Source organism: Ruegeria sp. YTSA226, from assembly GCF_059609905.1.
Genome location: NZ_JBXWMQ010000011.1, coordinates 1 through 57,671, shown reverse-complemented (window position 1 = coordinate 57,671; position 57,671 = coordinate 1). Strand labels below are relative to the sequence as shown.

General features: G+C 57.0%; 51 protein-coding genes (1 of these 51 running past the window's edge). 25 read left to right on the top strand and 26 right to left on the bottom strand.

The window, feature by feature from the left end:
* The 4 genes in view from AC2FFF_RS14100 to AC2FFF_RS14085 are tightly spaced (at most 60 nt apart) and all read right to left on the bottom strand, a layout consistent with a single transcriptional unit that may run on beyond the window.
* Positions 1 to 327, bottom strand: the 5' end (the start) of a protein-coding gene (locus AC2FFF_RS14100) for an ABC transporter ATP-binding protein (RefSeq protein WP_142640318.1). It extends 651 nt beyond the left edge of the window; only the first 327 of its 978 coding nucleotides appear in the window; the start codon lies at positions 325 to 327; its stop codon lies off the left edge, out of view.
* On the bottom strand, positions 324 to 1,247 hold the full coding sequence (locus tag AC2FFF_RS14095; RefSeq protein ID WP_142640319.1) for an ABC transporter permease: 924 nt from the start codon (positions 1,245 to 1,247) through the stop codon (positions 324 to 326). The genes AC2FFF_RS14100 and AC2FFF_RS14095 overlap by 4 nt, the downstream gene beginning before the upstream one ends.
* Positions 1,244 to 2,221 carry an ABC transporter permease gene (locus tag AC2FFF_RS14090; RefSeq protein WP_142640320.1) on the bottom strand — a complete coding sequence of 326 codons (978 nt, stop codon included), beginning with the start codon at positions 2,219 to 2,221 and terminating at the stop codon, positions 1,244 to 1,246. Before AC2FFF_RS14090 ends, AC2FFF_RS14095 begins: the two co-directional genes overlap by 4 nt.
* Positions 2,222 to 2,281: 60 nt before the next feature.
* Entirely contained in the window at positions 2,282 to 3,862 is a 1,581-nt protein-coding gene (locus AC2FFF_RS14085; RefSeq protein WP_142640321.1) for an ABC transporter substrate-binding protein, read from the bottom strand.
* Between the two features lie 181 nt (positions 3,863 to 4,043).
* Between AC2FFF_RS14085 and AC2FFF_RS14080 the strand changes: the two genes are divergently transcribed.
* A complete protein-coding gene (locus AC2FFF_RS14080) occupies positions 4,044 to 4,955 on the top strand; it encodes a LysR family transcriptional regulator (protein WP_271951756.1) in 912 nt (303 codons plus the stop codon).
* Here the strand turns inward: AC2FFF_RS14080 and AC2FFF_RS14075 are convergent.
* The gene (locus AC2FFF_RS14075; protein ID WP_281973723.1) at positions 4,952 to 6,493 is read right to left on the bottom strand and encodes a M81 family metallopeptidase; all 1,542 of its coding nucleotides are present in this window, start codon (positions 6,491 to 6,493) and stop codon (positions 4,952 to 4,954) included. The genes AC2FFF_RS14080 and AC2FFF_RS14075 overlap by 4 nt on opposite strands.
* Before the next feature lie 151 nt (positions 6,494 to 6,644).
* Between AC2FFF_RS14075 and AC2FFF_RS14070 the strand changes: the two genes are divergently transcribed.
* Positions 6,645 to 7,145, top strand: coding sequence for an RES family NAD+ phosphorylase (locus AC2FFF_RS14070; RefSeq protein ID WP_185956750.1), 501 nt, complete (start codon positions 6,645 to 6,647; stop codon positions 7,143 to 7,145).
* Positions 7,146 to 7,722: 577 nt separating this feature from the next.
* Here AC2FFF_RS14070 and AC2FFF_RS14065 read toward each other — a convergent pair.
* From AC2FFF_RS14065 to AC2FFF_RS14050, 4 genes are all read right to left on the bottom strand, one after another.
* Complete coding sequence (locus AC2FFF_RS14065; RefSeq protein ID WP_281973724.1) at positions 7,723 to 9,138, bottom strand: FAD-binding oxidoreductase; 1,416 nt, start codon at positions 9,136 to 9,138, stop codon at positions 7,723 to 7,725.
* A 119-nt stretch (positions 9,139 to 9,257) separates the two neighbouring features.
* Entirely contained in the window at positions 9,258 to 9,515 is a 258-nt protein-coding gene (locus AC2FFF_RS14060; RefSeq protein WP_271951661.1) for a DUF4242 domain-containing protein, read from the bottom strand.
* Positions 9,516 to 9,542: 27 nt separating this feature from the next.
* Positions 9,543 to 13,142 (bottom strand): adenylate/guanylate cyclase domain-containing protein, encoded by a 3,600-nt coding sequence (locus AC2FFF_RS14055; protein ID WP_496882976.1) that lies wholly within the window; start codon positions 13,140 to 13,142, stop codon positions 9,543 to 9,545.
* A 108-nt stretch (positions 13,143 to 13,250) separates the two neighbouring features.
* Entirely contained in the window at positions 13,251 to 13,637 is a 387-nt protein-coding gene (locus AC2FFF_RS14050; protein ID WP_496714182.1) for a hypothetical protein, read from the bottom strand.
* A 40-nt stretch (positions 13,638 to 13,677) separates the two neighbouring features.
* Between AC2FFF_RS14050 and AC2FFF_RS14045 the strand changes: the two genes are divergently transcribed.
* From AC2FFF_RS14045 to AC2FFF_RS14010, 8 genes are all read left to right on the top strand, one after another.
* Positions 13,678 to 14,433: an SDR family oxidoreductase gene (locus AC2FFF_RS14045; protein WP_496708222.1), complete on the top strand. Its 756-nt coding sequence runs from the start codon at positions 13,678 to 13,680 to the stop codon at positions 14,431 to 14,433.
* A 734-nt stretch (positions 14,434 to 15,167) separates the two neighbouring features.
* On the top strand, positions 15,168 to 16,187 hold the full coding sequence (locus AC2FFF_RS14040; protein ID WP_281973839.1) for an ester cyclase: 1,020 nt from the start codon (positions 15,168 to 15,170) through the stop codon (positions 16,185 to 16,187).
* 123 nt (positions 16,188 to 16,310) lie between these two features.
* A complete protein-coding gene (locus AC2FFF_RS14035) occupies positions 16,311 to 17,549 on the top strand; it encodes an ABC transporter substrate-binding protein (protein ID WP_281973840.1) in 1,239 nt (412 codons plus the stop codon).
* Between the two features lie 60 nt (positions 17,550 to 17,609).
* Positions 17,610 to 18,638, top strand: a complete 1,029-nt coding sequence (locus AC2FFF_RS14030; RefSeq protein ID WP_281973841.1) for a carbohydrate ABC transporter permease — start codon at positions 17,610 to 17,612, stop codon at positions 18,636 to 18,638.
* On the top strand, positions 18,638 to 19,519 hold the full coding sequence (locus AC2FFF_RS14025) for a carbohydrate ABC transporter permease (RefSeq protein WP_271951248.1): 882 nt from the start codon (positions 18,638 to 18,640) through the stop codon (positions 19,517 to 19,519). Before AC2FFF_RS14030 ends, AC2FFF_RS14025 begins: the two co-directional genes overlap by 1 nt.
* Positions 19,520 to 19,658: 139 nt before the next feature.
* Complete coding sequence (locus AC2FFF_RS14020) at positions 19,659 to 20,660, top strand: nuclear transport factor 2 family protein (RefSeq protein WP_281973843.1); 1,002 nt, start codon at positions 19,659 to 19,661, stop codon at positions 20,658 to 20,660.
* Positions 20,657 to 21,808, top strand: a complete 1,152-nt coding sequence (locus AC2FFF_RS14015; RefSeq protein ID WP_281973844.1) for a nuclear transport factor 2 family protein — start codon at positions 20,657 to 20,659, stop codon at positions 21,806 to 21,808. Before AC2FFF_RS14020 ends, AC2FFF_RS14015 begins: the two co-directional genes overlap by 4 nt.
* A complete protein-coding gene (locus AC2FFF_RS14010) occupies positions 21,801 to 22,796 on the top strand; it encodes a nuclear transport factor 2 family protein (protein ID WP_281973845.1) in 996 nt (331 codons plus the stop codon). The genes AC2FFF_RS14015 and AC2FFF_RS14010 overlap by 8 nt, the downstream gene beginning before the upstream one ends.
* Here AC2FFF_RS14010 and AC2FFF_RS14005 read toward each other — a convergent pair whose 3' ends face one another.
* Positions 22,797 to 23,822: a LacI family DNA-binding transcriptional regulator gene (locus tag AC2FFF_RS14005; RefSeq protein WP_281973846.1), complete on the bottom strand. Its 1,026-nt coding sequence runs from the start codon at positions 23,820 to 23,822 to the stop codon at positions 22,797 to 22,799.
* Between the two features lie 530 nt (positions 23,823 to 24,352).
* On the opposite strand from AC2FFF_RS14005, the gene AC2FFF_RS14000 reads away from it, so the two are divergent.
* Entirely contained in the window at positions 24,353 to 24,931 is a 579-nt protein-coding gene (locus AC2FFF_RS14000) for a tyrosine-type recombinase/integrase (protein WP_281973847.1), read from the top strand.
* Between the two features lie 344 nt (positions 24,932 to 25,275).
* On the opposite strand, the gene AC2FFF_RS13995 is transcribed toward AC2FFF_RS14000, so the two are convergent.
* Positions 25,276 to 27,459, bottom strand: a complete 2,184-nt coding sequence (locus AC2FFF_RS13995; protein ID WP_281973848.1) for a transglycosylase domain-containing protein — start codon at positions 27,457 to 27,459, stop codon at positions 25,276 to 25,278.
* Positions 27,460 to 27,717: 258 nt separating this feature from the next.
* Between AC2FFF_RS13995 and AC2FFF_RS13990 the strand changes: the two genes are divergently transcribed.
* The gene (locus AC2FFF_RS13990) at positions 27,718 to 28,056 is read left to right on the top strand and encodes a P-II family nitrogen regulator (RefSeq protein WP_142638403.1); all 339 of its coding nucleotides are present in this window, start codon (positions 27,718 to 27,720) and stop codon (positions 28,054 to 28,056) included.
* A gap of 33 nt (positions 28,057 to 28,089) precedes the next feature.
* Positions 28,090 to 29,412 (top strand): ammonium transporter, encoded by a 1,323-nt coding sequence (locus tag AC2FFF_RS13985; RefSeq protein ID WP_281973849.1) that lies wholly within the window; start codon positions 28,090 to 28,092, stop codon positions 29,410 to 29,412.
* A 63-nt stretch (positions 29,413 to 29,475) separates the two neighbouring features.
* On the opposite strand, the gene AC2FFF_RS13980 is transcribed toward AC2FFF_RS13985, so the two are convergent.
* The 4 genes from AC2FFF_RS13980 to AC2FFF_RS13965 form a co-directional block, all read right to left on the bottom strand.
* Entirely contained in the window at positions 29,476 to 30,660 is a 1,185-nt protein-coding gene (locus AC2FFF_RS13980; RefSeq protein WP_281973850.1) for an amino acid aminotransferase, read from the bottom strand.
* On the bottom strand, positions 30,660 to 31,514 hold the full coding sequence (gene sseA, locus AC2FFF_RS13975; protein ID WP_142638408.1) for a 3-mercaptopyruvate sulfurtransferase: 855 nt from the start codon (positions 31,512 to 31,514) through the stop codon (positions 30,660 to 30,662). The genes AC2FFF_RS13980 and sseA overlap by 1 nt, the downstream gene beginning before the upstream one ends.
* 80 nt (positions 31,515 to 31,594) lie before the next feature.
* Positions 31,595 to 31,864 carry a CBU_0592 family membrane protein gene (locus tag AC2FFF_RS13970; RefSeq protein WP_142638410.1) on the bottom strand — a complete coding sequence of 90 codons (270 nt, stop codon included), beginning with the start codon at positions 31,862 to 31,864 and terminating at the stop codon, positions 31,595 to 31,597.
* A 2-nt stretch (positions 31,865 to 31,866) separates the two neighbouring features.
* On the bottom strand, positions 31,867 to 32,424 hold the full coding sequence (locus tag AC2FFF_RS13965) for a helix-turn-helix domain-containing protein (protein ID WP_142638464.1): 558 nt from the start codon (positions 32,422 to 32,424) through the stop codon (positions 31,867 to 31,869).
* 107 nt (positions 32,425 to 32,531) lie between these two features.
* Between AC2FFF_RS13965 and ilvD the strand changes: the two genes are divergently transcribed.
* Positions 32,532 to 34,364, top strand: coding sequence for a dihydroxy-acid dehydratase (gene ilvD, locus AC2FFF_RS13960; RefSeq protein WP_271950937.1), 1,833 nt, complete (start codon positions 32,532 to 32,534; stop codon positions 34,362 to 34,364).
* A 184-nt stretch (positions 34,365 to 34,548) separates the two neighbouring features.
* Here the strand turns inward: ilvD and AC2FFF_RS13955 are convergent, their stop codons facing one another.
* A complete protein-coding gene (locus AC2FFF_RS13955; RefSeq protein WP_142638414.1) occupies positions 34,549 to 35,367 on the bottom strand; it encodes a sulfotransferase family protein in 819 nt (272 codons plus the stop codon).
* Between the two features lie 142 nt (positions 35,368 to 35,509).
* On the opposite strand from AC2FFF_RS13955, the gene AC2FFF_RS13950 reads away from it, so the two are divergent.
* Positions 35,510 to 37,087 (top strand): DUF5928 domain-containing protein, encoded by a 1,578-nt coding sequence (locus tag AC2FFF_RS13950; protein WP_281973851.1) that lies wholly within the window; start codon positions 35,510 to 35,512, stop codon positions 37,085 to 37,087.
* A 38-nt stretch (positions 37,088 to 37,125) separates the two neighbouring features.
* Here AC2FFF_RS13950 and amaB read toward each other — a convergent pair whose 3' ends face one another.
* The 7 genes from amaB to AC2FFF_RS13915 form a co-directional block, all read right to left on the bottom strand.
* The gene (gene amaB / locus AC2FFF_RS13945; RefSeq protein ID WP_281973852.1) at positions 37,126 to 38,622 is read right to left on the bottom strand and encodes an L-piperidine-6-carboxylate dehydrogenase; all 1,497 of its coding nucleotides are present in this window, start codon (positions 38,620 to 38,622) and stop codon (positions 37,126 to 37,128) included.
* 18 nt (positions 38,623 to 38,640) lie between these two features.
* Entirely contained in the window at positions 38,641 to 39,747 is a 1,107-nt protein-coding gene (locus AC2FFF_RS13940; protein WP_281973853.1) for a saccharopine dehydrogenase family protein, read from the bottom strand.
* 139 nt (positions 39,748 to 39,886) lie between these two features.
* Positions 39,887 to 41,596 carry an ABC transporter ATP-binding protein gene (locus AC2FFF_RS13935; RefSeq protein WP_271950949.1) on the bottom strand — a complete coding sequence of 570 codons (1,710 nt, stop codon included), beginning with the start codon at positions 41,594 to 41,596 and terminating at the stop codon, positions 39,887 to 39,889.
* Between the two features lie 4 nt (positions 41,597 to 41,600).
* Positions 41,601 to 42,551, bottom strand: coding sequence for an ABC transporter permease (locus tag AC2FFF_RS13930; protein ID WP_271950952.1), 951 nt, complete (start codon positions 42,549 to 42,551; stop codon positions 41,601 to 41,603).
* A complete protein-coding gene (locus tag AC2FFF_RS13925) occupies positions 42,548 to 43,525 on the bottom strand; it encodes an ABC transporter permease (RefSeq protein WP_142638424.1) in 978 nt (325 codons plus the stop codon). The genes AC2FFF_RS13930 and AC2FFF_RS13925 overlap by 4 nt, the downstream gene beginning before the upstream one ends.
* A gap of 96 nt (positions 43,526 to 43,621) precedes the next feature.
* Positions 43,622 to 45,187, bottom strand: coding sequence for an ABC transporter substrate-binding protein (locus AC2FFF_RS13920; protein WP_281973854.1), 1,566 nt, complete (start codon positions 45,185 to 45,187; stop codon positions 43,622 to 43,624).
* Positions 45,188 to 45,291: 104 nt separating this feature from the next.
* Entirely contained in the window at positions 45,292 to 46,872 is a 1,581-nt protein-coding gene (locus tag AC2FFF_RS13915) for an ABC transporter substrate-binding protein (RefSeq protein WP_185956712.1), read from the bottom strand.
* A 568-nt stretch (positions 46,873 to 47,440) separates the two neighbouring features.
* On the opposite strand from AC2FFF_RS13915, the gene AC2FFF_RS13910 reads away from it, so the two are divergent.
* From AC2FFF_RS13910 to AC2FFF_RS13895, 4 genes are read left to right on the top strand one after another with little or no spacing between them, the layout of a single operon-like run.
* The gene (locus AC2FFF_RS13910) at positions 47,441 to 48,928 is read left to right on the top strand and encodes an FAD-binding oxidoreductase (protein ID WP_282027286.1); all 1,488 of its coding nucleotides are present in this window, start codon (positions 47,441 to 47,443) and stop codon (positions 48,926 to 48,928) included.
* Complete coding sequence (locus AC2FFF_RS13905; RefSeq protein ID WP_142638430.1) at positions 48,925 to 49,335, top strand: hypothetical protein; 411 nt, start codon at positions 48,925 to 48,927, stop codon at positions 49,333 to 49,335. The genes AC2FFF_RS13910 and AC2FFF_RS13905 overlap by 4 nt, the downstream gene beginning before the upstream one ends.
* Positions 49,332 to 50,384: a hypothetical protein gene (locus AC2FFF_RS13900; RefSeq protein WP_496751173.1), complete on the top strand. Its 1,053-nt coding sequence runs from the start codon at positions 49,332 to 49,334 to the stop codon at positions 50,382 to 50,384. The genes AC2FFF_RS13905 and AC2FFF_RS13900 overlap by 4 nt, the downstream gene beginning before the upstream one ends.
* The gene (locus tag AC2FFF_RS13895) at positions 50,374 to 50,667 is read left to right on the top strand and encodes a hypothetical protein (RefSeq protein WP_142638434.1); all 294 of its coding nucleotides are present in this window, start codon (positions 50,374 to 50,376) and stop codon (positions 50,665 to 50,667) included. The genes AC2FFF_RS13900 and AC2FFF_RS13895 overlap by 11 nt, the downstream gene beginning before the upstream one ends.
* Positions 50,668 to 50,718: 51 nt before the next feature.
* Here AC2FFF_RS13895 and AC2FFF_RS13890 read toward each other — a convergent pair whose 3' ends face one another.
* The 3 genes from AC2FFF_RS13890 to AC2FFF_RS13880 are packed head-to-tail and all read right to left on the bottom strand — an operon-like array spanning position 50,719 to position 53,830.
* The gene (locus AC2FFF_RS13890) at positions 50,719 to 51,678 is read right to left on the bottom strand and encodes a sensor histidine kinase (protein WP_281973858.1); all 960 of its coding nucleotides are present in this window, start codon (positions 51,676 to 51,678) and stop codon (positions 50,719 to 50,721) included.
* Positions 51,675 to 52,352 (bottom strand): response regulator transcription factor, encoded by a 678-nt coding sequence (locus tag AC2FFF_RS13885; RefSeq protein WP_142638437.1) that lies wholly within the window; start codon positions 52,350 to 52,352, stop codon positions 51,675 to 51,677. Before AC2FFF_RS13885 ends, AC2FFF_RS13890 begins: the two co-directional genes overlap by 4 nt.
* Positions 52,349 to 53,830: a DUF4153 domain-containing protein gene (locus tag AC2FFF_RS13880; protein WP_281973859.1), complete on the bottom strand. Its 1,482-nt coding sequence runs from the start codon at positions 53,828 to 53,830 to the stop codon at positions 52,349 to 52,351. The genes AC2FFF_RS13885 and AC2FFF_RS13880 overlap by 4 nt, the downstream gene beginning before the upstream one ends.
* 158 nt (positions 53,831 to 53,988) lie before the next feature.
* Here AC2FFF_RS13880 and AC2FFF_RS13875 point away from each other — a divergent pair, with 158 nt between their 5' ends.
* The 6 genes from AC2FFF_RS13875 (at position 53,989) to AC2FFF_RS13850 (ending at position 57,500) form a co-directional block, all read left to right on the top strand.
* Positions 53,989 to 54,360 carry a YciI family protein gene (locus tag AC2FFF_RS13875; RefSeq protein ID WP_281973860.1) on the top strand — a complete coding sequence of 124 codons (372 nt, stop codon included), beginning with the start codon at positions 53,989 to 53,991 and terminating at the stop codon, positions 54,358 to 54,360.
* Positions 54,361 to 54,364: 4 nt separating this feature from the next.
* On the top strand, positions 54,365 to 55,600 hold the full coding sequence (locus AC2FFF_RS13870; RefSeq protein ID WP_185956713.1) for an RNA polymerase sigma factor: 1,236 nt from the start codon (positions 54,365 to 54,367) through the stop codon (positions 55,598 to 55,600).
* Between the two features lie 67 nt (positions 55,601 to 55,667).
* Positions 55,668 to 56,054, top strand: coding sequence for a VOC family protein (locus AC2FFF_RS13865; protein WP_142638446.1), 387 nt, complete (start codon positions 55,668 to 55,670; stop codon positions 56,052 to 56,054).
* A 24-nt stretch (positions 56,055 to 56,078) separates the two neighbouring features.
* Entirely contained in the window at positions 56,079 to 56,477 is a 399-nt protein-coding gene (locus AC2FFF_RS13860; RefSeq protein WP_142638448.1) for an MAPEG family protein, read from the top strand.
* The gene (locus tag AC2FFF_RS13855; RefSeq protein ID WP_142638450.1) at positions 56,477 to 56,821 is read left to right on the top strand and encodes a TfoX/Sxy family protein; all 345 of its coding nucleotides are present in this window, start codon (positions 56,477 to 56,479) and stop codon (positions 56,819 to 56,821) included. Before AC2FFF_RS13860 ends, AC2FFF_RS13855 begins: the two co-directional genes overlap by 1 nt.
* Before the next feature lie 16 nt (positions 56,822 to 56,837).
* Positions 56,838 to 57,500 (top strand): DUF2461 domain-containing protein, encoded by a 663-nt coding sequence (locus AC2FFF_RS13850; protein ID WP_281973861.1) that lies wholly within the window; start codon positions 56,838 to 56,840, stop codon positions 57,498 to 57,500.
* Positions 57,501 to 57,671: the final 171 nt, after the last annotated feature.

Here is a 57,671-nt window from a genome sequence, read left to right as displayed (position 1 = left end):
GACGCGCAAGACCGGGTTGAGCGTCATCATCGGATCCTGAAAGATCATCGAGATTCGGTTGCCACGCAAGGATTTGAGTCGCTCTTCCGGTGCGTTCGCGATCTCGTCACCATTAAAACGGATTGACCCATCGACGATGCGCCCGGGAGGATCGATCAGCCCTAGGATGGAGAACCCGGTGATCGACTTGCCCGACCCGGACTCACCTACTAGCCCCATGACCTCGCCCTTGGAGACGGTGAAATCCACACCATTAACGGCCTTGACCACACCCGCATGCGTGAAGAAGTGGGTCTTCAGCCCGCTGACTTCGAGTACTGCCGTCATCTCTTCAACCTCGGATTCAGAACATCGCGCAAATGGTCGCCAACAAGGTTGATGGACACGACCGTCATTAACAGCGCGACGCCGGGAAAAACGGAAATCCAGTAGCGTCCTGAAAGCATGTATTCGAATCCATTTGCGATCAGCACCCCAATCGACGGCTCAGTCTGTGGAAGGCCTACGCCAAGGAACGAAAGCGTCGCTTCCAAAGAGATCGCACTGGCGGTTTGTACCGTGCCAACGACGATCAGAGGCGCCATGCAATTCGGGAGAAGATGCCGAAAGACGATCCGCGAACGCGAAATGCCGAGACATTGTGCGGCTTCAACATATTCCTTGCCACGCTCGACAAGCGCGGTCGCGCGGACCGTGCGGGCGTAGTATGCCCATTGCGCAATTACGAGGGCAAGGATGATCTTGTCGACACCCTTACCAAGTGCCGCAACCATCATCAGTGCCACCAGCGATGCCGGGAACGACAGTTGAAGGTCCACGATGCGCATGATGAACGCTTCGGTCCGGCCACCGGCGTAGGCCGCGACCAGACCAATCACCATACCGATCAGAAGGGCAATCACTCCAGATGCAAGCCCAACGGTCAGAGAAATACGCAAGCCATAGAGAATTGCCGAGTAGAGATCGCGTCCAGACCCGTCCGAGCCGAGCCACATCGTGTATCCGTCGAATGCTTCGGAACCTGGAGGCAAGCGCCCATCCATGACGCTGACCTGACCAAGATCGTAGGGGTTCTGCGGCGTGATCCAGGGCGCCAGGATGGCCAGCAGAACGATGACCAGGAATATGCCGAGCGCCGCTGTCGCGATCCTGCTTTCGAAGAACTCGGCTCGAAAACGCTGGAACGGCGTCTCGACTTTCGGGGATTTGGTGGGGGTCAGTGAATGATCTGTGACGGTGTCGGTCATGCGCCCTGATCCTGCAAACGAACCCTCGGATCGAGGATCGAGTAGAGTATGTCGACGATCAGATTGATCAGCACGAAAAACAGTACGATGATCATCAGATAGGCGACGACGACGGGCCGATCCAATTGCAGTATTGCGTCGATCAGCAGTTTGCCCATTCCGGGCCATGCAAAGATCGATTCAGTCACCACCGAGAACCCGATCAAACTGCCGAATTCGAGGCCCATGACGGTCACAACCGGGATCATGATGTTCTTCATCACATGCACCAGAATGATGCGTCGGGTCGAAAGACCCTTGGCCCGGGCGTATTTCACATAATCCTGCCCCATCGCTTCACGGACACCCGCTCGGGTAAGGCGGATTGCCAGTGAAATCTTAAGAAGTGCCAGGTTGAGAGCAGGCAGGAAGATGTGGCTCAACCCATCGAGCGTAAAAAGGCTGCTGTGAATTCCAAGAAACGAGCCGATATCGCCACGCCCTGTCGCCGGGACCCATCTAAGTTCTACGGCAAACAGCATGATGAGCATTAGTCCGACCCAGAAGGTCGGCAGTGAGAAACCGAGAATCGAGCCAGCCATGATTCCCTTGGAAAGCGGGCTATCGGGATAGAGCCCGGCATAAAGACCCAATGGAATACCGATCACGATAGCAAGAAAGAGTGCACTGAAGGCCAGTTCCATCGTGGCAGGCATATGGTGCAGGATCAGTTTGAGCGCGGGCTCACCGAAGACGAAGCTATCGCCGAGGTCACCTTGTGCTGCACCTTTGAGGAACAACCAGTACTGTTCCCAAATAGGCCGATCCAATCCAAGCCGTCGAATGGCAGCTTCGATGTCAGCCTGATCCGCGTCAGGGCTTACCAGCATGTAGACCGGGTCACCAACGATGTTGACGCCAAAAAAGACAATCACCGACATCAGAAAGACAACAAGCATTGCTTGCAGCAATCGGCGAATGACAAAAACGGTCATGAGGACATTCCCTGGGCAAAGGCTTCGGGCCGCTGCGAAGGCGGCCCGGATGCATTGCGGTTACTCTTTCACGACGCCTGTCGCGAGAGTGTATTCGTCGGTCCGAGGGATGTAGCTCAGACCTTTTTTGGCCGCCCAGGTGTTGACCTGGAAGTGAGTCGGAATGATTGCCACATTCTCGATCGCGCGCTCTGTCGCCGCGGCGAGCAGTTCCTGTCGCTTGGCGTCATCGACTGTTCGCAAGGCTTCTTCGATCAGCGCGTCGGTTTCAGCATCCGAGTGTCGGCCACGGTTTGATGATCCAAAGCCCGCATCCTTGTCATGGGTATGGATCAGCGATTTGAGAGGCGAGGACGCTTCGCCGGACCCCGCGCCCCATCCGACGAGGATAAAGCTGAATTCCGGCAGACCCTCAGGGCTGCCTTTGGAAGCGCGTCCAAAGTATACCGAACGCGGCATGGTTTCGACGGCCGTCTTGACGCCAGCACGGGTCAACATTTGCGCAATTGCCTCGGCGATTTTGGCGTCGTTGATGTAGCGGTCATTCGGCCCATGGATTGTCATTTCAAATCCATCGGGATAACCGGCTTCAGCCAGAAGCGCTTTAGCACCGTCCGGGTCATACGCCACGACGTCCAAATTGTCGGACACGCCAAAGAACCCCTCGGGAAGAAGCTGGCCGGCGGGTAACGCAACCCCCTCCATGACACGCTCAACGATTGCATCGCGGTTGATCGCCATGCTGATCGCCTTCCGGACGCGGACGTCCATGAGCGGGTTCTTGATATCGCCGCCACCATTGGCCTTCACAAAGGGTGAATCCTCGCGGAATTGGTCCATGTGAAGATAGATCACTCGGTTGGACACGCCCTGGCTCAACTGGATATCATCGTTGCCCTGAAGTGTAGTGATATCGGTCGTCGGGACGCCCGATATCATGTCGACGTCACCGGCAAGAAGCGATGCAACACGGCTCGGACCGGAGGTGATCGGGCGGAATTCCACCTCGGACCAGATCGGCGCATCACCCCAGTAGCCGTCGTTCCGTACCAGCACGATGCTTTCACCCGGCGTGTAGCTTTGGAACTTGAATGGCCCTGTGCCGATGGCGGCCGTACCCGCGTTGAAGTCTTCCGTCGTTGCCTCGCAGCCCACTTCTGAGATCACAGGGATCGTGGAAATGTCATTGCCCATCAACGGATAAGGTGCGGCCGTTTTGAATTGCACCGTGTAGTCATCGATCTTGACGACTTCCTTACCCTTGAGATAGGTGCCGTATCCCGATGGAGAGTTCGGTACGTCCGGCGCGCGCGCCATGGTGCAGACTACATCATCTGCCGTAAAGTCGCTTCCGTCGTGAAACTTTACGCCTTCACGCAGCTTGAACTCCCAAGTCAATTCATCAATCGGCTCCCATGACTCTGCAAGACCCGGTGATAGGCGCTGATTTTCATCCTGCGCGATCAGCCGGTCAAAGATGTGCACGGACATTGCGTTGTTCGGACCCAAGTTGTGAAAATGCGGATCGAGCGACGTCGGCTCCGAAGCGAGGCCGATCGTCAGTTTTTCGGCCGAAACAGCACCGACGCCGAAAGCCAAAATGCCGACAGCGACAGCTGTCGCAGATGTGAGTTTCCTCATCAAAAAGACTCCCTGTTTGTATGGCGCTTGTGAATAGGCGAATCCTCGGCCGATCCCGCGCCCTATTAAAAAAGGCTAGCTACCGCAAAAATCATTGCCAATACTCAATGCTATGCAATTTTGCATAGACCAATCCAAGAGTTTGGATGTTCAATCGCTCATACCGGGGGAGGAATGCAGCATGACGGAACACCGACACAGACTGCGCGAGTTCGAGTCACTGAGAGCCGTGATCACAACTGGGACGACAATCGGCGCCGCACGGCGTCTCGGGATTTCTCAGTCTGCCGTAAGCCGGTCCTTGTCGCAACTCGAGGCCCGAGTTGGACGGTCGCTGTTTCTCCGCCGGTCGGGACGCATTGACCCAACCGACGAAGCGTTGCGCCTCAACGAAAAACTGGACCCAATCTTCGAGACGCTTGCCGATATCGAGGGCGCAGAATGGGCTACTCCGGATAACGAGCCGTTGCGTCTGATCGTGCCGCCGACACTGGCGCATCACTTTGTCATCTCTAGGGTCGCCAGTTTTCTCAAGAAGAATGAAGGAAAGCAGCTTCAATTGGATATTCAGGCGACAGACGTGCTGGTCGCCGGCATTCTCGACCTCCGCTACGATCTTGGTTTGACGAGTGCGATGATCCAACGAACTGGTGTTCACCTCATGCCGTGGCGCCGCAGTCAGGTGGTCTGCGCCATGCCGAGCAACCATCCGCTGTCGGAAAAACGAGTGGTGACGCCGCAGGATCTGGAAGGTGTCGCGCTGATAGAGTTTCTGAGAAGGCTGGGGACGCGAGCGATCACCGAAAAGATCTTTGCGCGCGCCGGAATTCGTCCAAAACAAGTCGCCGAAACGGCAACGAACATGGCCGCTCTGGAGCTTGTCCGCGAGGGTTTGGGTGTGACGCTGATCAATCCCTTCCCGTTGTTGTCGTCGGGGATGGAAGGTGTCGTCGTCAGGCCATTTGACGCCGCCATTTTTTATGACACCAGCTTTGTTCTTCCATCAGGCAGGCCACCATCTCAGCTTGCCCGCCAGTTCATGCAGTTTGTCAAATTGACGACGCCGCATGACAAGTATTCAGAGCCCGTTTAGCGCAGCAACTGAGCCGACCACGAGGCGTCGATGTCCATCGGAAAGTTCGGTCGTGGCAAATTCGCAAACGGCCAGCGGTCGTGAACTGGCGACGTAAGCCCGCCCGTGTCGACCTCAAAAACCTGGTTTGGCCCAAACCAGTTGGAAAACCCGGCCCGAAAGTGGCCTCGGGATTTCACAACAACGGTCCGGGCCGACGCAATATCCAGTCCGAACATGTGAAAGAACACGGGATCGGCGGTCTGCGTGCGATCGGTTATCACTACCACGGTGATGCCACCAATACGAAGCGCAGCGGATGGCCCCAGGGCCAATCTCCGACCGGCCGTCATTCCCAGTTCACCGACCACATCTCCATTGTGAAGACCCAAGACCTCCGCATCCGCCTCGAAAGGCACATCCCACTGCGCCCAGAAAACACTGGAATCGGAAGAACGGTTGAATTGTGCCCTGAATTTACCGCCGACACCGATGCGATGGGCTTCGTTCACAAGTTCCGGATCACAAAAGGAACCGTACAGGCATTCTTCGGCTTTTGCCGCATGAAGAGCGGCTAACAGTTCTGTCGTCCTGCCACTGCCGCCGCCACCAGGATTGTCACCGGCATCGGAGAAAATCACAGGCGCGCGCGCTTGGTCGACGGAAATCGAGATCGCTTCCGTCACGGATGTCAGTTTTCGAACGAAATCCTTCCTCAACGACCAAGCCATGTCTGCCAGTTCTTCCGCCAGTGCATTGGCCGCCTTCTGGTCCTCACGCGCAGTAACAACGATGCTCAGACCATTGTCGGGCGTGTCGGAGAAAAGGAAATTGCCGAAGATCGATACGTTTAGAATCTCACCTCGGCCTTCGGCTTGTCGTCGCTGACCGTGGTCGATCAGCGTGCCATACGGGTGCTCGGCACTTAGAAGGGTTACGGATGCCGGAACAAGAGGCAGTTTGACATGCGCGGTTTGGGGCCGGACGCCCGACGCCAAAACCCGGCGCAGCGAAAAGGCGGCTTCCTCGCCACGTTCTATCTGATCGACGTGAGGATTGGTCCGATAGCCGACGATCAGGTCACAGGCATCGACCATCTGCTGTGAGATATTTGCATGCAGATCGAGTGTCGCAACGACAGGTACGTCCGGTCCGACAACTCTCCGAATATGTGACATCAACAAACCGTCGGGGTCGTGGTCATGCTCGGCAACCATCGCGCCGTGATTGCAGATGTAGACTGCGTCAACAGGGCCAGCTGAGCGAAGCATGTCTTCCGAAGTCACTATGATCTCTTCGATCACGGTTTTTCGTACTGGACCTGCCGGGTGGCTGGCTGCCAAGATACAGGGTACCGGCGTCCAGTCGCCCGTAGCATCCATCGCCCTGACAAAGGCTGCAAATTCTATTGCCAGCTTTGGTGTCGCGAATCTGGCCTCAGACATCAAAGCATCGCCTGATAGCCATGTCAGAGACTTAAAGTCTGACAAATCAGCCGGGGGTGCAAAACGATTTGACTCGAGAATTGCGCCAAGGAGGGCGATCTTTGGAACCTTCATGCGAGAGGCCTTTGGGAATGCAACACAGTGCGAGGAAACATGAGTAAGTGATTTCAATCAAGGTATCATGCGTCTTCTCTTTACTAGGAAAATGTCCGTCGCATTGCGTCTCACCCATTGCGCGACGCGCAAGCGATCTGTGCCACCTATTATGCTGACAGAAGTTTCCGGGGAATTCGTAAAGATTGTTTGGGCCGATGACCCAGACGTTCACCTCATGCGCGGCGCACCAGATCGCCCACCCGCTCGGTTTAATCGCCGCGGGCAAGACGCTTTGTATCTGAGCCCTGATGTTGAAAGCGCAAGGGTCGCCATCGGACAGGACGTTAGAAAGGATGATCGCCCGCGGGTTGTGCTGACTTTCGAGGTGGAACGATGTGCGTTGTTCGATCTGCGCAGCCCCGAAGCCGCAGATATCTATGCACTCGCCAGTCAACCCTGGCGCAAACTCGTAGCTGCCGGTGGGGATCCGTCCTCATGGCTCGCGGCTGATCGGATCAGAGCAGACGGGCATATTGGATTGATTGACCCCTCACGAAGGCGCCCGGGCCTTTGGCACATCACACTTTTTCGATGGAACGAGGCGAGCGCACCTAGCGTGTTTCGGTGTAGTGAAGTGAAACCGGTTATCGTCCCGCCGGACTATCGGTGACGTTTAAAGTATGACCCAACTATCATTTCGCAATTATGGCCATCGCAAGAAACCACCGTTCGCTAATGTGCCGTATCGATGGGACCACCTAGAAAGTGGTTCATGGGGAGATAGAAAGAGAACGCTTTTCTTTGGCAAACCGCGACTTTCGCCGCTGCCACAATCCGGTCTTTCATACCGAAACCTTCATAGGCAACTTCGTGGGACAACACGGATACTTGCAGCCCCAGTTAATTCGCGTCTGCAGCGAATGCCAGCAATGCGGGCTGCGAATGCAGCACTTCAGCATTTGTCTGAGTGACCGCTTTGGGCCGCTCACACCTGAGCGAGGTCAGGCAGTCGAAAAGATGCCACGATAGCTCCGGCGTTAGCATCGAGCCCAAAGCGGCTAATTGGTCAACAAATCCCTGCCGTCGCAGCGGAACACGGAATTCGCCTGACAGTGGAAAAGACAGTGTCGACATTTTTGACGCGAAAAATATTTGGTGGTCTTAACGCGTAACAGAATACTCGTTGTCAAATATCAAGCATAAGCTCTAAGCGTCCGAATAGATCGGCCTTTCCAAATCGGATGGCCCTACTCAGGCACTATGTTGTGATTAATCCTGAACAGGTTCTTTGGATCATAGCTGCCCTTTATTTTCGAAAGCTTCCCGCTGTTTAGGCCGTATGCACCAGCCATATGATCCGCTTCGTCTTCGGGCATAAAGTTTACATACGCGCTACCGGTCGCATGAGGCCGCATCTGATTATAAAGTCCCCGCGCCCACGCAATGCACTCATCATCCTTGCTCGGGTCTTCCCAACGTGTGTGAACATTCATTATGAAGTGTGCTGATCGTTGCGGATAAGCTGTTGAGTGGGGTTCAATGCGTGCCATTGCGCCACCTACATGCGCAATAAATACTTCGCAAGCAGGGTCGGGAAGGCTGGAAACCGCCTCGAGAAGACCTGTGATTGCTTCCGAGGAAAGCGCTTCGAAATCATGGCTTTTCCAATAATTCCGAGCGCCCGGTGTAAGCAAAGGGTCGAATGCTGCTTGCCAGTCTACAAACTTGTGAGGTGAGATGACATCGGCAATCGGTTCTCCTAGCGCGCGCAAACCCGACAAGGCTTTTTCACCATCGTCTATAGGACCACTGTAGCAAGCTGCAAAAATCAGCACCTCTCTCCCATGCCACTCTTCTGGTAGGAACGGGAGAGGAGGAGCTTTTCGCATCACGCTCCAGACGGTCAGTTCATCGGGTGAGTCATCTGCAATGGCTGCGAATTCTGCAAGCAGCTTTGGCGCCTTTTCGATCGGGTGAACGATCAGACCCGACAAAACATCGGGCCCAAGATCATGCAACTGGAACTCGAATGAGGTCACGACGCCGAAATTGCCGCCTCCACCGCGGATGGCCCAGAAAAGCTCCGGATGGCTTGTGGGCGAGGCGCAGACAATCGTCCCATCTGCCGTCACAACTTCTGCCGACAGAAGATTGTCGATCGTCATTCCGAATTTCCGCGTCGTCCACCCAAAGCCGCCGCCAAGGGTCAGACCAGCGATACCAGTTGTCGAATTGATGCCGACAGGGACAGCAAGCCCATGAGCCTGGGTTTCGCGATCTACATCGCCAAGCAATGCACCCGGTGCAACCCGAGCAGTCTTGTTGACAGGGTCTACGTGTACCGATTGCATCTGGGAAAGATCGAGTAATACGGTCTCGTCTGCAACAGCGTGCCCTGCAATTTGATGCCCACCTGATCGGACCGACATTATGAGGCTGGCGTCCCTAACAAAGTTTACAGCTTTCTGTACGTCGCTCGCCCCCATCGCGCGGATCACGAACCCAGGGTGACGTTCGAACATGCTGTTCCATGTTGTTCTTGCGCCTTCATATTCCGGAGTGCCCTGTAAGTAGACGCCGCCGCGAAGCGAGGAATTAAGCGCATCCAAAGCGCCTTGATCCACAGTTGCCGTGTTTCCGTCGAGTGTTTTTATGTCGTACATGCATAGGCCTCCCTGTTTTCAGATCAGGCTTCTTGCGCGGCTGCCTCATATAGTTGTGACTTCCGATGCGTTGTCCCGCAGTTAAATCGCCTCGGATTAGGTTTTAGAACTGCGAATACTCAGGTGAATATTCCGGGATCTATCTGATCCACGGGTGTTATGACATCGGCTGGGATGTTAAGGCGCTCGGCCGCCTTTCTGAGGCTTTCCTCGTCAGGGGCCTCATACAGGCAGTATGTTTTGCGCTTGTCTGCGCTGAGGAACGAGAAAATCCACTCGACCCCGACTTCGTCATTGATCTCTTTGATGTGAATTTTGTCGTCGTCGCTAATGTTCAGCTGCTCGGCAAAATTTCTCTCAATTATGTACCTTGGCATAATGCTCCCCCAAGCATGTAAATGACTTTAAACAGCTACTCCCTCGAGCTTTGACCTAAGGAAAACCATACTCAATTGCTGTGAAATTGCCAACGCTTCCCCTTCTAGTTGAAACGCTAGTTTCAAATCATTCGTTCGGCCCCGTTGCCTTAGCGCGGATGCATACGCGGCCTTGCTGTGCGCAATCCACGGTGGGCACTTCATGCGCGTGTCTATTTCGATGGCCTTATGGAACATCCTCTCAGCGGCGTCCCAGTTTTTTAGCACCGCTGCCAGATTGCCTAGACGTCTTGCTGCCGCCCCGGCGCAAACTGTTGTTGCCCCAGCGGTGATCGTCAGCTCTTCGTATGGGGTCAGCATGTCATAGAGGGTCTCAGCATGTCCCAGATGCTCGACTGCGACACAAATGTCAGCGAGATAAGACAAAGTAGTTGAAAACATAGCATCAAGCGGAAGATCGAAGCCATTCTCTGCCATTTCATTCAGTATGCGTTCAGCTGGTTCCTTGTATCCCAACTCGGCGGCAATAAGGCCAAATCCTGGTTTCCAAGAAATGTCTTCCGGGCTATCCGTCATCAGCTTCTTGATCACCGGTGCAACTTCGTGCAGCCGGTTTTGTTCGCGGCGGATGGTAAACATCTGAACACCGAATACGCCCTCAACATGTTCTCCATGTGTCTGACGACCGATTTTCACCGCTTCGTTGGCATGCATCTCCGCTTGCTCAAAATCGCCATCCATAATTGCAACCATGGCGCGTGCGTGCTTTTGCACCCAGTAGAGTTGCAGATGATTGTCCTTTTCCGAAATCTCCGTCAGCAATTCGAGTGAATGATCCATCAAGTCGCGGTCGGCCATTTCGGCCCCGACAAAAAGACTGAGTGTCCGGTCCCGACCCTGATCAATACTCCCTAGGTTTTCGGCCACTCGATGCATCGCATCAAGATTTTCACGCCAATGACGTACCTCTCTTCCTTTGCGCGCGACGAATGGCGCCCCAAAATGCATCATCATCACCGAGAATTGGGATTTATAGTCCCCTAGTTTCGCGGCCAGTTCCATTGATTGCTGACCATAGCGAGCGCCTTCAGAAAACTGGCCGACAAACATATGTGCCCGTGCAAGTTGGCTCATCAATCTGCACTGCCGTACTTCGTCATCGTCGGGGAGGTCGTTCAGAGCTCTATCACAAAGTTCAATGGCCTCGCCGTGTCTCTTACTCGACATCATACACGAGTCCGCAAAATGGTTCGCAGCATCAGCGGCGAGCGCCACATCGTGTATTCCACGGGCGGCGTCCGAGGCATCTTTCAAGGCCGCTATCCCCTCCGGCAACTGACCCAGGCTGTCATGGCTGCGACCAATAAGGATTTTGGCTTTGATCGTTTCGACACCGTTATCAGATCCAAGATTTTCGGCCGCTTTGAGTGTTTCCCTGGCGTTGACCATCGCCTCTTGGCTGGCGGATCGCGCCAATGCCATTTCGGTTGCCGTCTGCCATTTGTCGAACGCAGCATGCCATTCTTCGGCCTCTGAAAGATGGCGGGCAACCAACTCGGGCCGGCGTTCAATCTCTGCTGACCGCAACTGCATCAAAGCACGGGCCACGTTTGCGTGTTGTTGCCTGCGGGTTGAGCCCAACATGGATTGATAGGCGGTATCCCGAATAAGGGCATGACGGAAAACGAAATACCCTCGATTGTGCCCGCTTTCAAAGATCAAACCCGTTCGAGACAGCTCTTCTATACGAGATTGAATTTCCGCACTGGCAAGACCTATTGCGGAAGCCAGCAAGCTAGGCTCGAACTCCCGTCCAATGACGGCTCCTGTTAACGCTACTTGTTTGGCCTCTGGTGAGACTGCGTCAAGACGTGCCATCAATGTGCCTTTCAAAGACGAAGGTATGTGGACTTGCCCGTGCTCACCCGCCTCAACAATCGCCCGGGCCAGCTCCTCGACGAACAATGGCACGCCGTCCGTCTTCTCAATGATTGTGGCGATTAGCGCATCGTCGGGTGCTTTTCCGGTAACATTGAGAACTAGGTTCGAGACATGGGTCGTATCAAACCGACGCAGCTGGAGCGTATGTACGTGCGCTTCGCCGTCATCATGGGCAAGTTCCCAGCCGGGCCTGTGGGTGATCAAAATCATCAAAGGCAGATCTGCGCAAATTGCTTTGAAGCGATCCAAAAGAGCTTGGGTGGAAGGATCAATCCAATGCGCGTCCTCAACACAAAGAATAACAGGACGCGTGCTTGCGCGCACCTGAACCGTGTGGATTAACGTCTGAATCGTGAGGTCACGTTGCTCCTGCGGTGACATATCGAGAACGCTTCGGGCAAGAGCACTGTGAGGCGCAACCAGCGCGGCAAAGACGGGCAGAACCTTTTCCCATTCCAAGCCCTCTCGGCTTTCCAACATTTTTTTGACAAGGTCGAGAATTTGGTCGTCATCAAAATCTGTCCCCACACCAGCATCCTGAGAAATCCTCTGGGCGACAGGGTGGAACGGGCTACTGATAAGGTAAGGAGAGCAGTTCAGCCTGATAATATCAGCTTCGCTAGTCGCTACAGCATTAGCGAGAAACTCTTCCGCCAATCGCGATTTACCGATCCCTGCTTCACCGGCAAGCAGAACAACCTCTCCCTGACTGTTCTGCGCACGCAGCCATGATTGTAAAAGGATACCTTTTTCGTAGTCGCGACCAATCATGACGCTGCCACTTTCGTCCCTATAAGATGCTCGAAACCGGCTTTCCGCGCTGTGTTCTGATACGACAGTCAAAAGGGTCCGTGGTTCTTTGAAACCTTTCAGCTCGGTTTGTCCAAGAGACCTAAACTCAAATAGCCGGTGCAAAGTTTCTTCGGTCTCCTCAGCAGATAAAACAACTGAGTTCGGTTCTGCGTGTTCCTGAAGCCGCGCTGCCAGATTGACAATTGGCCCCGTCATGGCTCCTTCTTCGTAGGTGTTTTCACCGATCGTATCGCCAACTACCACGTCGCCACTCGCGATACCTAACCTGGCTGACAAACGCTCACCGTCAGGTGTTTTAAGCTCTCTGACCCGCCGAACGGCCTCAAGACCAGCCTTTAAAGCGCGAACTGCATGATCTTCATAGGCTGTAGGCCAGCCAAAAAAAACCAGGAGACCGTCGCCCAAATACTTCGAGACGTAGCCGCCATACCTGCTAACTGCACCTGCAACCGCATCCTGGTAGCTCTGCAGCAGTTCGCGCATGTCTTCGGGATCAAACCGGTTAGTCAACTCAGTCGAGGCGACGAGATCAGCAAACAAAACTGTTAAGTGACGCCTCTCTGCGATCGCTAATGAAGCAGGCTTCCTTGCGGATAAGGTCACGCCTTGCGATTCATCCGAAATGGGGACCGGGCCGACTTCGTCTGCATCCACGTCTACGGCCTGCGGCGATTGAGACGAGTGCTTTTGACCAGTCAATTCCTGAACCGCTGCCAGGATGATTTTTCGATGGCCCAGACTAACCCCAAGCTCTTTAAGGTCGTCGTTTGACAGTAGTGGCAGTACGCGCGCGTCGATATCATGCTGTGCAAAAGCGTCTGAGTATTGACCCAGTTCGAGATCGTTCAGCCATTTGTCGATTTCAACCGCCATAACGGGATCATGCTTAGATACGGGACGCTAATCAAGAAAACGCTGTAACCACAGGCTGATTTTTGGCGGTCAAACGTCCGCATTGCTTTTCACAGAAATGACACCTACTTATGCAACTTTTTTCAGAATGCAGAGGTTTTTTGCAGGCAGATCTCCCTCAGCGAGCACTTGCTGCGCTGCCGCGATAGGCAGCTTTGTCCGCGATGTGTGAGTTCGGCGAGCCGAGGGTTCGCGCTCGCGGTGAAGGTCGGCAATGCGGGCTGCGACCGCAGCATATTTACCCATTGGCCAACGGCCGGTATGGGCCGTTCTCGTAGGCTCAATCGCTAGATATTGCACTTGCAACAGCGTTGGTACTGATCCCAATAAAGTGATTTCGCTACCGCGAACGAACGGCGGCTCCCGTTTGAGGTCAACCAATTGATCCGTTTCTTGCGCTTTCACCTCAAGTAGCTCAACACCCGCAAGAACCGGGTCGCGATTCACTCGCATCATTCCTTAGGTGATTGGCATGTAATTTCAAAAAGGCATGACCATGGAACTTAAAGACAAAACCATCATCATTACCGGCGCGAGCAGCGGAATCGGTGCTGCAGCAGCGCTTCTGTTTGCCTCGGAAGGGGCGAATGTTGTGTTAGGTGCCCGCCGGGAAGCTCAGCTAAACACACTCGTCGGGCAGATTACCCAAAGCAACGGGCGCGCCGTTTACCTTGCGGGCGACGTGACGGACGAAACATATTCCAGGGATCTTGTTGATCTGGCGAAACGGGAGTTTGGCGGCCTTGATGGCGCATTTAACAATGCGGGCATTATGGGCGAGATGGGTCCAATTCCCGAAATGGAGTCCGGCAACTGGCAGTCGGTTCTTGCTACAAACCTCAACAGTGCATTTTTTGCGGCCAAAGCGCAGATTCCGGCAATAGAGGAACGCGGTGGCGGGTCTATTGTATTCACCGGAACTTTTGTTGGTGTCAGCAATGGGGGAATGCCCGGCATGGGGGCCTATGCCGCATCAAAGGCTGGACTGATTGGGCTCGTACAGTCTTTGGCATCTGATCATGCGGCCAAGAGGGTCCGTATCAACACTATTTTGCCGGGTGGTACTAAAACCGACATGGCCGGCGATGATCCTGCGACGCACGACTTTATTGCCAACTTGCATCCCCTGAAACGCATGGCGGAGCCAAAGGAGATTGCCCAATCTGCATTGTTCCTTCTGTCAGACCGGGCAAGCTTCGTGACGGGTTCTCCGGTCGCCGTTGACGGTGGTATGGCGACCCGCCTGCTTTAGATATCTGCCGTTGGTTGCTTCGTAACCAACGGCGGTCTCCATCCAGACAAGATAGCTCGCCCAAAAATCCATATCGTGGTGAACGCCATCTTTGACGACTTTCGCCAGGGTATCGTCACCGCAGACTGAATATTCGGATTGGACTTTCGCTGCTCGCCGCCTTTTTGATCAGGTAGATGGGCTTTGTTGCGCAAATCGGAGTTTGAGCGCAGTTCCCCCTTCCCCGGACAGACTTATCCTATATCTGCGGCTCAACTGAGGATGATGCCGCGCTGCCTCCGAGGTCCGCTCTGAGCCCTTCCTGTGAGTTCACTGTTCTTGCTGCGAGCGCACGCAGCGCGGATTTTTCTGCTGTTGCTGAATTTAGGCGGTCGCAACGCGGCGAGAAAACCGGCCGTTCAAACATATCGCAGCAAATCTGGAATCATCAATTCATAGGTCGCGGACAATGCAGAAGATCGGCTTTCGCGACCCGAGGTCCACCTTAGTGAGCATCGCGAAAGCAGGGAAAGCGCCACAACGGGATCCGAAAATTTGATGCGGTTATTCTCTCAGCCTAGTTCAATGTGGGAATTAGAAGCTAGTATCATGCGTGAAGTCGTGGCGCATGCTCTTCCCTATCGTCCACCAAAGCTGACGGGAGTCCCTTTCAGGTAAGGTTGGTGTTGATACCATTTTCGGGGTGTTCTTTTGGGATAGAGTGAAAGCGGTAATTTGTAGAAAAAAGGGCACCAATGGATCGACGTGAGAGCGCATTAGACGCTGCCAAGAAGACAGTCCTGTCGCATCAGCGGCACATAGACACTGCACCGAAGTTTGCGCTTGCTGAAGGGCTTTCGGTCGAAACCAGCGCGAATTGCAGTTTTCAGTTCACTGCACCGTTCCGGGAATGCGTCGGCGCCGAAGATGCCGACAAGAATTTTTGGGGCCCATTGCGAAGTTCGTTTTCTCCCCTTCAACGCAGACCGGACATATTTTTTGCAGGCTACAATCACCTGAGCGATGAACCTGGCGTTTGGGTCGCTTCGATGGGGCACCTTCTTGGTCTGTTCGATCAGCCGTTTCTCGGAATGCGTCCGACCCGACAGTCAACAATGCTCAGATACGCAGAATTCAGCCTGGTTGTGGACGGCAAGATAACCGAAACAACGATGTTCCTGGATGTGCTGAATCTGATGGCGCAGGTGCGGGCCGAAGCACTTCCGCCGTCGACCGCCGCGACGATGGTGACGCCCGGGCCACGCACGCATGACGGCCTGCTTTTCAACAGCCAACCTTCGAGCGAAGGCGAAAAGACTTTGAAGCTGTTTCTCAGGATGATCGACCGTTTGCTGGCGGAAGATGTTCACACAACAAACACGGATCTGTCGTTGGATTGGAAGGAAGACATGATCTGGTGGGGGCCAGGCGGCATCGGTGCACCCTACACCCAGGAACGCTATCTTGAGCAGCATTGCGTTCCCTTCGAAGAAGGCTTGAAGTGGGGCGACTTTTTCGGTCACCGAACGGAGTTCGCAGAAGGCCACTATGGTGGATTCTTCGGTTGGCCCACATTTGATGTGACCTCGCTTGGGGGATATATCGGGCTTGCCCCGAAGTCCGAGAAGAAGGCGACGATGCGCGTTGTTGACCTCTATCGGCGGGAGGGTGATAAAATCGCTGAAAATTGGAACTTCATTGATCATCTGCACTTTCTTGAACAATTAGGTGTCGATCTTATTGCGCGACAACGCCTGCTGACCGGATTGGATTGAGGTTTTGATATTTTAAGAGAATCGAGTATAGTCGACATCGCATACGTATGCGATGTCGAGCGACCAAACTGCTCGTATCTGCTTCTAAGCTGACCCAACGAGGTCGAACCCAGGGAGAAAAACATGTCTATCATCACTCGTCTGGCAGTTACTTCAACTGCGCTTGGAATGACAGTCGGGGCTGCGTTCGCTGATTGTCCGGTTACCAGCGGAAGCGTCAGAATCCTTGCCAACGACTTTCCAGCGCTGCATGCGGTTGTCGATAACGCCGAAGCGTGCGTCGGAGAGGGGGCGGAATTCTCGAAGAACCACTCGACCAAGCACAATGAAATACAGGTTGCAGCGCTCACGGCCAATCCGGCTGAGTATACGACTAAAATCGTAGCGAACTCGTCCATCGTTCCTTTGTTGAATGATGGGCTGATACGCCCGCTGGATGATCTCGTCGCCAAGCACGGTCAGAATTTGCAACCAAACCAGCTAATTCGTGTCGATGGTAAGATCATGGCGATTGCCTTCATGGCCAATGCACAGCATCTGATCGTGCGCCAGGACATTCTTGACCAGGTCGGCAAAGGGGTGCCGACATCCTACGAAGAGGTGCTTGATGTTGCCGAAGCCATCCGCGCGGCTGGCATCATGGAATACCCTTTCGCAATGCTGACCAAATCGGATTGGAACCTCGGCGAAGAGGTCGTGAACATGTATCTCGGTCACGGCGGCGAATTTTTCAAGCCCGGCACGGCTGAGGTGTCCATCAACAACGAAGCAGGCGTCGCGACGCTGAACATGCTGAAATCGCTGATGGAATATTCCAACCCTGACTTCCTGACCTACAATACTGGCGCAGTCGTGCCGCTTTGGGAATCGGGCGAGTTAGCAATGGCTGTCATTTGGGGATCGTCGGTGGGTGGTCTGCTCGACGACGAGGGTTCTACACCTGAAATCGTTGCGGCGACGATGCCTGCCGGTGCGATGACTGTTGCGGGCGGTTCGACGCCAGCGTCATCGCTCTGGTGGGACGGTTTCACCATCGCCGCGAATATCAGCGATGAAGATGCCGAAGCTACTTTCATTGCGATGGTCAATGGCATCTCTGATGACATGGTCATGGCTAATAACGACAAGGCCGTTTGGTTGATGGAAAGCTACAAACCTGGCGTCGCTGCTGAGGGCGTCGCGGCCGTCGCAGGTGCCGGTGCCGAGCCTTATCCGATGCTGCCCTACATGGGGCTTCTGCATTCGGCATTTTTCCAAGAGGTGCCAGACTTTCTGCAGGGCAACGAAAGCGCTGAACAAACCCTAGCTGACATCGAGGCGGCTTATACCGCTGCTGCAAAGGAACAAGGGTTCCTCAAGTAAACACTCAAATGGTGCGCGGCGCTCTTTCAGCGCCGCGCACAACTTTGTCGGGTTTTCGCTATGCCGCACGGAACTTTTGCACGATTTATCTGGCCATCATTCCTGGCAATGATCCTGTTCATTGCCCTGCCGATCGTGTCGGTAGCGATGCAGTCGTTCTTTGTTGAACATGAACAGGTCATGCGTGAGGTCGAGAATTGCGGGCCCTTCACATGTACCACGATTCTACAGGTCGATCTGGAAGCAACCGACGCGTTGAAGGTCGACGCACCTCTCGGGCGTTATAACGGCTTGGGAACCTACACAAATCGTGGGCATCTGGCCTTTGACGAAGTGAGCGGGATCTGGTCAGCATCTGAATCTTTCGGGGGATTCATCTCGGGGGTTTACAACCTGCCGTTCTACAAGGCGCTTTTCTTCACGCTTGCCTATACCTTCGTCGTCACACCGTTGGTGATCGTCTTTGGTCTATTGATAGCTCTGGGTGTGAACCGCCTTCCAAAAGTCACCAAGGGGCCGACAATCTTTGCCTCGCTCTTGCCGATGATCGTGACGCCTCTGATCGGGGGCTTGATCCTTTTTTGGATGGTAGACGCAGACGGCATCATCGGGGCTACGCTGCAGATCATCTTTGACGATCCTGATCTTAGCCTGAAAGCTTCGGCACCGCTCACCTGGATCATGCTGATGGTCTACGGCGTCTGGCATTCGACGCCCTTTGCCTTCGTTGTATTCTACGCGGGGTTACAGACGGTTCCCACGGATACTCTCGAAGCTGCGAAGATCGACGGGGCAAGCAGGTTTCAACAGGTCCGCTATGTCATCGTTCCCTACATGATGCCGCTTCTGGTCTTCATCACCTTGATGCAACTGATGGACAATTTCCGCGTCCTTGAACCCATCGTGTCCTTCTCGGCCGAAGCCAAGGCCAGATCGCTCAGTTGGATCATCTACAACGACCTTTCGGGGCAGGATAAACTCTTCGGCTCGGCCGCAGCGACTTCGATGCTAACAATCCTCGGCGTTGCCATCCTGCTGACACCAGTGCTGATCAAGACCTGGCGGGACTTTAACCGGAGGGCGGTGTGATGGCGTCAGCGGCTAACAAATCACCGCGTCTGCTGACGTGGTTCGCGACCTCGATGATCATCTTCTGGCTGATGATCGCGATCGGGCCGTTTGTCTGGACGGTCTGGGGATCTTTCAAGGTTCAGGGCGATTTCTTTTCCAAGGCCGATTGGCGGAACGCGATCTATGGGGTCTATACCCTGTCCGAAACCGGCGGCAGCTTCACCGGCAACGGATATTATGGCGCCTGGATTCAGGAAGAGTTCTGGCGGAATGTGCTGAACACCACGATTGTCGTTGTTTGCACAGTCATTATTTCTTTGACGCTTGGAACCTTGGGCGGATACGCCTTGGCGCGTTCCGGATATCGTTACGCATTCTGGCTTTTGATCGCAGCACTCGTGTTTCGGGCCATGCCGCATATCACGCTGGTCTCAGGCTACCTGCTGCCATTCTTCGAATGGAACCTGTGGGGACGACTCTCGACCACAATCGTCGTACTGGTCGCAATTAATCAGCCGTTTACGCTTTGGATGTTGCACTCGTTCTTCCTGAACATCCCGAAGGATATGGACGAAAGCGCTATGGTCGATGGCTGCACCCGGTTCCAGGCGTTCTGGCATGTGATAATTCCGGTCATGTGGCCGGGCGTCATTACGACCGGGCTATTTTCTTTCCTTCTGGCCTACAATGATTTTGCAATTACCTCGATGCTTCTGAGTTCGGAAAACCAGACGATGGTGCCCAAAATCGCAAGCTTCCTTACCCAGATACGCGAACAGGGCAACGTGATGTTTGCCGTTTCGGCGGTGGTGAGCGCCATGGTGCCTCTGTTCTTCCTGGTTTTGTTCTTCCAACGCCAGATCGTTAGCGGGTTGACCGCCGGCGCGGTGAAAGGGTGAGGCGATGGACCGCCTGACACTCGCCTCCGCTCCGCTGATTTTCACATGGTATCTGGGAGATCGTCTTCAAACCTAGGGTGTGTCGCGCCGTTAACGCAACGCCGCAACCCAACCGTCACCTCTAGATCAAGGAAGATCCATGTCAGTAGACCTGCAATCCGCCAAGTCGCTTGTTCAAGCGTACTTCACCGCCCGTGACAAAGGCGCCCCCGGGGCCGAAACCGCTGCTGCTTGCGCAGAGTACCTGTCCCCTGAGCACACCTACCGCGGTATGCGCCCGTTTTACGATGTCGAAGGGCCCGAAGCATTGGCCGACACCGTCTGGACACCGCTGAAGAATGCCATGTCCGCCATCCAGCGGCGCCCCGATATCTTTTTCGCCAGTCATGCCGATCTTGACCCGGGTGCCGGCACCTGGGTTGTTGAAATGGGCAATTTCCTGTGCGATTTTACGGACGACTGGCTGGGCATGTCCGCCACCGGAAAAACCACCTATCTGCCCTACGCGACGATGTCTCGGGTCCAGGACGGAGCCATTGTCGAAACGGTAGAGTTTCTGGATATTCTCGCAGTCTTGAGCCAGGCAGGCCGGAACCCACTGGCGAAACAACAGACCGGGGGTATGATGATGTCGCCGGGACCAATGACACACGACGGGCTTCTGCATGACCCCCAGCCCGGGGACCTGACCCAGAACACCTATGATCTGACCCACGCCATGCTGACCGATCTGGCGCTGAGCTATACGTCGCCCGGCGATCATCTGGTCCGGTTCTGGAACGCGGACATGAACTGGTTCGGCCCGGCCGGCATCGGAGCCAGCCTCTCTATTCCCGGCTACCAACGCGGACACACCCTGCCTTTCGAAGCAAAGCAAGACGTGGTGAAGATCCACGACTGGGAACTTGCACTGGCCGAAGGCAACATTGCCGCCTTCATGTGGTGGCCTTGCCTGACCCTTCGCAACACCGGCGATTACCTCGGCGCGCCTGCCAATGACGTGGCTGCCGAAATGCGCGTCGTGGACCTTTATCGCCGCGACGGCGACAAGCTCGCCGAGAACTGGATATTCATCGACATCCTGCATTTCCTTGCCGAACAGGGCGTTGATCTTTTGGCCAATACTGGAGAGACCGAATGACCCAATTCATGCCCGATCGCTCGAAATCGCATCATCCGGCCGCCGCCTTGTCGCGGGGTCACATGCCCACGTCGTTCGACATATCTCTCAAGAACTACACCAAGGGCGGGGCGCACCGCATCCCGCCCTATCTCGGGCCGTCGCAATCGCTTGGCGGGTTCGATCCCGAGTACCGCAACATCGTCGACTATATCGTCCGCATCACCTATCGCATCTGGGAAACCGAGGCCCGTGAAGTCGAATATATCGAAGCGTGTTACTCCGACGATAGCCTTGTCTATGACGACTATGGTCTGCAGCACGGCAACGCCAAGATTGTCGACGACACGCACCACACGACCGGCGCAATCCCCGACATTATCCTTGACGCGGAAGAGGTGATCTGGGCTGGCGATGACACTATCGGATTTCACACTTCACACCTGACGCGCATCAAGGGCAAGAACACCGGGCCGAGCAAATACGGCGACCCGACCGGAGCTGAGGTCGACGTCATGGTCATTGCCAACTGTGTGGCACTTGGCAACGACATTTTTCTTGAGCACGTGCTTTACAACACATCCGCCATGCTCAAGCAGTTGGGCCTTGATCTTTGGGAAGAGGCGGACAGGCTGGCCGCCGATCCTTTCCCCGGCTGGCCGCGCAGCGCCGAAACTTGGGCCGATCTGCGGTCCGGTGTGCGTCCTGAGCGCCCGTTGAGCGTTGGCGAACCTGTTGAGGGGTTCGACCCCGATGCTTTTGCCAGAGCCATCCATGACAGCCTTTGGAATGGCGATGGGGCGGCACTGGATGAATGCTATGCCGCCGATCTGTCATTCGAAGGGACAACCGATCGCAAGTTTTTCGGGCGGGACGCTTATCGCGCCTACATCGCCGAATTGCGTGAAGCCTTCCCTGACATGAAACACCATGTCGACGAGGTCTACTGGATGGGCAACGATGACGATGGTTATCTGATCTCGACCCGTTGGAGCGCCGATGCCACCCATACCGGCGGCATTCTCTACCGAGACCCCACGGGGCAGAAATGCCAGATCTGGGGCATCACGCAACAGCGCGTCAAGAATGGCGTGGTTCAGCAGGAATGGCAGCTTTTCAACGAGTTGGACCTGATGATCCAGATCGCCATGGCCCGCCGCGATGGCTGATTATCAGGACGCCAAGGCGCTTGTCCGCTCCGCCAATGCGGCTATTGATGCGGCAGGCACGGAAAGTGTTTTCGAGGCGATGACACCTCATTTCGCCGCCAATCTTGCGTGGCGCGGCATGTACCCGTTTCATGAGCAGATCAGTCCGGAACGCGTTGCTGACGTCTTCTGGCGGCCGTTGAAACAGGCCATGGGGCCATTGCAACGGCGGCCGGACATTTTCTTTGCCGGACGGAACGAACTTGACGGGTTTTCCTCGGTCTGGGTTGTCGAAATGGGGCATCTGATGGGCACATGGGATCAGTCCTGGATCGGGCTCGCACCCTCCCGCAAGCTTTCGTTTCTGCGCTATTGCGAGTTTCACCGCATTGAGAAGGAAAAGATCGTCGAAACCGCCTGCTACGTTGATATCCTGAACCTTTTGGCGCAATCGGGACGTCATCCAAGCGCGGGCACAACCGGATCGGTCCTGTTGACGCCTGGACCTGCGACGCATGATGGCCTTTTGTACGATGCGCATTCGGAAACCGAAGGCCGGGCGAGTGTCGGTCTGATCTCTGACATGGTCACCGATTTGCGCGCGAACAAAGTTGGCTCGCCCGAAGAGCACATGACCCGTTTCTGGACGCCCAATATGTGCTGGTTCGGCCCCGGCGGCATCGGCGCCAGCGCATTCTTCGATGGTTATCGGCGCGGCCACTCAGGACCGTTCGAGGAGGGTCTGGAATACGTTCGCCACACCGAACATGTCGCGCGTTTGGGCGAGGGCAACTACGGCGGGTTTTTCGGCTATCCCAGCCTATCCCTACGGTCGAAGGGTGGGTTTCTTAGTCTACCGCCTGGCGAAGTCGAAGCCGACATGCGGATCGTGGATCTCTACCGCCGCGATGGCGAAAAACTGGCCGAGAACTGGATCTTCATCGACATCCCACATTTCTTGGCCATGCAAGGAGTGGACATTCTGGCAGAGCTTGGGCGCGAAAGCTGATCAGGTTCTGTTTGCCACGGTGCCGCGCTCGACCAGTTCTGGCACGATGCTCACGTTACCTGCTGTGTCGTTTCCGGCTATCGCAGCTAGCATCAGCGAGACGGATTGGTCGATCATCCGGTTGATCGGCTGGCGCAATGTCGTCAGATCATACTCAGGCAATGCCGCCATTGGAATGTCGTCAAAGCCGACAATCGACACGTCTTGCGGCACCGTGAGTTTCAACTCGCTGCGAATTACGCCGAGTGCTTCGATCGCCATGTAGTCGTTGGCGATGAAGATCGCATCTGGCCGCTTTGACGCTGGTCTGTCCAAAAGTTTGAGGGCAGCAGAGCGCGTCTCAGCCAGATCAAAATGCCCGGCAGCATGATCAAACAGGCTGTGTCCCTGATCCGACAGCTCTTGCTCAAATCCCAATTGGCGGTCGCGCCCGGTCGAAGATTCCGCCCAACCGGACAGCAACGCAATCTTCTGGTGCCCAGTTTCAATGAGATAGCGCGCTGCCAAGCGTCCGCCCAGGACATTGTCTGACGACACGCAAGACACACCTTCCTCAGCCTTTATCCGGTTGAACATAACGACTGAGATACCTTGATCCTGGCAATGCTTGCAAAGCGACGAAGACAGTTCGACCGATGCGGTGATAATCCCGTCAACCTTGTATTCCAGCAATTCGGATACCGTCTCTTCGACCCCGACTGCGGTTTCCGGCATCATGAAAACCATCGCGTGATAGCCGTTCTTCTGCAATTCGATACAGAGCTTTTCCAGTGCCAGCGCATAGAATTGATTGTCCAGATAGCTGAACAGCAAGGCGATGATCTTCGAGCGCCCAGTGATCATCGACCGGGCAAGAGCGTTTGGCCTATAGCCCAACTCCTTGGCCGCATCGAAGATTCTCTTCTTCGCTTCCGCCGATACGCCGGACTGAGTGGGTACACGAGAGAAGGCGCGGCTCACGGCTGATTGCGACACGCCCGCCCGTTTGGCGACGTCGACCGAAGTTACTGAATTCTTCCTGGCCATGTTCCAGATGCCCCGAATTTTTTGTTCCATTTGCCCCGTAATCAACGGAGAATCCGAGGATATTTTCTGCGTGGGCCGGAAGGCTTTCCACGATCCTATCTCTACCGAATGACCCAGGTCAATTGACGGATAGGCAGTATGTTTTGAAGCCTTCAACCCGTCTCGACGTCCGCTCATTTCAGTCGTTCTAAGCGGCAGAGGTTTCGTTTCGTCTTGACGCTGCACATCCTCAAACCATTGGGTGTCCTGCAGACATGACATTCTGCGGCGACCGTATCCGCGACACACGCTGCTGCATTGCCTGTCATCGCCATGGCGGCCAAGGCCCGTCTTCAACATCCACAATGTCGGCTTATGCGTTTCTAGGCCATCGGCGCAGTTCGCCCTTGGACCTCCAAGCCGCCGAAAGCGCTCGCAGAAGATGCCCATTTGAGTGGCTGCCCTAAACGGGCGATCAGCCCTGCTTGCACAATCGCCCAGTCAGCACGGTGCTGATGACGGGGCGTGGAGGGAGGATCGGAGGGCAAATCATGCCAAGAGTCCAACTTCCCGCAGTTACCCCCATGTGCAAAGCCTGGAACAAAGGGCGCATCATCGGACAGAAACGTCCACTGCTGCCAAAACAGGTTTGGGCGATCCGTGCTCGATTCGAGCTTGCAGGCAATCTGCGCGACCTGACTTTGTTCAACGTCGCCATCGACAGCAAGCTTCGAGGCTGTGATCTGGTCAAGCTAACCGTGCCTGATCTTATCAAAAACCATCGCGTCCGGGAACGTGTTTCGGTGATCCAGAGCAAAACCAAGCGACCCGTTCAATTTGAACTGTCGGAAAACACGCGAAAAACCGTTCTGGCCTGGGTCAGAACTCCAGAGATGCTTGCTTGCCTGTTCATGTTTCCAAGCCGGTTTCACGACCGACCACACATCTCGACGCGTCAGTACGCACGGCTTATTCGCGACTGGGTGAAGGCGATCGGGCTGGAGCCGAGTGGATACGGTTTACACTCGCTCCGCCGCACAAAGGCGGCCGAGATCTATCGTAAGACGGGCAACCTTCGCGCGGCGCAACTGCTCCTTGGCCACACCAAAGTCGACAGCACGATGCATTAACTTGGTGTCGAATTGGAAGATGCTCTGAGCATAGCCGAGCTCATCGACATATGACCTACCTTGGCGAGCGGTTCTGCCGTTCGCCATCTCATAACGCGATAAACGGCGACTTCGGCGATATGAGTTGCAAAACAGCGATAGCCATGCCGCAGATGCGAGGTATTTCTGCGTCAGCAATAGCTGCGACTGCACAAGTCCGGTTTGTCCGCATATCGGAAGTTGCAATGTTGGCAGCGGCAGAGCAGTTCAGACGTGGAATTCACGTTGATACGGATGCAAATCGGGCATTCCGCACAATATGCTGTCATTGGCTGACCCTGCGCGCCGACTTTCCCTTGCCTACATCAGTTGCCAAAGATGTTGTTCAGCAGGTTGTTGATCGCATTTTCGAACCCATTGCCCTGATTGCGGCGCTGACGTCTGGGTTGCTCTTGCCGGACGGGCGGATCGGGGGCCAGCATCGGCAGCGGTGTGGGTGTCATCCCCTCGGTCACGCGCACCATCGTCTCTTTCCAAATCTCCGCAGGTAACCCGCCGCCGGTCACGCCGGACAGGGGGGTGTTGTCGTCATACCCCATCCAGACTCCGGTCACATAATCAGCCGTGAACCCGATGAACCAGGCATCCCGCGCCGCCTGCGTGGTGCCGGTCTTACCTGCCACCTGCCAGCCGGGTAGTTTCGCGCGCCCGCCCGTGCCTTCGGACACGACACGTTCCATCATCCAGGTCAGTTGCTTGGCTGCCTTATCGTTGATCACCCGCTCACCGATGCCGGTACTCGTCGCCATCAGAGGGGCGTCGTCCCCCAGCAGCTTCAGCTCGGTCAACCCATAGGGCTCAACCGCTGAGCCACCATTCAGGATACCGGCATAGGCCCCCGTCATCTCGATCAACGTGCTTTCTGACGCGCCCAGCGCCAGCGCGGGTCCCTCGGCCAGATTGCTTTCAATGCCAAACTCACTGGCGACGGTACGGACATTTTCCAGACCGGCAACCTCGGCCACTTTCACCGCCGGGATGTTCAACGAGTTCTTGAGGGCATCAGCAAGCGTGACGCGCCCATAATGCTTGTTGGTATAGTTCTTGGGGCACCATTGCCCCGAACCGGCGATATTGATGCAATAGGGCTCGTCCACCACCGTATCCAGCGGCGAATAGCCCAGCTCCAGCGCGGTGGCATAAACGAAGGGTTTGAAGGATGATCCGGTTTGCCTCAGCGCCTGTGTGGCCCGGTTGAATGCGCCCGATACGCGGGTCTTGCGCCCGCCGACCATCGCCCGCACGGCACCATCTGCGGACATCACCACAATCGCGGCCTGCGCCTTGGACCCTTCGCGGACCTTTTCCTTGAAGATATATTGCAATGCCTCTTCTGCGGATTTCTGCAGGCGCTGGTCGAGCGTAGTTCGGATCACTACATCATCGGTGGTGTCGGACCCAAAAAAGCTGGGCAATTCCGTGATGACCCAATCGGCAAAATACCCGCCGGCGCGTGCAGCCGCAGCCGCAGACAATTGCGCCGGGTTGCTGCGCGCCCCGCTGGCCTGGGCAGTGGTCAGATAGCCCTGCGCCTCCATCAGCCCAATCACCAACTGCGCCCTATCCTGCGAGCGTTGCAGGTTATTTGTCGGCGCATACCGCGTCGGGGCAACCAGCAGACCTGCCAGCATCGCCGCCTGCGAGGGGCTGACCTCGGCGGCAGAAATCCCGAAATAGCGCTGGCTTGCCGCCTCAAAGCCCCGCGCACCGGACCCGAGGAAGGCACGGTTCAGATAGATGGTCAGGATTTCATCCTTGGAGTATTTGACCTCCATCGCGATCGCATAGACAGCCTCTTTGCCCTTGCGCCAAAGGGATCCCTGACGGCAATCAGCCTCATAGGCGGCCTCAGACTCCCATTCGCTGGGCACATAAGGCACGCCCAGACACAACAGCTTGGCCGTCTGCTGGGTGATCGTCGACCCGCCATGGCCAGACAAAGGCCCGCGCCCTTCGCGCAGGTTGATACGCACAGCGCTAGCGACACCCCGCGGACTGACGCCGAAATGGCGGTAGAATCGCTTGTCCTCGGTGGCGACCACTGCATTCTTCAGATACGGAGAAACCGTGTCCGCCGTGATTACCCCGCCGAACTGATCCCCACGCCAGGCAAAGACTTTGCCATCCCGATCCAACAACGTGACCGACCCGCGCGCGCGCCCGTCTAGCAAAGCATCGACATCAGGCAAAGAGGTATAGACAACCCCGACAGCCAGCGCCAGCAACAGGGCAGCCACAGCGCCCACGCGCCAGCTTACCCCCCAGATCAGGCGCCAGACCCAGCGAAACAACCGGCGAAAAAAGCCACCACCACCGCCGGATTTCCGGCGTGTCTTTCTCCGTGTGCTTTTGCGGGTTGTCGTTTTGCGCGCCGCAGCCTTTTTGCCTGCGGGTTTCGCAGTGCCTTTGGTCGCCGTGGGTTTTCGCCCCTTCGACGCGTATCTTTTGTCCGCCACAAGCGGTGCCTTGCGGCGCCTGGACTCAGTCATGCTCAAACTCTGCCCGGTTATCGTTTTGAGGCACCATACCCTGCTATACCGATGAAGTAGAGGTCTGAATTTCCGGAATGCACCCTCTCTAACGCGCCTAAATTTTAATCGATATGCAGAATCTGTGCAAAAATTGTGCACTCACTCACCAATTCCTCCCGAATTTGACCACTGAACCGTTCCTTACACAGCTTCGGCACGCTCTTTTTCTGCAGGTGCAAACACGCCGGACAGACCGGGGAAGCAGAGGGGAACAGCGTGAAACTGATTATTGCAACAATCAAACCGTTCAAGCTCGAGGAGGTGCGCGAGGCACTGACCGACGCGGGCATACGCGGCATGATGGTAACCGAGATCAAGGGCTTCGGCTCGCAATCGGGGCACACGGAAATCTATCGCGGTGCCGAATACGCGGTGAACTTTGTACCCAAGATCAAGCTTGAGATCGTGGTGCCCGCCACGATGGCCGACCAGATCGTAGAAACCATCACCAAATCCGCCAAGACCGGCAAGATCGGCGACGGCAAGATTTTCGTCCTCGACGTTGAGCAGGCCCTGCGCGTGCGGACCGGGGAAACGAACGAAGAAGCGCTTTAAGCGCCCCCACTCAACACTATTCGAGGACTGACAATGAACCTGATGAAATCTCTCATCCCTGCCGCCGCGATAGTCGCGCTGCCGCAGATTGGCCTAGCGCAGGAGGCCGCCACCGGCGAAGCCGCGCTGCACACACAATACATCTTCACCACGCTGCTGTTTCTGATGGCAGGGTTCCTGGTGTTCTTCATGGCCGCCGGCTTTGCCATGCTCGAAGGCGGGCTGGTGCGGTCGAAAAACGTGGCCATGCAGATGATCAAGAACGTGGCGCTGTTTTCCTTTGCCGCGATCATGTACTGGCTGATCGGCTTCAACCTGATGTATCCCGGCGACGGCTGGACCATCGCGGGGTGGGTTGGACCGTTCTTCAAAACCACAGTCCTGGATCCGGTGGGCGTGGGTGCTGACGCCGCGGCATTGGATTATGCTTCGGTTGGTTCGGACTTCTTCTTCCAGCTGGTGTTTGTGGCCGCAACCGCGTCGATCGTATCGGGTGCTGTAGCTGAACGTATCAAGCTGTGGCCCTTCCTGGTTTTCGTGATTGTTCTGACCGGCGTCATGTACCCGATCTCTGGCTCATGGCAGTGGGGCGGTGGCTGGTTGTCCGAGGCTGGTTTCTCGGATTTTGCTGGCTCGACCATCGTGCATTCGGTTGGCGGCTGGGCAGCTCTGGCAGGTGCCCTGATCCTGGGTCCGCGGATTGGCAAGTACAAAGACGGCAAGGTTCATCCGATGCCCGGTTCGAACCTGGCGCTGGCCACTTTGGGGACATTCATCCTGTGGCTGGGATGGTTCGGCTTCAACGGCGGCTCGCAGCTGGCGATGGGAACCGTGGGTGACGTATCCGACGTGTCGCGCATCTTTGCTAACACCAACATGGCCGCAGCGGCAGGCGCAGTGGCAGCCCTGATCCTGACACAGCTGCTGTACAAAAAGCCTGATCTGACCATGGTGCTGAACGGCGCGCTGGCCGGCCTGGTGTCGATCACTGCGGAACCGCTGGCCCCGACGCTGTTCGGCGCGCTGTGGATCGGTGCCGTAGGCGGTATCATCGTGGTCTTCGCGGTTCCGATGCTGGACAAGTTCAAGATCGACGACGTTGTCGGTGCCATCCCGGTTCACCTGTTCGCCGGGATCTGGGGCACCATCGCCGTGATCTTTTACGGCGAAGCCAGCCTGGGTACGCAGCTGTTGGGTATCCTCGCCTACGGTCTGTTCACCTTTGTCGGCGCTTTGATCCTGTGGTCGATCCTGAAGGCCACCGTCGGCATTCGAGTCAGCGAAGAGGACGAGATCAACGGCCTGGACATGGCGGAACTGGGCATGGAAGCGTACCCGGAGTTCTCTAAGGGCTGATATCCAACCCAACCCAACAAAAAACCCGGGCGGTGTCGCCCGGGTTTCTTTTTTTCCGCAGATTTAAACTCCGACGTCGATAATCGCTTTGGCCAGAATCGGAACCGTGTTGGCATTCAGCCCGGCAATGTTCAGACGGCTGTCGCCGACCATGTAGATGCCGTGATCAGCGCGCAGTTGTTCCACCAGTTCCGGTGCCGCGCCCAAGCGCGAGAACATGCCGCGATGCTGGGCGACAAAGCCGAACCGGTCGGAGCCGCTGTGGCGTTGCAGCTCATCGGCCAGTTGCTGGCGCAGCCCCAGCATGGACAAGCGGATCTCTTCCAGCTCGGCCTCCCAGTCGGCCCGCAGGACGGGGTCGGTCAGGATCGTGGTGACCACGCGCGCGCCGTGGTCGGGCGGGAATGAATAGTTCTGGCGGTTCAGAAAGGCCAGCGTGCTCTGGTTCAACGCGGTCTGTCCCGCATCTGCGCTGATTGCCATCAATAGGCCCGTGCGTTCACGGTAGACGCCGAAATTCTTGGAACACGACGCCGCGATCAGGCATTCCTTGACCGAAGAAGCAACAAGGCGGGTCGCCTGCGCATCCTCTTCCAGACCGTCGCCAAAACCCTGATAGGCAATGTCGATCATCGCCACGAGGCCAAGCTCGTTGATGATGTTCACCACTTCCTGCCACTGCACCAGGTTCAGGTTGGCCCCGGTCGGGTTGTGGCAACAGCCGTGCAACAACACCACGTCGCCCGACTTGGCGGTTTTCAGATCGGCAACCATGCCGTCGAAATCGACGCCACGAGTCTCGCCATCGAAATAGCGGTATGGAACCGCTTCGATCCCCAGATAATTCAGGATCGACAGATGGTTCGGCCAGGTCGGGTTCGAGACGAACACGCGGGCCGAAGGGTTGGCCATGCGGATCATCTCAAACGCTTGACGGCATGCGCCAGTGCCGCCGGGCGTAGCCACAGCGGCAATGTTGCCACGCGGCACCGATGTGCGCAGGATCAGGTCAATCATCGCATCCGCATAGGCCGGATCACCAGCCAGACCGGTATAGGCCTTGCTTTCCTGCTCTTCCAGAATGCGCTTTTCGGCGGCCTTGACCGCGCGCATCACTGGCGTGATGCCTTCGGCATTCTTGTAGACGCCAACACCCAGGTCGATCTTCTGATCGCGCGGGTCTTCGCGGTACATCTGCATCAGCGCTAGAATCTTGTCGGCAGGTTGCGGTTTGAGATGTTCAAACATCAGGTCTCTCCGGTTGCGACGGGCAGGGTCGGGAAGGCACCCCATTCAGCCCAGGAGCCGTCATAAAGCGAGTGGTCTTTCTTGCCCATGCGCTCGAGCGCAAGGCTGAGAATCGCGGCAGTCACACCCGACCCGCATGAGGTAATCGCCGGTTTCGACAGGTCGACGCCAGCGGCCTCGAAAATGGCGCGGCATTCCTCGGGCGATTTCATCGTGTGATTCTTGTTCAGCAAGGTGCCGAAGGGGACGTTTCGTGATCCGGGAATACGACCAGACCGCAGCCCTTCGCGCGGCTCGGGATCGGTACCCGCGAAGCGACCGGCTGCGCGTGCGTCGATGATCTCGTGATCCCCCAGCTTGGCTGCGGCAGATACCTGCGTGACATCACGCACCAGATGGTTCTGAACCCGCACGGTCATGTGGCGGTCGCGGATAACAGGAGGCAGGTCTTCAACCTCTCGCCCCTCGGCAAGCCATTTCGGCAAGCCACCGTCCAGCACGGCAATGTTGTCCTGCCCCATCAGGCGGAACATCCACCAGACCCGCGCAGCCGAGGACAGCCCCGAGCCGTCATAGACCACCACCTGATGGCCATCCCCCACGCCCATCGCCCGCAGGCGCGACATGAATTTCTCGACCGGAGGCACCATATGCGGCAGGTCCGACCGAAGATCGGCAATATCATCAATGTCAAAGAATCTCGCGCCGGGGATATGGGTCGCGTCATATTCCGCTTTGGCGTCGCGTCCGTGTTGCGGCAGATACCATGATCCGTCCAGGACCCGCAGGTCCGGATCCTTGAGATGGGCCGCAAGCCATTCGGTTGAAACGAGGGTTTTGGGATCGTCCTGCATCAATGCCTCCCCTATGCGCGCTTGGTTTGTCCCTATACGCGCGCGCATGTCTGTTCAAGGCTGGATGGCGGCCTGTACCGCTAACGGGCCCGCCTGAGGCGGAAAAACTGAGCGATCCCGATCAGACTGATCAAAATCCAGAAGGATTCGATCAGCATCGAGGCCAAATTGAAGTTCTCAAACAGCGAATAGACGATCAGAATCGACCCCAACAGGTTTACCACTGGAAAGGCCAGGTCGTCGGAATTCATCATCCGCATCTGCGTGGCGAAATACGCAGCGACCACGATCATCGCCCCGATTGAGCCGATTCCATCCGCGATGGTCAAAGTGTCAAGAAACGCAGTCATGATCAGCCCTTGCCGTTTTCAGGAAACTCGCTGTGTTGCCCATAATGGTGCATGTTCAAAAACGCTGCCCCCTGCGCGCCCGCACGATAGCCATGCGGCAGATCGGCGGCAAAACGCAGACCCTGTCCAGCGTTTAGCGGCACCCAGGCCTCACCACGCAGAATTTCAAGCGTACCGGAAAGGACAAAGACCTCTTCGGTCACGCCCGCCGCATGCGCGGGCGACTCGTGGCATTGGTTTGGGGTCAGACTGACGTGAAAGGTTTCGGCCCCTAGCGCGGAATCAAACGGAAAGACGATCTTGACCTCGATGCTGCCCGGAAAAGTCACGGTCTGAAAAACAGAGGGGTCCCCATTCGCGGTTTCAATCAGCGCGCTCAGCGGCAGTTGGAACCCCTTGGCGATCTTCCACAAAGTGGCGATGGTTGGGCTGGATTCGCCACGCTCGATCTGCCCCAGCATGGCTTTGCTGACGCCTGTCATCTCGGCGACTTTGGACAGGCTCAGCCCGGATGCCGCCCGCATGTCCCGTAATTTCAGCGTGATCTCGTCCGGTGCCATGATGCCGTCTTTCGAATCCTCTTGTGCGTTATAGCGCACATGTGGTACGTGCGCTATAACGCACAAACCCCAAGACATGCAACCCGAGGCAAAAGGGAAACAGCATCATGCCATTGTACCGATCCAGAACCTCAACCCATGGCCGCAACATGGCCGGTGCCCGCGGCCTGTGGCGCGCGACTGGCATGGGCGACGACGATTTCGGCAAGCCGATCATCGCCATCGTCAACTCGTTCACCCAGTTCGTGCCGGGCCACGTGCACCTGAAGGATCTGGGCCAGATGGTCGCCCGCGAGGTCGAAGCCGCAGGCGGTGTCGCCAAAGAATTCAACACCATCGCGGTGGATGACGGTATCGCCATGGGACATGACGGGATGCTGTATTCGCTGCCCTCACGTGAGGTAATCGCGGATTCAGTTGAATATATGGTCAACGCCCATTGCGCCGATGCGATGGTGTGTATCTCGAACTGCGACAAGATCACGCCCGGCATGCTGATGGCCGCGATGCGCCTGAACATCCCCGCCATTTTCGTCTCGGGTGGGCCAATGGAGGCGGGCAAGATCGACATCGCCGATCTGGACGCCAAAAAGATCGACCTCGTGGACGCTATGGTGGCCGCCGCTGACGACAAGTTCACCGATGAGCAGGTTCAGCATATCGAGGAAAACGCCTGCCCGACTTGCGGGTCGTGCTCGGGCATGTTCACCGCCAACTCGATGAACTGTCTGGCCGAGGCGCTGGGTCTGGCGCTGCCGGGCAACGGCTCGACTCTGGCCACACATGCGGACCGCAAAGAGCTGTTCCTTGAAGCCGGTCGCCGGATCGTCGAGATCACCAAACGGCACTATGATCTGGACGAGAAAGGCTTCCTCCCGCGCGAAATCGCCACGTTCGAGGCGTTCGAAAACGCAATGAGCCTGGATATCGCCATGGGCGGATCGACCAACACGGTGCTGCATCTGCTGGCCATCGCGCATGAGGGCGAGGTGGATTTCACCATGACCGACATGGACCGTCTCAGCCGTCAGGTGCCCTGCCTGTGTAAGGTCGCACCCAATACCGAGAATGTGCATATGGAAGACGTCCACCGCGCCGGCGGCATCTTTTCGATCCTGGGTGAGCTCAGCCGCGCAGGCCTGCTGCACGAGGATTGCAGCACGGTCCATTCCGGCACGATGGGTGAGGCGATTGCCAATTGGGACATCAAGGTGGCCAACAACCCCAAGGCGCAAGACTTGTTCAAGGCCGCGCCGGGCGGTGTGCGCACCACGCAGGCGTTCAGCCAGTCGAACCGCTACAAAGAGCTGGACACGGACCGCGAAGGCGGTGTGATCCGGTCGAAAGAGCACGCCTTCAGCCAGGATGGCGGTCTGGCGGTTCTGTTCGGCAATATTGCCCGCGACGGCTGTATCGTGAAAACAGCCGGTGTCGATCCGGCCAGCCTGACCTTCACCGGGTCGGCCTATGTCTGCGAAAGCCAGGATCAGGCGGTGAATGACATTCTGACTAGCAAGGTCAAAGAGGGCGACGTGGTGGTCATCCGCTATGAAGGCCCGCGCGGCGGTCCGGGGATGCAGGAAATGCTGTACCCGACGTCTTACCTGAAATCCAAAGGTCTGGGAAAAGCCTGTGCTTTGCTGACGGATGGACGGTTCTCGGGTGGTACCTCCGGCCTGTCGATCGGCCATGTCTCACCCGAGGCGGCCGAAGGTGGCGAGATCGGACTGGTGCGCCAGGGTGACCGGATTGAGATCGACATCCCCAACCGCTCGATCCATCTGGCAGTCTCAGATGAAGTGCTTGCCGAACGACGCCAGGAGCAGGATGCAAAAGGCTGGATACCGGCAGCGCCCCGCAAGCGCAAAGTCTCAACCGCGCTCAAAGCATATGCCAAACTGACAACCAGCGCGGCAAAAGGGGCCGTGCGGGAGGTCTAAGACATAAGGGCCGGACACCAAATCAAGTGATCCGGCCCAATCAATTCCCAAAGCGCTCCCGCGCCTTCTGGCGCTATCCGCTTTGGTCTTGGGCCTGGGGCGGCGCATAGCGCGGCGCCAGACCCAACCAGAGGAGATGTTTCGCAAGATACATTGCCGATGGGCGGGGAAGGTGATTTCCAGCTCAATCCCCAAGCTTGGCGTGGACTTCATCCAGATCAATCTCGGCGATCGGCATCTTGTTGGCCGGATCTTCAAAATCATATTTGAATAGATCGAAATCCTGTTTGTAGATCTCGTAGACAAGATGCATCGACAGGTCGTCGAAATAGTCCTCGACAGGATGCTTTCGTTTGGGTCCGTGGCCTTCGGATTCGTTGAACCGCGGGATTTCGGACAGGGCCACCTTGTGTGGCGTGTCCAAGTTGCTCAGAACACCTTGCATCCCATCGTTGAACTTCTCGGTCCAGAAGATGCGATCATATCGTCCGCCATTTGCAATAAACGTCGACACATGGCCAGACATGGCGGACCAGTGGATATCCGGGTCCATGGGCCTGCGCCACCTGATCGTGTCACGAGCAAATAACAGGAATCTGCGGAAACTGGCGACCTGGTCGAAATCACCCTGACCGTCCTCTCCGCCAACCTCGATGCCGTAATTGTAGATCAGCGTCGGCACCAGATTGCCGCGATACCGTTTGCCGTTGCGCTGAATTCCACAGATCTTGTCAAAGAACGAACTGAGAATTCGCGTGTACGGGTTCCGCACGCAGGTGAAAGAAAAGGAGTTATGATTTCGGACATTTGTCGAAATCGGCTCCTGGCTGGGACCGAACGCCCACTTATGCATCCCGTCCTTGGCATCGTGGATATCGCCGTCAAAAAAACGGCCATGATCCGAAAAATACATGATTTGCCCGATGGTTGAGCATGCACATTTCGGGACAACACGGTAAACCATGCTCTCGCTCTCGGTCATCCATGTACCGGGAAAACCCATTTGCTGCGCCTCCTCAACAGGTCGTAACTCACTATTCGCGCCTGCTTTTGTATCTACAGAACCAAAAATAATCTGTTTATTCAATCGCTCATCCTCAGTATCACAGAGGGAACCGGGCAGAAACGGATAACAAAGAACTGAAATGGCAAAAATTGCCTACATTTTGTTGTGCCACAAGGACCCTGACGCAATCATTGCGCAGGCCGAGCAGCTAACCGCCGCTGGCGATTGCATGGCCATACATTTTGACGCCCGCGCAAGTCGCGAGGCCTATGCACGCATTCAGGGCGCTCTTCAGGCCAATTCGAATGTCACTTTTGCAACCAAACGCATCAAATGCGGTTGGGGCGAGTGGTCTTTGGTACAGGCCACATTGAACGCTGTGCAAGCCGCCCTTGAGGCCTTTCCCCGCGCGACGCATTTCTACATGCTGTCAGGGGATTGCATGGCGATCAAAACAGCGGAATACGCCCATCAGTTCCTGAACGACAACGACAGGGATTTTGTCGAAAGCCACGACTTTTTTGCCAGTAATTGGATCAAGACCGGCATGAAAGAAGACCGGCTGATCTATCGCCATTTTTTCAATGAACGCACCCAGAGCAGACGATTCTATACATCCTATGACGTACAGAAAAAACTTGGTCTGACCCGCGAGGTTCCGGCTGACATCCAGGTCATGATCGGCAGTCAGTGGTGGTGTCTGCGCCGTCATACTGTTGAAATGATCTTTGAATTCCTGGCCCAGCGCCCGGATGTAATCCGCTTTTTCTCGACCACCTGGATACCGGATGAGACCTTCTTTCAAACGCTTGTCCGCCACCTTGTTCCCCGTGAAGAGATCGACAACCGAACGCTCACATTCCTGATGTTCTCGGACTACGGAATGCCCGTGACATTCTATAACGACCATTACGACATGCTGCTAGGGCAGGATTTTCTGTTCGCCCGCAAAATCAGCCCCGAGGCACATGAGCTGAAAGACCGGTTGGGCCAGCTCTATTCTGCGGATGGGGTGGATTTTCACATCTCGGATGAAGGTCGCAATCTCCATAGTTTCTTAACCGCAAGAGGGCGCGTCGGACGCCGCCACAAGCAAAGGTTCTGGGAGGCCGGAAATACGCTGGGACCGGACCGCGATGTTTTCCTGATCGTGTGCAAGAAATGGCATGTGGCCAAGCGCCTGGTCGATCAGATTAAGTCCGAAACCGATATCCCTTGTGTCGAGTATCTGTTCAACGAACAGGATACGGCTCTGCCCGATCTGGGTGGCATCGAAACGACCTTGCTCAAACGGTCCCGCCACCGGCGTGCTCTTGTGCGGATGCTGTTTGACAGTTTCGAAACCGACCGGCTGGTTCTATGCATCGATCCCTCAGATATCGAAATCATTCAGGACTTCTGTGCAGATCAGGTCAAAACCCATGTGCTTGAAGTCGAGTGTGAATATTCCGACGATTACCTGATCGGCCACGCCCGCCGTGTGGGGTTGGCCGGTCAGGACAGCCCGACCGAAACCGTGGCACGGCTTGTCCCAACTTTGCACAACGCGATGGAATACGAATCCGAGTTGATCCGGGGCACCGCGCAGGATCGACATGCACGCCTGCGGGAAACCAGCGACCGGACAGAAAACGAAGACGCCATTGTCCGGTTTCTGAATGTTTCACAGGAACAGGCGCAGGCCATCATGCGATTGGATTATTTGTTTGCAGATTGATGAGCCGGCGGCACCATCAGGTACCGCCGACAGCACGATCAGATGTCGAACTTGACGCCTTGCGCCAGCGGCAGCTCGGCTGAGTAGTTCACGGTGTTGGTCTGACGGCGCATATAGGCCTTCCACGCATCCGAGCCGCTTTCACGCCCGCCACCGGTTTCCTTCTCGCCACCAAATGCGCCACCGATCTCGGCCCCCGATGGCCCGATATTGACATTGGCAATGCCACAATCCGATCCCGCTGCGGTCAGGAATTGCTCGGCCTCGCGCATGTTCAGAGTGAATACGCAAGACGACAGACCTTGCGGTACGTCATTTTGCAATTCGATGGCTTCGTCGAACGCGTCGTACCCCATGACATAGAGGATCGGCGCAAAGGTTTCGGTCTTTACGGTTGCTGTCTGGCCAGGCATCTCGACAATCGCGGGCTGCATATAGACACCGGCGGGGACGTTTTCGGTCACGCGGTCGCCACCAAAGACTGCGCCGCCTTCGGCCTTTGCAGCGTCCAGCGCAGCGGTCATGGCCGCGCCCGAGGCTTCGTCCACCAGCGGACCGATCAAAGTGCCATCGATCAGCGGATTGCCGATGGGCAGACCGGCATAGGCTTTTTTCAACCGGCTCACCAACTCCTCGCGGATCGAGTTGTGAACGATCAGACGGCGCAGCGTGGTGCAGCGTTGACCGGCTGTGCCGACAGCAGAAAAGACAATCGCACGCACCGCCATTTCCAGATCGGCCGAAGGGCCCACGATCATCGCGTTATTGCCGCCAAGCTCGAGAATACAATTCCCGAACCGCTGCGCCACGATGGGGGCTACGGCACGGCCCATCCGTGTGGACCCGGTCGCCGAAATGACCGGCACGTCCTCGCTGGCCACCAGCGCCTCGCCCAGCGCGGCACCTCCGATCAGGGTCTGCAGCAGGTGGTCGGGAGCATCGCCAAATCGGGCCAGTGCACGTTCAAAGATCTTCTGGCAGGCCATCGCGGTCAAAGGCGTCTTTTCAGACGGCTTCCAGATCACCGGATCACCGCAGACCAGCGCCAGCGCGGCATTCCACGACCAGACCGCCACCGGGAAGTTGAAGGCTGAGATCACGCCCACCGGTCCTGCCGGGTGCCACGTTTCCATCATCCGGTGGCCCGGGCGCTCAGATGCGATGGTCAAACCATAAAGCTGGCGCGACAGGCCGACGGCGAAATCGCAGATGTCGATCATCTCCTGCACTTCACCCAGACCTTCCGAGGTGATCTTGCCTGCTTCCCAGCTGACCAGCGCACCCAGATCGTCCTTGGCGGCGCGCAATTCCTCGCCCAGCAGGCGGATCAGTTCGCCCCGGCGCGGGGCCGGAACCGTGCGCCACGCCTTGAATGCCGTCTTGGCATTGGCAAACACCGTGCCCATCCCTGACGCAGGCGTTTCATGCACCTCGGCCAGAATGCCGCCATCAATGGGCGAGCGTACAGCCAGCGTGCCGCCCATCAGCTCAGCGGCTGTCAGGTCCAGATTTGCAAGGGTTGTTTGGGCTGTCATAGCGATGTCTTTCATATCTCAGGCCGCCTTGTTCTGTTTGGTTATGTCCCCGGTGCGGTAAAGCTGACCGAATTCGGTGTTCAGGAAATCAGACAGGTTCACCTGCTCTTGCCGCACGAACCCTTTGCCGGGCAAAGCACCCGTTCGCATCAGATCAACCACACCCAGAACACCGGCAGCAGTGGTGATCTGAATGGCGCTCCAGACCTGACCATTGAGGGTACGGGCATAAGATTTGTTGATCAGGGATTTCTCGCGCAGAGCCCCATCGATCATGCCTTTTGCGGTGCAAAAAACCAGAACCACATCCTGATCGGTCCGCGGCAGCGCGGTCTCGAAGATTTCCTTCATCAGGTCGCGACGACGTTCCAATCCAAGATCATTCAGCAGCAAACGCAGAATATCACGGTGTCCCGGGTAGCGGATCGATCGGTACGACACGTCCCGCGCCTTTCCGTCCAGGGTTTCTGGCAAAGTGCCCAACCCGCCCGAGGTATTGAAGCATTCATATTCCACCCCGTCATGACCCAAACGCTCGTAATCCTCGAGCGGAGCGGTCTTGACCCGTTCGCCATTCACGATGGCATCGCACGGATTGCAATATTCGTTGATCAGCCCATCGGTGGACCAGGTCAGATTGTACTTCAATGCGTTGGTGGGATAGAGCGGCAGCGCCCCGACCCGCATATGCAGGCTGTCCAGCGTATCGAACTCGGCAGCCAAGGCCGCGCCGGCGATGCCGACAAAACCCGGTGCCAACCCGCATTGCGGCATAAACGCCGTCTCGCTGTCGGCGGCCAACTCGCGCACTGCGTTGGTGGCGGCAACATCTTCGGTCAGGTCAAAATAATGCGCGCCGGCCGATTTGGCGGCTTTGGCAATCCGTGGGGTCAGGAAAAACGGAGCCGCCGAGATAACCGCATCGAAACCGTTCAGACCCTCAGCCAGCTGCGTTTCATCGCTGACATCAATCTGGCGGGTCGAAACTCCCTGCCGATTCAGCACGGACAACGCCGCCAGATCGCGGTCGGCAACCGTGACAGAATAGTTGGATGAAGATTGCAGCAAAGTCGCGATCATCTGACCGATCTTGCCTGCTCCGATGACACAGATATTCCAGCTCAAAACGCGCCTCCTCTTTCGTTTCAGAAAGTATGAAGGCACAGTTGTTCAATCTGCAGAGGCAATCTTGACGAAAACGTCAAAACTATCGCCATATTGACGGACCTTCCGTCATACCGCCAATACTGGAATCGTCACTGCCTCAGGATTCGGCGTCCAACCCCTCGGTCGACAGGTCATCAAGCCTGGGCATCAGGCGCAACAATTCGCGGGCATAATCCGTCTGGGGGTTGGCGAATAAGTTATTGGTTTCCTGCAACTCGACAATTTGGCCCTGTTTCATCACTGCCACTCGGTCGCACATCTGACGTACCACCGGCAGGTCATGACTGATGAACAGCAGGGTCAGGCCCAGATGTTCCTGCAGGTCCTTCAAGATGTTCAGAATCTGCGCCTGAATGGACACGTCCAGCGCGCTGGTTGGCTCGTCACAAATCAGGAATCGCGGTTGCGTGGCCAGCGCACGTGCAATCGAGATACGTTGCCGCTGTCCGCCCGAGAATTCATGCGGGTATTTCTGCCCGGCCTCATGGCCGAGTCCCACCTGATCCAACAACTCATCGACGCGGCGTTTGATATCTGCACCTTCCATCAACCTGTGATGGCGGATCGGCTCGGCCACGATCTCATCCACCCGCATACGGGGATTGAGCGAGGAATACGGGTCCTGAAAGATCATCTGGATGTTCTTGCGATAGGCATCCAGCGCGGTCCGATTGGTCAGATCGCTCACCACCTGCCCGTCGAATGTAATCGTGCCGCCATCCACAGGGTACAACCCTGCAATCATCCGTGCGACAGTCGACTTGCCCGAGCCGGATTCACCCACAACGCCAAACACCTCACCTGCGCGGATGTCGAAACTTACCTCGTCAACGGCGGTGAAATAGGTGCGGTCCCAGGGCAGCAGGCCTTTGCGCTGCAGGAACTTCTTGGTCAGGTTGCGGATCTCGAACACCGGTTTGCTGGTGTCATTATCCACCTTGGGCCAGTGGCGGGCCATGTCTTCGATGGCAAAGCGTGTCTCGCGCCCACCATAGCTGATCTGGGGAAAGCGATGCAGTTTCAGGGTCGGGCGCGGCACGGCAGCGATCAGCGATTTGGTGTATTCATGGGTGGGCTGCCCCATCACCTGCGCGGTCGGGCCGGTTTCGACAACCTTGCCCGCATACATCACCGTCACTTTGTCCGTCGTGTCCGCGATCACACCCATGTCATGGGTGATCAGGATGACGCCCACTTGACGTTCCCGCGCCAGTTCTTTGATCAGGTCCAGAATCTGCGCCTGAACCGAGACGTCCAGCGCCGTGGTCGGCTCATCCGCGATGATCACATCCGGTTCGGTACACAAGGCAAGCGCGATGACCACACGCTGCCGCATCCCGCCCGAGAACTGGTGCGGATACTGGTCCAGCCGCGTGTCCGGATCAGGAATGCCAACCCGGTCAATCAGATCGCGCGCGCGTTGGTTCGCCTCGGCATCCGTGCCGCCCAGATGGGCCTGAATGGTCTCGGTCAGTTGTTCGCGCACGGTGAATAACGGGTTCAGCGAGGTCAGCGGGTCCTGAAAGATCATCGAGATCTTTTTGCCGCGCAACCCCCGCATCGCCTCGGCATCCAGACCACTGATCTGGTCACCGCTCAGCTGGATCGTGCCGCTGGCAATACGGCCGGGGCGATCCAACAATCCCATGATGGCCGCGCCAATGGTGGATTTACCGGCCCCGGATTCGCCAACCAAGCCGTGGATTTCTCCGGGTTCAACCGACAGGTCCACATGGTCCACGGCTGTGAACAATTTGCGGCGGGTGGGGAATTCGACCGTAAGGTCATTGATCGTCAGAAGGCTCATGAAATCACCGCAGCTTGGGGTTCAGCGCATCGCGCAGCCAGTCGCCCAGCAGGTTCACAGACAGGGCCAGCGCCAACAGGGTGCAGGCCGGGAAGAACAATATCCACCACTCACCCGAGAACAGGAAGCCCTGCCCGATGCGGATCAGCGTGCCCAATGACGGCTGGGTTGGTGGTGCCCCTACGCCGAGGAAGCTCAGCGTGGCTTCGGCAATGATCGCCAGCGCCAGTGAGATCGTGGCGATGACCAGAACCGGGCTGAGTACATTGGGCAGGATGTGGCGGAACATGATCGGGAAAGAACCGCGCCCGATCAGGCGGGCGGCCTGCACATATTCCTTGTTCTTTTCCACCAACGCAGCACCGCGGACGACCCGGGCAAACTGCACCCAGTCGGACAGGGCAATGGCGATGATCAGTACATAGATCGCCATCTCGTCACGATATTCGGGTGGGGTCACGCCTTTGGCGATGCCAAAGATCAGCATAGCGACCAGAATGGCCGGAAAGGTCAGCTGCACATCTGCGACCCGCATGATCAGCGTCTCGACCCAGCCGCCGAAATAGGCCGCGACCAGCCCCAGAACAACTCCGATGATTAGCGCCAGCAGCACCGCCGCAGCGCCGACAAACAGGGATATGCGCATCCCATAGAGGATGGTCGAGAACACATCCCGCCCCTGATCGTCGGTGCCCAGCAGGAACGTGTCCTGCGTAAAGGCATTCGGTGTGCCCGGCGGTGTAAATCCGTTCATCAGGTTCAGCGTTGCCGGATCAAACGGGTTATGCGGCGCAATCAGCGGGGCCAGTATTGCCGCCAGCACCAGCAGAACCACAACAAATGAGGCAACCATCGCCACGGGTGAATGACGGAAGGACCATGCGAAATCGCTGTCCCAGAACTGGGCCAGTCGTGATTTGGGCACTTGTCTCGAGGTTTCAGAAGTATCGGTCATGTGGCCCTCGCGTCGACACGCAGGCGCGGGTCAATGGCATAGTACAAAAGATCGACGATCAGATTGATCGACACGAACATGACCGAGATCAGCATCAGATAGGCGGCCATGACAGGGATATCGACAAACTGGATCGCATTTATGAACAGCAGGCCCACACCGGGCCACTGAAACACCGTCTCGGTGATGATGGCAAAGGCGATGATCGAGCCCAGCTGCAACCCGGTGATGGTGATCACCGGCACCAGCGTATTTTTCAGCGCATGGCGAAAATTGATCACCCGGTCCGACAGCCCACGCGCACGTGCAAAACGGACATAGTCGGCACGCAGGACCTCAAGCATTTCCGACCGCACCAGCCGCATGATCAGCGTCATCTGATACAGGCCCAGCGTGATCGCCGGGAGGATCAGCGCCTTGAGCCCCGAGGTCGTCAGGAACCCCGTGGACCAGCCGCCAATCATAACGGTCTCGCCCCTCCCAAAGCTGGGTAAAAGATCCAACTCGACCGAGAATATATAGATCAGCAATATCCCGATCAGGAAGGTCGGCAAGGAAACCCCAATCAGCGACACGGTCATGATGATATTCGCCGCCACCCCCTGTCGTCGGATCGCTGTGAAAACACCCAGCGCGATGCCAAGGGTGATGGCCAGAAAGCCCGACACAAAGGCCAGCTCCAATGTCGCGGGGGCGCGTTCGGCTATGATGGTCGAAACCGGTCGGCCTTGCCGGTAGGACACGCCAAAATTGCCCTGCACCGCGCCTTGCAGGAACTTGAAATATTGCACCGGAAACGGCTGATCCAGACCAAGATCGGACCGCAGCCGGTCGATATCGGCCTGCGTACGTTCCTGCCCCAGCATGTTGTCGATCGGATCACCGACAAAGCGGAACATCGAAAAGGCAACCAGACCCACGATCAGCAGCACGATCACGGATTGGAACATCCTTTGGACAATATAAGCGAACATTCGTTTTCCTCGTTGATCGGGCTGTCTATGCAGGCCCGGGCGGGGTGGTCAAGATACCGCTAACGCAAGCTAGCGTTTTCTGGCCCCGCCCCGGTTTCAGTTCACCGTTACCCAGCGCAGCAGAAAGAAGTTGTCCGGGCGCTGTGTCAGTTCGACATTGCTGCGTGTGCCCCAGACCAGGGGCTGCACATACATCGGCACATAGACCTGTTCGTCCTGAATGATCTGCGTGACCTCATCCAGCATCGCCTGCCGTTTGCCCGCATCCAACTCGGACTGGATCATCGGCAGCAGCTCATCCACCCGCGCGTTCGAAAATCCGCCGAAATTCCAGCTGCCCAGCTTTTTCTCTTCGTTTGGAGTGGCCACAAGGAAGCGCACGGGGTGTTCGGCATCAAATGTACCGGGGCTCCATCCCAGCAGGTACATATCGTATTTGCCTTCCCGGAGTTCCGGCCAGTAGTTACGGACCGGCATGGCATCCAGTTCCGCAGTGATCCCGATCTGGGCCAGCATGCTGACAACCGCCTGGCAAACGGCCTCATCATTCAGATAGCGGTCATTGGGGCATTTCAGCCCGAACGAAAACCCATCTGCATATCCGGCCTCGGTCAGCAGGGCCCTGGCGGCATCGACATCAAAGGCGGGACGGTCTGCATTCGCCTCGGAATAACCACTCATCGCCGGGCTGACCAGTTGCGAGGCCGCTTCGGCATTCCCCCGCATGATAGTCGCAAGAATGGCATCCACATTGACCGCCTGTGCCACTGCCTTGCGGACGCGCGGGTCACGGAACGGGTTCGGTTTGCCCGCATCGTCGGTGTATTTAAGCACCTCGGCCTGATGATCGAACCCCAACATGATGACCCGTGCCTCGATCCCCTGAATGACGTCGACATCCCCGTTTTCCTTCAGGCGCGCCACGTCCTGAATCGGCACCGGGTTGATCATGTCCACATCGCCTGACAACAAGGCTGCAACCGCTGTCGCCGGGTTTTGGATCGGAGTGAACTCAGCACTTGTGATGTTGTGGTCGGCCTGATCCCACCAGCCGTCAAAGGGCTCAAGAACCGTGCGCAGGCCGGGCTCTCGTGCCGCAAGTTTGAAGGCGCCTGTGCCGTTGGCGTTCAGGGTGGCGTAATTCCCGACCTCTTTGTCGGGCACCGCTGCGTCATTGGCCTCGGCCCAGCCCTGATCCATGATCATCCAGTTGGCGATTGAGGATGGGAATAACGGGTTCGGCGCAGTCGTCATGAAATCGACCGTATAGTCGTCGACCAAGATCACCTCGCTGATGGGCGCGAACCAGCTGCGGGTATCCGCTGCCTCGCCCGAGGCGCGCTGATAGCTGAACAGAACGTCCTGCGCATCAAAGCTGCTACCGTCATGGAAGGTCACGCCCTCACGCAGGTTAAAGCGCCAACCTTCGCCGTCGCCAATCGTCTCCCAGCTGACGGCCAGCGTGGGTTGAACGCTCATGTCCTTGTCACGGCGTACAAGGCCTTCGTAGACATTGTTCAGAAACCCCAGAACAGGGGCCGAGTTGACCGCGTGCGGGTCCATCGTCTGCGGGTCCGTGGTCGAGGCCCATTTGAATTCGGCAGCCTGAACGCTGGTGGTGGCCAGCAAGGCCAAAGCAATGGCACTGTTCCTGAGGGTCATGGCGAAATCTCCCTTTTTTGCCCCGCGATGCGGTGTTGCGCTTAACAATAGCGCAAAAGGCAGGGCGCGAAACCGCGCCCTGCCAAATCACTGATCTGAATGGCTTAGTTCAGAGTGAAATATTTGACCTTGGGCTGATCTTCGGCATCCACTTCGATGCCCACACCGTCGGCCATACCCCAGTTCAGAACCTGGTGATGAATGGGGATGTAAAGCGCTTCGTCCTGCACAACCCGCCAGATGTCGGCGATGTCGGCATTCCGAGCGTCAAGATCGGTATTCGAGGCAAGCGACTTGATCTTCCCGTCCAGCGCATCGTCCTGATAACCGGTGCCGTTCCACGTGCCGATGTCATCTTCGCGTCCATGAACAAGAAAGTTGAAGATGTATTCCGAGTCATATGTCGGCACACCCCAACCCAGCATGTAGAAATCTGTCTTGCCATCGGTGATCAGCGGGAAATGCTGTGCCTTTGGCTTGGCGTCCAGATTCACGGTCACGCCGATCTGGCCCAGCATCCCAACAGCCGCCTGACAGATAGCTTCATCGTTGATGTACCTATCATTCGGGCAGTCCAGCCGAAGCGAGAAGCCATCACCATAACCTGCCTCTGCCATCAGTTCCTTGGCCTTGGCCAGATCGGTGGAGGATTCGCCGTCCATGTCAGAGGTCCAGCCATTCACGAAGGGCGGTGCGATCATGCCTGCAGGCTGCGACTGGCCGCGCATCACGACCTGCTTGATCGCATCACGGTTAATCGCCATCGACATCGCTTGACGCACCCGCACATCGGCCAGAGGGTTCTTGCCGTCCACGTTATCCGCCTCGATGTCGTCGGCACCCTGGTTCATACCAAAGAAGATCACCCGGTTCTGCGGGGCTTGCTTGACCATCAGACCGTCGACACCATTGACGCGTTCGATGTCCTGCACCGGCATATCCTGGAGGAAGTTCACCTCACCCGACAGCATCGCCGCAACGCGGGTCGCAGCGTTCTGGATCGGGGTATAGATGATCTCGGTCACTTCCATCGGGAACTGGTCAATGCCCCAATAGTTGTCGTTGCGCACCATCACCGTCTTGATGTCAGGCTCGCGGCTTTGAAGAACATAGGGACCCGTTCCGTTGGCATTGGTGGTGGCATAGGTGATTTCGCCACCTTCGAAATCCTGAACATTGACGGTGTCATTCGACTCGGCCCAGCCCTTGTCCAGAATGAACAGGTTGGTCAGGTTCGACGGCAGGATCGGGTTCGGACCATCTGTGACAATCTCGACGGTGAAATCGTCAACTGCGCGCACTTCGACGATCGAGCCGATCAGCTCTTTCATGTCGGAATTAGGTTGCTTGGCTCGGGTAAAGCTGAACACCACATCTTCGGCGTTGAAGTCCGCACCGTCATGGAATTTCACGCCTTCGCGCAGCTTGAAGACCCAAACATTCGGGTCATCGGCCTTGGGGCCCCACTCGGTCGCCAGCGCGGGCTCGAATGCACCGGTCACGTCGCGGATGATCAGAGGCTCGTAAATCTGGTGTCGCACGGTGTGCGTCGGACCCTCATTCTGCGAATGCGGATCCAGCGTCAGCGCATCACCGGCCCGCGCCCAGCGCAGCGTTTCCGCCGAAGCGCCCGCCGCCATCAGCGCCGTCGCACTTGCAGCGATCATCAGGTTTCTTAGAATCATTTGTAACTCCCCTTTTTGTTAATATCGCCCTTTGGACGACAGACCATTTTTACGGCCTTGGTGGTCCTGATCATCCAGATCATCGTTACAGTTGCAACACCTGATTGAGCAAAAAAAACGGCAGTTTGGCGGATGCCCCGACGCAAATCTGCCGTGCGCGCATGAACTTACGTAGCGGAAAGCTTACGCCAAGCTGTGACCGCTGACCGTCTTACAAGTACGGATTTCCGCAGTTTGCAAAACATGCCTTCCGGTTGAACATTCCGAGAATGAAGCCAAGTTTCGAGCCACTTGCGGTCAAAAAACTGGTCCTTGGACCTTGCCCGAATCTGCTGACCACGGCGGATCGCCATGCTGCAGGTACCCGTCGGCCTGATCTGGGGCAACTAGGACACCTTTGCGCCGGTACAGCAGGCCATGGACTTGCACATTCTTTGACCCGATGCCCAAATGGACACCTTGGCAGGGGTCAGGCACATACCCCGGATTGAGGCCCGCAGAAATTTCAAACTGCGCTTAAAATCATTCTTGATCAGATGTCCCAGTTAACTTCGGGAGAAATCGAAAGATGAAAACACTTACCAGAAGGGCGGCCTTGTTTGCCGGCGGAGGGTTGGCAGGATGGGTTGCGTCACGGTGGCTGGGACCGGACCTACCTGTCTATGAAGGCACAAGAAGGACATTTGCGGAAACCGGCGACAAAGTGATGAATGACGCCAGCGGACTGTCACCGACACCGATCCACAAACATCTGGTGCTCAGCGATGACCCCGGAGACACGCTGATCGCCGCCATCCGGCAAGAGCTTTCGGAGGCCAGATCAGAAGGACGCCCGGTCAACATTGGGGCCGCGCGGCATTCCATGGGTGGGCAAGCCATTCCCCGCAACGGCACAGCGATTACCTTTGACAACGGATCGGTTCAGATCGACGGTTCAGCCGGGACCTATCTGACCCATGCCGGAGCCCGCTGGTCGCAGGTCATCGCAGAGCTTGATCCCGCAGGCTGGTCCCCCAAAGTCATGCAGTCAAATAATGATTTCGGTGTCGCCGCCACTTATTCGGTCAATGCACATGGCTGGCCGGTTCCCTTTGGCCCGATGGGGGCGACGGTCCGATCGTTGCGCATGATCCTGCCCTCGGATGAGTTGGTGACCTGTTCGCCTACCGAGAACACCGAGCTGTTCAATCTGGCGATGGGCGGGTACGGGTTGATCGGCGTGATCGTGGACCTTGAGGTCGAGATGGTTCCAAATTCACGCCTGACGCCGGGTTTCGACATTCTGGAAGCAGGAGCGTTTGCCTCGGCCTTTCGTGCGGCGATTGACGACCCGGCGGTCACAATGGCCTATGGCCGCCTGAATGTTGAACGCGATACGTTTTTCGAGAAAGCGCTATTGGTGACATATCGCGAAGGCTCGGACCAGTCGGACCTGCCACCAGCGTCCGGGTCGGGGTGGATGTCGCATGCGGCCAGCCGTCTGTACCGGGCTCAACTGGGCAGCGAGCCCTTCAAATCCTTCCGTTGGTGGAATGAAACACGGCTGGGCCCAGCGCTGGGTTCGGGTGAGGCGACGCGGAACACTTTGATCAACGAACCGGTTGTGACTCTGGACGACCGCAACCCGGACCGGACCGACATCCTGCACGAGTATTTCGTGGGGTTCGATGCGTTCGACGATTTCTTATCAGTGTGCCGCGCGGTAATTCCGGCCTCGTATCAAGAGTTTCTGAACGTAACGCTGCGCTATGTCGCACAGGACGATCAGGCCGTTCTATCCTATGCAAGCGAACCGCGGATCGCCGCTGTCATGTCGTTCAGCCAGGAACTGACCGAACGCGGCGAAGCCGACATGGCGCGGATGACCCGGGCGCTGATCGACGGGATCGTGGCGATTGGCGGAACCTATTACCTGCCGTACAGGCCACATGCGACACTGGATCAACTGACTGCAGCCTACCCCAATGCGGAAGGGTTTGCGCAGGCAAAACGAGAGCTTGATCCGCAACTGGTTCTGCGGAACAACCTTTGGGACAGCTATCTGGGGCGACTATGAGCAACCTTCAAAAACTCTGTCTGGTTTACTTTGTCGCGCTGATGATTGCGGCATCGCTTAACTATATTCCCGGCCTGACGGATCAGGATGGTCTGGCCTTTGGCATTTTCGCACTGGATATCTATGACGATGCGCTGCACGTGGCCTCGGCCCTTTGGGCGCTGATCGCCGGGCTGTTGTCACACCGCGCGGCTCGTAGCTTTCTGATCCTGTTCGGGCTGGCTTATCTGGGGGACGGCGTGTTCGGGTTTTTCACCGGTTATGGCTATCTTGATCTGGGTATCTTTACAAACCCATCGGCCGGGCCGGAATTGTCCCTGCCCCGCCTGTTTGCCAACCTGCCGCATCTGGCGCTTGGCGGCGTTGCCGCCTGGGCCGGGCTGCGGGACCGGAGACACACTGCATGAGGTTCCTGCTGCGGTGGACCAAACGGCTGATTCTGGTGTTGATCCTTGCCGGGATCGCGCTGGCTGCTCCGATCCTCTATGTGGAAACAAGCTGCCGTGGTACGGGTCAGCCCCCGGCTTATACCGCCCTGATCGACCCGGCACATCACCGGGCCGAAACCCGCACGCTGATGACTTATCCCGAGTGGCACATTGTCCACGCCTATGAGGATTACGCCGAGGTTCTGCGCACCGGCGATCCCCATGATTACGGGTTCTGGAGCAGTATCACCGGGTTTTGGGGGTCGCTCTGCGATCTGAATCGGACCGCCTCCGCTCTCGGTCAGGTTGATGGGGCCACCAAACAGATGGTCTATGTGATCGGTGCCAGCTTTTCCGCTGAACTGGCGCTGAAGGCCGCCTATGAAGAAACCCTCGGTCGGCTGGCCACTGTCTTGCGGGGCTCGCAACGGGCGCCGCTGGATGATGTGTCGGCACAGCAGGCCGCCGCCTATGCCGCGTTCCTGCAACAGGTTCCCTGGTATAAATGGCCCTTCGCCGACGACGCCCAGAGCCTAAGCGACCAAAACAGCGGCACCCTGCGCGACAGCGAGAGAGCGATTGCGCTGGGTTTGGAATACAGTGCCAAACAGGCCTATGCGGGCGTGATCGAACAGGCGGTTGCGCAGGTCGGCGCTGATGAGTTGACGCTGCGGATGATCATCACCGGTGCCAGTGCAGACAGCCTGTCTGCCTATCCCGGCGTGAAGTTTATCTCTGAAGGCCCGAACGGGTTTGAGGTCGAAACGCCACGCTACCGCACCCTGACCAACCTACTGGCGGAAATGGCCAGCGCGGGGGTCGAGATTGTCGAGATCGCTGGCAATGACGACATTCTGTTCACCGCCCTGTCGGACCAACCAACTGCGCCGGATGCAATCTTCAGCGCCCAACGACAAGGGTTCGGGGACTATCGTCATCTGATACTGGTCAAGGTTCCGGACCTCTCTCAGCGTCTGCGCCAGATCCAGGGGGACGGCCTGACGCTTGAGCATATCCATGACTATTAGATCACTCCTGACAGCCATCCCCCTTATGGTGCTTGGATGGCTGTCGGTTCTGGCGGTCGTCGCGTTGATAACGGACGAGGCCCCTGCCTATGTCGTGGTCTTTCCCTCAGAGGGGCTGATGCGAAATCTACCGGATGACATAGCGGTCATCGGCTCTTCGCAAGTCAGTGTCACGGTCACATCGGATAGCAGTGGGTTCGCCCAATCGCTTTACCGGCACGGGGCACGGCTGGTCCTGCCTGCGGGCCTGCCCGGTTGCCTTCCACTGCCTGCCCGACAGTGATCAATTCTGTCAAACATTCGGGGCCAATACACGAACGGCCTATGGCCCCGATTAGAACCTGAAAAACCGCAATTCAAAGCACGCGCCACATGGGGCGGGCAGGTTTTCGATTTCACCGCGATGCGCAGACAGGATGTTACGGACAATAGCCAGACCCATACCGGTCCCGCCGCTTTCCCGGCGGGTGGTAAAGAATGGATCGAACACGCGGTCGACGTTACCAGGCGAAATCCCCGCCCCATTGTCGGACACGGTCAGAATAACCGCATTTCCAGCTTCTTCGGAGCGCAGATCCACCGCGCTGGCCCCATGATCTTTGGCGTTTTGCAGAATATGGCCCAGAACGATCCGCAACCCCTCGGCCGAAATCGGGAATGCGATATCATCCGCCCCGGACAGGTTTAGCTCAAGCGGAGGCGCCCCAGGCAACGCATCGCGCAGGGTGCTTGCCCCGACATATCGGGCCTCGCGCGCGCGGGCGGCATCACGAAGTGCTGCAAGCTGGGTTTCGATCTGCTGACGCGCGCCGTCGATCTGCGCGATTAGGGCTTTGGAGTCATCGCTGCCATCTGGGGTGTCCTGTAGCATCTCAACCGCCGCGCGGATTGCGGTTACCGGCGATTTTAACTCATGCGTGACGTGATCGGTATAAGACCGGATGGTCGCCTCACGGTCACGCAGCGCCTCGGCCATGGTGACGACCTGAGTTGCGGTCTGGTGAAGCTCTTTGGTGCCGAAATGCTGGATTGAGGCCGCCTGGGTACCCGCCTCTTGCGCCCCGGCATAGGCCTGCAGGGCTTTAATCGGGCGAAGCAGTAGGCGCACCAGCAACCAACCCAGCCCCGACGTAGCCAGAAAGATCACCCCGCCCAGAACCAAAGCAGAGTTCCGAAATCCGAATTCTGGCCCCAGATAACGCAGAGCCACCAGACCCGCGAATGACAGACCCAATGTCCCGACCAGCGCACCGCCCAGCACAAATGCCAATGAAGGCCGCCAGCGCCGGGTCACCCCAGCCTCCGCATCCGGATGCCCTGTCCATGCACGGTTTCCACCGCGTCGGGCAAACCAACCTCTGCCAGTTTGTTCCGCAGGTTCCGCAGGTGGCTGTCCAAGGTCCTGTCCGAGACCTGGCTGCGCGCGCCCCAAATCTCGGCAATCAGGGCCGTGCGGGGAACAAGACGGCCCGGTGTTTCCATCAACATCACCATGATCTGAAACTCAGTCCCGGTCAGGGCAATTTCCGTGTCGTGGCAAGCACAGAGTCTTGCGGTCCGGTCCAAGGTCAAGGGGCCGTGCCGCAGATTTCCCGGCGCCGCCACAATGCGATTGGTGCGCCTTAGGATCACCTTGACCCGCGTCACCAGTTCGCGCGGGCTAAAAGGCTTGGTCACGTAGTCATCGGCCCCAAGTTCCAGCCCCAGAATTCGGTCGACCTCATCATCGCGGGCGGTCAGGAACAGGATCGGGACGTCCGAACGGGTTCGAATTTTCTGACATACGGCAAAGCCATCCAGTTCGGGCAGGCCAACATCCAGAACGATCAGGTCCGGTTCGTCGCGAAACGTGCTGATTACGGCTTCCTGACCGTTGGCGGCGGTCGAAACGCTGTAGCCAGCGCGTTCCAGCCCCAGACGCACAACTTCACGCAACCGCGGATCATCATCGACAACTAAGATATTCATATACCCGGACCGATACTGCTCAGACCGGCACCATAGCGGGACAGGCGCCACTTTCGAAAGCCCCATTCCTGCCAGCTGTTGATCGGGTCGGCTTCAAAATAGCACAGCGAATTCGGATACCCGTAGCTGTTATGCATCCCGGTCATGGGCCCCAACGAACACAGATAGGCATAGTCCGGTTCGGGCAGTTTCAGGTTTCGGGTCGCGATCACATGGGCAAAATTCACAAAACTGGCGCAATAGAGGACCAGTATGCTCAGAATGCCGGTTCGCGCGATCAACCAACTATTGGATTTCCTGAACGCTATTTGCCACCCAACCAGCGCCAGACCTGCCGCAACAAGACCCATCCAGATCTGCGCATAGATACGCAGGTAGGTCAGGCCATAGGTGCCGACATATAAATCCAGACGCATCAACGCCGCACCGCACAGAGCCACATTTTGTGCCAGCCACAACACCATCAGCGGTTTCAGCACCCGATTTTCATCCAGAAACGGCCGCGCTGCCAGGGCGAATGCACCGGCCAGCAGCGCCGTTACCAGCAACGGATATGCGCCGCGATGGGCATAGGATGCATAGCTCATCCCCTCGGGCAATGAGGCCCCGCCCAGCAGAATCGAAAGGTCCAGCACAGTCTGAACACCAATCAGTGCATTGAACACCCAGAGCGCCCGCAGGACCGAACCACCGTTGAGGCCGGGGATTGTCTGAGGGCCTGCGAATGGTCGCGGGTTCAGTCCGCGAAGCGGGTGGTTATCGACAAAAGGCCAGATGATCAGCGCAATCCCTCCCCAGAACAGGGCGCGCTGCAGCAGGTGGCCAAAGGCGATATCCGGGGTGACAAGGGATTGGAATACCGGGTTCGCCTCGGCCAGCAAGGTAACAAAAACCATCGTCCCGCCAATCGGCAGACCCCAGTTGCGCAGGAACTGCCGAACCCGCGTCCAGCCGCCTCCGGCATCGCTGACAATCGTGGTTTTCAGGCCGGGTATCGCGCGGACCGGGCCAAGCCAGTTCTTTGGAAGATCAGTCAGAAACCCCAGCGCCAGCAAAAGCAGTTCCAGAACCTGGCCTTTCGGGTGCCTGACCCAGACAATCGCAACGACGAGCCCGGACAAAAGAAACGCGACCGATAATGGTTGAACGAAATCCACGACCGGCAAAACACTCAGCACCAAAACCGTTGCGGGCATAAGCACCCCTTTGCCAGACCGATCCGCGGGCAGGCCGCACAAAAAGACCGCCACAGCAAAGACCGCTAGAGACACACCCGCCTGATGTCCCCAGAACAGGTAATCCGCCAGCGCGACCAGCAAGATAGACCCGATCAAGCGCCACGCGCGACCATCGGTGGCAAACGCCGGGGTTGAACCCGGCGGGCCCTTGGTACCTGAAATCACTGTCTCTTCCGACAGCCACCAAGCGTCCAGCGCCACAGAATTCGGAACTCCAGAAATTATAAGTTGCTGCGCCATTTCTTCCCTCTTGTGTTTTAAGGGACTGGTTTGACCCAAAGGTCGGGAAGCTCGGGTGCAGAAGATCTGCAGAAACTGTGCAGATCGGTGAAATGAGTGTCGGATTTGCAAAGCCTCGCGCGTCCTAGCAGGATGAAACCAACATCGCGGAGGTAAAAATGATCTATGCAATCTCGATCTATGGTCAGGCGGGTGTGTTCGAAGCGTTGCCACAGGACCGTCAGGACGATGTCATGGCAGGACATACGGTGCTACAGAATGCCCTCAGGCAGCGCGGGGATTTCCTGTCTGTCAAACTGATGCCCCCGACTACGGCTGTCACAGTCGAACCCGCGGCTGCCGAAACTCTGCAACCTATGATCGTCGACGGCCCGTTCGCTGAGACGAAAGAAAGTCTTCTGGGCTTGTATCTGGCCGAGTTCAACGATCTGGATGAGGCGCTTGAACATGCGCGAATGATCTCGTCACCTGTCGCCCGGCTTGAGGTCCGCCCCGCCGCCTGGGCAGGCGGGTCGATGACCTTGGATTGACCGCGTGTCGGATTGGCTAGAGGCCACGTTCTTGCAGCAACGCCCGCAGGCCATCGCGGCCCTGACGCGATATTTCCGGGACATCGACCTTGCCGAAGATGCATTTGCCGAAGCCTGTCTAAAGGCCTTGACCGTATGGCGCAAACAAGGCGCGCCGCGCGATCCGCTAGCTTGGCTTTTGACCACCGCCCGTAATGCCGGGCTGGATGGTTTGCGCAAATCCCAGCGCCGCAGCGCAATCCTGACCCGCCACAGGGAAGAATTTCATTCCATGGCTGATGACCCACCAGATCCGGACGAGCTGCGCGACGATGTTCTGCGCCTGCTGTTCATCTGTTGTCACCCGGACCTAAGCCGGCAAGACCAGATTGCGCTGGCCCTAAAAATTGTTGCCGGGTTGCGTGTGGAAGAAATCGCCCGTGGTTTCCTTGTCAGTACAAAGGCAATGGAACAGCGAATTACCCGCGCCAAGAAAAGGATCGCAGGAAGTTCTGTCGCTTTTGAAACACCCACGCCACAGGAGCGGGCTGCGCGTTTGGGCGAAGTGTCTTTGATGATCTACCTGATGTTCAACGAAGGCTGGTCAACCTCGGGTGGCCCGGTGCAAATCCGGCTCAAACTATGCGAGGAGGCGATACGTCTGGCCCGGCTGCTGGTTGCCTTGTTCCCGACGATGGCCGAGCAGATTTCACTGCTGGCCCTGTTGCTTCTGCAACATGCCCGTCGTGAAGCACGGCTAGACGATCAAGGTGAGCTTGTAGCCCTGGAAGATCAGGACAGGGCCCTTTGGGACAAGGCCAACATCGCCGAAGCGACAGCCCTGATGCAAAAGGCCGAACGGCTGAACCAAGTTGGTGTTTACGGTATTCAGGCCGCAATCGCCGCCGTTCATGCGCATGCCCAATCGACAAAAGATACCGACTGGTCTCTGATCGAGGCGCATTATGCCGCGCTCTATCGCCTCCAGCCCTCACCTGTCATCCGCCTGAACCAGATCGCCGCCGGGTCCAGGGTTCATGGCCCACGCCGCACGCTTGTTGCGTTAGATACCTTGGCGAATGATCTGGCGTCTTATCGCTGGTTCCATGCCTTGCGCGCGGCAATGTTGCGAGAGATCGGCGATCTTCCCGCCGCGATCCAGTCCCTTAACCGCGTATTGAACCTTGGCCCGACGGGACCGGAACGTGTGGCGGTCCTGAAAGAAATCGCCGCCTGTGAAAAAGATTTGAACCAGTTGTAGGAAAGGCCGATCCTCACGCGTCCTTTGTTCAGTCCCGCATGCAGCGGGCAATCAAAGGGAGATAAAGATGAGCATTCTGGACATGACCACCGTTGGAAACTCGGGCTGGATCGGGCATTCCGGGCCAGACCAGACCAAGGCCAAGCAATTCTACAAAAATGTGCTGGGCTGGAACATTAACGAGATGCCGATGCAGGACGGGTCAAGCTATGCCGCCGCGGTGGTTGGTGAAACGCCAATCGGAGGGTTCTCGCCCATGCCCGAGACGGATGGAAACTGGACGATCTATTTTACGGTTGCTGATGTCGATAACAGCCTAGCAGCCGCAGTTGCCCAGGGAGCCTCAGTCTTGCAACCCGCCATAGATATGCCCGGGGTCGGCCGGATGGCCACTCTGAACGACCCACAAGGCGCTCGGTTTGCGTTGATTACTTATGAAAGCATGGCGTCTTAATCTTGGGCAGACAGGAGAATTCCCATGGAACACACACCGCAAATCGCTCTGCTTGTGACAGCAATCTTTGTGCTTATGAGTATTCCGATGGGAATTCTTGTAGGCATCAGACGATCCCAGACCGGAGTTTTACTGCTGCACGGGGATGACGACGAACTGCTGCGGCGGATTCGGGCACATGGGAACTTTACTGAATATGTTCCTCTGGCGCTGCTGGCTTTGGCGGGGGCGGAAATTGCCGGTGCCTCAGACTGGCTGGTCGGCGGATGCGGTCTTGTGCTGTTGGTGGCCCGCGCCGTACACTATGTCAGCCTGCGTTCCACCCCCGACGGCAAAGGTCGGGTGATCGGTGCCGCACTGACAACATTGGTGATGCTCGTCTTGTCCCTGTCAATTCTTTGGCAGTTGGCGGGATCAGTCTGATGCCAAATGATGAACACCTGAATCAACGTATGCGCCTCGCCCTCGAGGCGCATATTGGAATTTCCGAAATGCGGATGATGGGTGGCACCTGCTTTTTTCTGAACGGCAATATGTTGTGCGGCGCGCGCCGCGACAAAGACGGGTTTGGACGGTTCATGTTCCGTGTCGGCAAGGCCAAAGAGACCGAGGCGCTTTCTAATCCGTTTGCAAACCCGATTGTCCACGGAAAGCGAAAACTCAGTGGGTTTGTCGTTGTAGACGAGGCCGACTGCGATCCGGCTGCGCTGGGTGACTGGCTGAGCCTGTGCCTGGCGCACGCCGCCAGCCTGCCGCCGAAAAGTTGAATATCAGGAGAAGATGATGGATCAGTTCCGCTGCTTTTCGCCCGAGGCCCTTCAGTTTCTTTCTGAACTGCGAGCCAATAACCGACGCGAGTGGTTTCACGCCAACAAACAGATCTATGAGGCCGCGATCAAACAGCCCGCAGAACAATTTGCGGCCCAGATGTCACAGGCGCTGGCCGAGATGACGCACATGCCCCATTCGGTCAAGATCTATCGTATTCATCGAGACGTGCGGTTCTCAAACGACAAGACACCCTATAATCCTCATCTGCGCATGTCTTTCATACCCGGCGATTGCGGAGATCAGCCCCCGCTTTGGCATTTCGGGCTGTCCCCGGATTGCCTGTCCCTTGGGTGCGGCGTCTTCCAATATGAAAAAGCAGCCCTAGAGAAGTACCGGACCGGCGTAGCAGGACCAGCGGGCGATGACCTCATGGCAATCATCAATGATCTTACGGCCAGGAATGTCAGGATCAGCGAGCCCGAGTTGAAGCGTGGACCGTCAGGCTATTCGAGTGACCACCCCCATCTGGACCTTCTGCGCCGCAAGGGGCTTACCGTTTGGACAGATCTTACCGCCCAACCCATCGTAACCCAGGCAGGTCTTAGGGAAGAATGTCTAAATCAATTTCAGCTCTTCCACCCGGTGTTTCGGGCCTTGCAATCCCTTGGCACCTAGCCGACCTAACACAGGATCATGGTATCCCTTCGCCTTCTTCAACGCCAAGGTTCTCACGTTGAGCGGGTCAGGCAGCGAGGGTGCGTCACCAACATTGCTTCCACGGTGCTTTCAGTTGTGATGGCGCAACGCAAAAGCCCGCTCGGGCGCGGTGTGTAATATATTGATATT

Bases quoted from the DNA above. Each gene is read 5' to 3' on its own strand.
- AC2FFF_RS14095 (WP_142640319.1), bottom strand. From the start codon at position 1,247: ATGACCGACACCGTCACAGATCATTCACTGACCCCCACCAAATCCCCG.
- AC2FFF_RS14090 (WP_142640320.1), bottom strand. From the start codon at position 2,221: ATGACCGTTTTTGTCATTCGCCGATTGCTGCAAGCAATGCTTGTTGTC.
- AC2FFF_RS14085 (WP_142640321.1), bottom strand. From the start codon at position 3,862: ATGAGGAAACTCACATCTGCGACAGCTGTCGCTGTCGGCATTTTGGCT.
- AC2FFF_RS14080 (WP_271951756.1), top strand. From the start codon at position 4,044: ATGACGGAACACCGACACAGACTGCGCGAGTTCGAGTCACTGAGAGCC.
- AC2FFF_RS14075 (WP_281973723.1), bottom strand. From the start codon at position 6,493: ATGAAGGTTCCAAAGATCGCCCTCCTTGGCGCAATTCTCGAGTCAAAT.
- AC2FFF_RS14070 (WP_185956750.1), top strand. From the start codon at position 6,645: ATGCTGACAGAAGTTTCCGGGGAATTCGTAAAGATTGTTTGGGCCGAT.
- AC2FFF_RS14065 (WP_281973724.1), bottom strand. From the start codon at position 9,138: ATGTACGACATAAAAACACTCGACGGAAACACGGCAACTGTGGATCAA.
- AC2FFF_RS14060 (WP_271951661.1), bottom strand. From the start codon at position 9,515: ATGCCAAGGTACATAATTGAGAGAAATTTTGCCGAGCAGCTGAACATT.
- AC2FFF_RS14055 (WP_496882976.1), bottom strand. From the start codon at position 13,142: ATGGCGGTTGAAATCGACAAATGGCTGAACGATCTCGAACTGGGTCAA.
- AC2FFF_RS14050 (WP_496714182.1), bottom strand. From the start codon at position 13,637: ATGATGCGAGTGAATCGCGACCCGGTTCTTGCGGGTGTTGAGCTACTT.
- AC2FFF_RS14045 (WP_496708222.1), top strand. From the start codon at position 13,678: ATGGAACTTAAAGACAAAACCATCATCATTACCGGCGCGAGCAGCGGA.
- AC2FFF_RS14040 (WP_281973839.1), top strand. From the start codon at position 15,168: ATGGATCGACGTGAGAGCGCATTAGACGCTGCCAAGAAGACAGTCCTG.
- AC2FFF_RS14035 (WP_281973840.1), top strand. From the start codon at position 16,311: ATGTCTATCATCACTCGTCTGGCAGTTACTTCAACTGCGCTTGGAATG.
- AC2FFF_RS14030 (WP_281973841.1), top strand. From the start codon at position 17,610: ATGCCGCACGGAACTTTTGCACGATTTATCTGGCCATCATTCCTGGCA.
- AC2FFF_RS14025 (WP_271951248.1), top strand. From the start codon at position 18,638: ATGGCGTCAGCGGCTAACAAATCACCGCGTCTGCTGACGTGGTTCGCG.
- AC2FFF_RS14020 (WP_281973843.1), top strand. From the start codon at position 19,659: ATGTCAGTAGACCTGCAATCCGCCAAGTCGCTTGTTCAAGCGTACTTC.
- AC2FFF_RS14015 (WP_281973844.1), top strand. From the start codon at position 20,657: ATGACCCAATTCATGCCCGATCGCTCGAAATCGCATCATCCGGCCGCC.
- AC2FFF_RS14010 (WP_281973845.1), top strand. From the start codon at position 21,801: ATGGCTGATTATCAGGACGCCAAGGCGCTTGTCCGCTCCGCCAATGCG.
- AC2FFF_RS14005 (WP_281973846.1), bottom strand. From the start codon at position 23,822: ATGGCCAGGAAGAATTCAGTAACTTCGGTCGACGTCGCCAAACGGGCG.
- AC2FFF_RS14000 (WP_281973847.1), top strand. From the start codon at position 24,353: ATGCCAAGAGTCCAACTTCCCGCAGTTACCCCCATGTGCAAAGCCTGG.
- AC2FFF_RS13995 (WP_281973848.1), bottom strand. From the start codon at position 27,459: ATGACTGAGTCCAGGCGCCGCAAGGCACCGCTTGTGGCGGACAAAAGA.
- AC2FFF_RS13985 (WP_281973849.1), top strand. From the start codon at position 28,090: ATGAACCTGATGAAATCTCTCATCCCTGCCGCCGCGATAGTCGCGCTG.
- AC2FFF_RS13980 (WP_281973850.1), bottom strand. From the start codon at position 30,660: ATGTTTGAACATCTCAAACCGCAACCTGCCGACAAGATTCTAGCGCTG.
- sseA (WP_142638408.1), bottom strand. From the start codon at position 31,514: ATGCAGGACGATCCCAAAACCCTCGTTTCAACCGAATGGCTTGCGGCC.
- AC2FFF_RS13970 (WP_142638410.1), bottom strand. From the start codon at position 31,864: ATGACTGCGTTTCTTGACACTTTGACCATCGCGGATGGAATCGGCTCA.
- AC2FFF_RS13965 (WP_142638464.1), bottom strand. From the start codon at position 32,424: ATGGCACCGGACGAGATCACGCTGAAATTACGGGACATGCGGGCGGCA.
- ilvD (WP_271950937.1), top strand. From the start codon at position 32,532: ATGCCATTGTACCGATCCAGAACCTCAACCCATGGCCGCAACATGGCC.
- AC2FFF_RS13955 (WP_142638414.1), bottom strand. From the start codon at position 35,367: ATGGGTTTTCCCGGTACATGGATGACCGAGAGCGAGAGCATGGTTTAC.
- AC2FFF_RS13950 (WP_281973851.1), top strand. From the start codon at position 35,510: ATGGCAAAAATTGCCTACATTTTGTTGTGCCACAAGGACCCTGACGCA.
- amaB (WP_281973852.1), bottom strand. From the start codon at position 38,622: ATGACAGCCCAAACAACCCTTGCAAATCTGGACCTGACAGCCGCTGAG.
- AC2FFF_RS13935 (WP_271950949.1), bottom strand. From the start codon at position 41,596: ATGAGCCTTCTGACGATCAATGACCTTACGGTCGAATTCCCCACCCGC.
- AC2FFF_RS13930 (WP_271950952.1), bottom strand. From the start codon at position 42,551: ATGACCGATACTTCTGAAACCTCGAGACAAGTGCCCAAATCACGACTG.
- AC2FFF_RS13925 (WP_142638424.1), bottom strand. From the start codon at position 43,525: ATGTTCGCTTATATTGTCCAAAGGATGTTCCAATCCGTGATCGTGCTG.
- AC2FFF_RS13920 (WP_281973854.1), bottom strand. From the start codon at position 45,187: ATGACCCTCAGGAACAGTGCCATTGCTTTGGCCTTGCTGGCCACCACC.
- AC2FFF_RS13915 (WP_185956712.1), bottom strand. From the start codon at position 46,872: ATGATTCTAAGAAACCTGATGATCGCTGCAAGTGCGACGGCGCTGATG.
- AC2FFF_RS13910 (WP_282027286.1), top strand. From the start codon at position 47,441: ATGAAAACACTTACCAGAAGGGCGGCCTTGTTTGCCGGCGGAGGGTTG.
- AC2FFF_RS13905 (WP_142638430.1), top strand. From the start codon at position 48,925: ATGAGCAACCTTCAAAAACTCTGTCTGGTTTACTTTGTCGCGCTGATG.
- AC2FFF_RS13900 (WP_496751173.1), top strand. From the start codon at position 49,332: ATGAGGTTCCTGCTGCGGTGGACCAAACGGCTGATTCTGGTGTTGATC.
- AC2FFF_RS13895 (WP_142638434.1), top strand. From the start codon at position 50,374: ATGACTATTAGATCACTCCTGACAGCCATCCCCCTTATGGTGCTTGGA.
- AC2FFF_RS13885 (WP_142638437.1), bottom strand. From the start codon at position 52,352: ATGAATATCTTAGTTGTCGATGATGATCCGCGGTTGCGTGAAGTTGTG.
- AC2FFF_RS13880 (WP_281973859.1), bottom strand. From the start codon at position 53,830: ATGGCGCAGCAACTTATAATTTCTGGAGTTCCGAATTCTGTGGCGCTG.
- AC2FFF_RS13875 (WP_281973860.1), top strand. From the start codon at position 53,989: ATGATCTATGCAATCTCGATCTATGGTCAGGCGGGTGTGTTCGAAGCG.
- AC2FFF_RS13865 (WP_142638446.1), top strand. From the start codon at position 55,668: ATGAGCATTCTGGACATGACCACCGTTGGAAACTCGGGCTGGATCGGG.
- AC2FFF_RS13860 (WP_142638448.1), top strand. From the start codon at position 56,079: ATGGAACACACACCGCAAATCGCTCTGCTTGTGACAGCAATCTTTGTG.
- AC2FFF_RS13855 (WP_142638450.1), top strand. From the start codon at position 56,477: ATGCCAAATGATGAACACCTGAATCAACGTATGCGCCTCGCCCTCGAG.
- AC2FFF_RS13850 (WP_281973861.1), top strand. From the start codon at position 56,838: ATGGATCAGTTCCGCTGCTTTTCGCCCGAGGCCCTTCAGTTTCTTTCT.